This window comes from Nocardia sp. NPDC057272 (genome assembly GCF_042668615.1).
Taxonomy (GTDB): domain Bacteria; phylum Actinomycetota; class Actinomycetes; order Mycobacteriales; family Mycobacteriaceae; genus Nocardia.
In genome coordinates, this window is record NZ_JBHUYK010000013.1 from 1 (window position 1) to 56,951 (window position 56,951).

The 56,951-nt window shown below is 67.9% G+C and carries 54 protein-coding genes and 4 tRNA genes (1 of these 58 running past the window's edge); 28 read left to right on the forward strand and 30 right to left on the reverse strand.

The annotated features are described in order from the left end of the window. Positions 1-92: 92 nt before the first annotated feature. Together ACFULV_RS18720 and ppgK are read right to left on the reverse strand one after the other, a co-directional pair. Positions 93-1,466, reverse strand: coding sequence for an RNA polymerase sigma factor (locus ACFULV_RS18720; protein WP_378626684.1), 1,374 nt, complete (start codon positions 1,464-1,466; stop codon positions 93-95). A gap of 246 nt (positions 1,467-1,712) precedes the next feature. Further along, complete coding sequence (ppgK, locus tag ACFULV_RS18725; RefSeq protein WP_378658225.1) at positions 1,713-2,471, reverse strand: polyphosphate--glucose phosphotransferase; 759 nt, start codon at positions 2,469-2,471, stop codon at positions 1,713-1,715. A gap of 108 nt (positions 2,472-2,579) precedes the next feature. On the opposite strand from ppgK, the gene ACFULV_RS18730 reads away from it, so the two are divergent. Beyond that, on the forward strand, positions 2,580-3,479 hold the full coding sequence (locus tag ACFULV_RS18730) for an inositol monophosphatase family protein (RefSeq protein WP_378626687.1): 900 nt from the start codon (positions 2,580-2,582) through the stop codon (positions 3,477-3,479). Between the two features lie 5 nt (positions 3,480-3,484). On the opposite strand, the gene cei is transcribed toward ACFULV_RS18730, so the two are convergent. Then, positions 3,485-4,168 (reverse strand): envelope integrity protein Cei, encoded by a 684-nt coding sequence (gene cei, locus ACFULV_RS18735; protein WP_378626688.1) that lies wholly within the window; start codon positions 4,166-4,168, stop codon positions 3,485-3,487. A 375-nt stretch (positions 4,169-4,543) separates the two neighbouring features. Between cei and ACFULV_RS18740 the strand changes: the two genes are divergently transcribed. Then, positions 4,544-4,846 (forward strand): DUF4193 domain-containing protein, encoded by a 303-nt coding sequence (locus tag ACFULV_RS18740; RefSeq protein WP_056811237.1) that lies wholly within the window; start codon positions 4,544-4,546, stop codon positions 4,844-4,846. An 82-nt stretch (positions 4,847-4,928) separates the two neighbouring features. Here the strand turns inward: ACFULV_RS18740 and ACFULV_RS18745 are convergent, their stop codons facing one another. After that, entirely contained in the window at positions 4,929-5,465 is a 537-nt protein-coding gene (locus ACFULV_RS18745; protein WP_378658228.1) for a DUF3093 domain-containing protein, read from the reverse strand. A 72-nt stretch (positions 5,466-5,537) separates the two neighbouring features. On the opposite strand from ACFULV_RS18745, the gene dut reads away from it, so the two are divergent. Further along, positions 5,538-6,008: a dUTP diphosphatase gene (gene dut, locus ACFULV_RS18750; protein WP_378658230.1), complete on the forward strand. Its 471-nt coding sequence runs from the start codon at positions 5,538-5,540 to the stop codon at positions 6,006-6,008. Then, positions 6,008-6,916: a DUF3710 domain-containing protein gene (locus ACFULV_RS18755; RefSeq protein ID WP_378658233.1), complete on the forward strand. Its 909-nt coding sequence runs from the start codon at positions 6,008-6,010 to the stop codon at positions 6,914-6,916. The genes dut and ACFULV_RS18755 overlap by 1 nt, the downstream gene beginning before the upstream one ends. A gap of 129 nt (positions 6,917-7,045) precedes the next feature. Here ACFULV_RS18755 and ACFULV_RS18760 read toward each other — a convergent pair whose 3' ends face one another. Further along, entirely contained in the window at positions 7,046-7,789 is a 744-nt protein-coding gene (locus ACFULV_RS18760) for an alpha/beta fold hydrolase (RefSeq protein ID WP_378658235.1), read from the reverse strand. 74 nt (positions 7,790-7,863) lie between these two features. On the opposite strand from ACFULV_RS18760, the gene ACFULV_RS18765 reads away from it, so the two are divergent. The 3 genes from ACFULV_RS18765 (at position 7,864) to ACFULV_RS18775 (ending at position 9,792) form a co-directional block, all read left to right on the forward strand. Then, positions 7,864-8,271 carry an OB-fold nucleic acid binding domain-containing protein gene (locus tag ACFULV_RS18765; protein WP_101466671.1) on the forward strand — a complete coding sequence of 136 codons (408 nt, stop codon included), beginning with the start codon at positions 7,864-7,866 and terminating at the stop codon, positions 8,269-8,271. Positions 8,272-8,274: 3 nt separating this feature from the next. After that, positions 8,275-9,021, forward strand: coding sequence for a DUF3159 domain-containing protein (locus tag ACFULV_RS18770; RefSeq protein WP_378626695.1), 747 nt, complete (start codon positions 8,275-8,277; stop codon positions 9,019-9,021). A 99-nt stretch (positions 9,022-9,120) separates the two neighbouring features. Beyond that, entirely contained in the window at positions 9,121-9,792 is a 672-nt protein-coding gene (locus ACFULV_RS18775; RefSeq protein WP_378658238.1) for a sigma-70 family RNA polymerase sigma factor, read from the forward strand. 4 nt (positions 9,793-9,796) lie between these two features. Here the strand turns inward: ACFULV_RS18775 and ACFULV_RS18780 are convergent, their stop codons facing one another. Next, a complete protein-coding gene (locus ACFULV_RS18780) occupies positions 9,797-10,468 on the reverse strand; it encodes a TrkA family potassium uptake protein (RefSeq protein WP_067458738.1) in 672 nt (223 codons plus the stop codon). 4 nt (positions 10,469-10,472) lie between these two features. Next, on the reverse strand, positions 10,473-11,138 hold the full coding sequence (locus tag ACFULV_RS18785; protein WP_056811222.1) for a TrkA family potassium uptake protein: 666 nt from the start codon (positions 11,136-11,138) through the stop codon (positions 10,473-10,475). A 171-nt stretch (positions 11,139-11,309) separates the two neighbouring features. Between ACFULV_RS18785 and ACFULV_RS18790 the strand changes: the two genes are divergently transcribed. Genes ACFULV_RS18790 through ACFULV_RS18800 form a run of 3 tightly spaced genes read left to right on the forward strand, consistent with a single transcriptional unit; the run spans position 11,310 to position 16,158 of the window. Continuing rightward, the gene (locus ACFULV_RS18790; protein WP_378658539.1) at positions 11,310-13,307 is read left to right on the forward strand and encodes an APC family permease; all 1,998 of its coding nucleotides are present in this window, start codon (positions 11,310-11,312) and stop codon (positions 13,305-13,307) included. 36 nt (positions 13,308-13,343) lie between these two features. After that, positions 13,344-14,702 (forward strand): class I SAM-dependent RNA methyltransferase, encoded by a 1,359-nt coding sequence (locus ACFULV_RS18795; RefSeq protein ID WP_378658241.1) that lies wholly within the window; start codon positions 13,344-13,346, stop codon positions 14,700-14,702. A 7-nt stretch (positions 14,703-14,709) separates the two neighbouring features. After that, positions 14,710-16,158: an FAD-dependent oxidoreductase gene (locus ACFULV_RS18800; protein ID WP_378658244.1), complete on the forward strand. Its 1,449-nt coding sequence runs from the start codon at positions 14,710-14,712 to the stop codon at positions 16,156-16,158. Here the strand turns inward: ACFULV_RS18800 and ACFULV_RS18805 are convergent. Both ACFULV_RS18805 and glsA read right to left on the reverse strand, forming a co-directional pair. Beyond that, positions 16,139-16,810 carry an SIMPL domain-containing protein gene (locus ACFULV_RS18805; protein WP_378658247.1) on the reverse strand — a complete coding sequence of 224 codons (672 nt, stop codon included), beginning with the start codon at positions 16,808-16,810 and terminating at the stop codon, positions 16,139-16,141. The two genes, ACFULV_RS18800 and ACFULV_RS18805, sit on opposite strands and share 20 nt — an antisense overlap. A gap of 73 nt (positions 16,811-16,883) precedes the next feature. Next, positions 16,884-18,692 carry a glutaminase A gene (glsA, locus tag ACFULV_RS18810; RefSeq protein ID WP_378658542.1) on the reverse strand — a complete coding sequence of 603 codons (1,809 nt, stop codon included), beginning with the start codon at positions 18,690-18,692 and terminating at the stop codon, positions 16,884-16,886. Positions 18,693-19,009: 317 nt separating this feature from the next. Between glsA and dxs the strand changes: the two genes are divergently transcribed. Beyond that, the gene (gene dxs / locus ACFULV_RS18815) at positions 19,010-20,908 is read left to right on the forward strand and encodes a 1-deoxy-D-xylulose-5-phosphate synthase (RefSeq protein ID WP_378658250.1); all 1,899 of its coding nucleotides are present in this window, start codon (positions 19,010-19,012) and stop codon (positions 20,906-20,908) included. 355 nt (positions 20,909-21,263) lie between these two features. Here the strand turns inward: dxs and ACFULV_RS18820 are convergent, their stop codons facing one another. The 3 genes from ACFULV_RS18820 to ACFULV_RS18830 form a co-directional block, all read right to left on the reverse strand. Continuing rightward, complete coding sequence (locus tag ACFULV_RS18820; RefSeq protein ID WP_378658253.1) at positions 21,264-22,103, reverse strand: class I SAM-dependent methyltransferase; 840 nt, start codon at positions 22,101-22,103, stop codon at positions 21,264-21,266. 128 nt (positions 22,104-22,231) lie between these two features. Then, entirely contained in the window at positions 22,232-22,909 is a 678-nt protein-coding gene (locus ACFULV_RS18825; RefSeq protein WP_378658255.1) for a response regulator, read from the reverse strand. Beyond that, a complete protein-coding gene (locus tag ACFULV_RS18830) occupies positions 22,906-24,651 on the reverse strand; it encodes an ATP-binding protein (protein ID WP_378658258.1) in 1,746 nt (581 codons plus the stop codon). The genes ACFULV_RS18825 and ACFULV_RS18830 overlap by 4 nt, the downstream gene beginning before the upstream one ends. Positions 24,652-24,817: 166 nt before the next feature. Between ACFULV_RS18830 and ACFULV_RS18835 the strand changes: the two genes are divergently transcribed. Genes ACFULV_RS18835 through ACFULV_RS18845 form a run of 3 tightly spaced genes read left to right on the forward strand, consistent with a single transcriptional unit; the run spans position 24,818 to position 27,557 of the window. Then, positions 24,818-25,624, forward strand: a complete 807-nt coding sequence (locus ACFULV_RS18835; protein WP_378658260.1) for an ABC transporter ATP-binding protein — start codon at positions 24,818-24,820, stop codon at positions 25,622-25,624. Then, the gene (locus ACFULV_RS18840; RefSeq protein WP_378626710.1) at positions 25,614-26,501 is read left to right on the forward strand and encodes an ABC transporter permease; all 888 of its coding nucleotides are present in this window, start codon (positions 25,614-25,616) and stop codon (positions 26,499-26,501) included. The genes ACFULV_RS18835 and ACFULV_RS18840 overlap by 11 nt, the downstream gene beginning before the upstream one ends. Before the next feature lie 3 nt (positions 26,502-26,504). Beyond that, positions 26,505-27,557: an ABC transporter substrate-binding protein gene (locus tag ACFULV_RS18845; protein WP_378658263.1), complete on the forward strand. Its 1,053-nt coding sequence runs from the start codon at positions 26,505-26,507 to the stop codon at positions 27,555-27,557. A gap of 45 nt (positions 27,558-27,602) precedes the next feature. Here the strand turns inward: ACFULV_RS18845 and ACFULV_RS18850 are convergent, their stop codons facing one another. The 4 genes from ACFULV_RS18850 to ACFULV_RS18865 are packed head-to-tail and all read right to left on the reverse strand — an operon-like array spanning position 27,603 to position 30,643. Further along, positions 27,603-28,367 carry an ESX secretion-associated protein EspG gene (locus ACFULV_RS18850; protein WP_378658265.1) on the reverse strand — a complete coding sequence of 255 codons (765 nt, stop codon included), beginning with the start codon at positions 28,365-28,367 and terminating at the stop codon, positions 27,603-27,605. Next, entirely contained in the window at positions 28,364-29,665 is a 1,302-nt protein-coding gene (locus ACFULV_RS18855) for a hypothetical protein (RefSeq protein WP_378658267.1), read from the reverse strand. The genes ACFULV_RS18850 and ACFULV_RS18855 overlap by 4 nt, the downstream gene beginning before the upstream one ends. Next, on the reverse strand, positions 29,665-30,060 hold the full coding sequence (locus ACFULV_RS18860; RefSeq protein WP_378658269.1) for a hypothetical protein: 396 nt from the start codon (positions 30,058-30,060) through the stop codon (positions 29,665-29,667). The genes ACFULV_RS18855 and ACFULV_RS18860 overlap by 1 nt, the downstream gene beginning before the upstream one ends. 25 nt (positions 30,061-30,085) lie before the next feature. Beyond that, positions 30,086-30,643 carry a DUF3558 domain-containing protein gene (locus ACFULV_RS18865; protein WP_378658271.1) on the reverse strand — a complete coding sequence of 186 codons (558 nt, stop codon included), beginning with the start codon at positions 30,641-30,643 and terminating at the stop codon, positions 30,086-30,088. 490 nt (positions 30,644-31,133) lie between these two features. On the opposite strand from ACFULV_RS18865, the gene ACFULV_RS18870 reads away from it, so the two are divergent. Continuing rightward, positions 31,134-31,526 (forward strand): type VII secretion target, encoded by a 393-nt coding sequence (locus ACFULV_RS18870; RefSeq protein ID WP_378658273.1) that lies wholly within the window; start codon positions 31,134-31,136, stop codon positions 31,524-31,526. A gap of 435 nt (positions 31,527-31,961) precedes the next feature. On the opposite strand, the gene ACFULV_RS18875 is transcribed toward ACFULV_RS18870, so the two are convergent. Continuing rightward, the gene (locus ACFULV_RS18875) at positions 31,962-33,212 is read right to left on the reverse strand and encodes an HRDC domain-containing protein (protein WP_378658276.1); all 1,251 of its coding nucleotides are present in this window, start codon (positions 33,210-33,212) and stop codon (positions 31,962-31,964) included. 22 nt (positions 33,213-33,234) lie between these two features. Then, positions 33,235-33,786 carry a DUF3000 domain-containing protein gene (locus tag ACFULV_RS18880; RefSeq protein WP_378658544.1) on the reverse strand — a complete coding sequence of 184 codons (552 nt, stop codon included), beginning with the start codon at positions 33,784-33,786 and terminating at the stop codon, positions 33,235-33,237. Between the two features lie 317 nt (positions 33,787-34,103). Here ACFULV_RS18880 and hemE point away from each other — a divergent pair, with 317 nt between their 5' ends. The 3 genes from hemE (at position 34,104) to ACFULV_RS18895 (ending at position 37,269) form a co-directional block, all read left to right on the forward strand. Continuing rightward, the gene (gene hemE / locus ACFULV_RS18885) at positions 34,104-35,159 is read left to right on the forward strand and encodes a uroporphyrinogen decarboxylase (protein WP_378626723.1); all 1,056 of its coding nucleotides are present in this window, start codon (positions 34,104-34,106) and stop codon (positions 35,157-35,159) included. A 23-nt stretch (positions 35,160-35,182) separates the two neighbouring features. Beyond that, positions 35,183-36,544, forward strand: coding sequence for a protoporphyrinogen oxidase (locus ACFULV_RS18890; protein WP_378658279.1), 1,362 nt, complete (start codon positions 35,183-35,185; stop codon positions 36,542-36,544). A gap of 140 nt (positions 36,545-36,684) precedes the next feature. Next, complete coding sequence (locus ACFULV_RS18895; RefSeq protein ID WP_378658282.1) at positions 36,685-37,269, forward strand: HAD family hydrolase; 585 nt, start codon at positions 36,685-36,687, stop codon at positions 37,267-37,269. 9 nt (positions 37,270-37,278) lie between these two features. Here ACFULV_RS18895 and ACFULV_RS18900 read toward each other — a convergent pair whose 3' ends face one another. After that, positions 37,279-37,626 carry a MerR family transcriptional regulator gene (locus tag ACFULV_RS18900; protein WP_378658285.1) on the reverse strand — a complete coding sequence of 116 codons (348 nt, stop codon included), beginning with the start codon at positions 37,624-37,626 and terminating at the stop codon, positions 37,279-37,281. A 111-nt stretch (positions 37,627-37,737) separates the two neighbouring features. On the opposite strand from ACFULV_RS18900, the gene ACFULV_RS18905 reads away from it, so the two are divergent. From ACFULV_RS18905 to hemQ, 3 genes are read left to right on the forward strand one after another with little or no spacing between them, the layout of a single operon-like run. After that, positions 37,738-38,700 carry an oxidoreductase gene (locus tag ACFULV_RS18905; protein WP_378658288.1) on the forward strand — a complete coding sequence of 321 codons (963 nt, stop codon included), beginning with the start codon at positions 37,738-37,740 and terminating at the stop codon, positions 38,698-38,700. A gap of 53 nt (positions 38,701-38,753) precedes the next feature. Beyond that, complete coding sequence (locus ACFULV_RS18910) at positions 38,754-38,912, forward strand: hypothetical protein (protein ID WP_378626730.1); 159 nt, start codon at positions 38,754-38,756, stop codon at positions 38,910-38,912. 43 nt (positions 38,913-38,955) lie between these two features. Beyond that, positions 38,956-39,651: a hydrogen peroxide-dependent heme synthase gene (gene hemQ / locus ACFULV_RS18915; RefSeq protein ID WP_378626731.1), complete on the forward strand. Its 696-nt coding sequence runs from the start codon at positions 38,956-38,958 to the stop codon at positions 39,649-39,651. A 78-nt stretch (positions 39,652-39,729) separates the two neighbouring features. On the opposite strand, the gene msrB is transcribed toward hemQ, so the two are convergent. The 4 genes from msrB to ACFULV_RS18935 form a co-directional block, all read right to left on the reverse strand. After that, positions 39,730-40,158, reverse strand: a complete 429-nt coding sequence (gene msrB, locus ACFULV_RS18920) for a peptide-methionine (R)-S-oxide reductase MsrB (RefSeq protein WP_378626732.1) — start codon at positions 40,156-40,158, stop codon at positions 39,730-39,732. 60 nt (positions 40,159-40,218) lie between these two features. Beyond that, positions 40,219-41,550: a glycosyltransferase family 87 protein gene (locus ACFULV_RS18925; RefSeq protein ID WP_378658290.1), complete on the reverse strand. Its 1,332-nt coding sequence runs from the start codon at positions 41,548-41,550 to the stop codon at positions 40,219-40,221. A gap of 84 nt (positions 41,551-41,634) precedes the next feature. Then, positions 41,635-43,188, reverse strand: coding sequence for an alpha/beta hydrolase (locus ACFULV_RS18930; protein ID WP_378658293.1), 1,554 nt, complete (start codon positions 43,186-43,188; stop codon positions 41,635-41,637). 32 nt (positions 43,189-43,220) lie between these two features. Continuing rightward, on the reverse strand, positions 43,221-43,982 hold the full coding sequence (locus ACFULV_RS18935) for a pyrimidine reductase family protein (RefSeq protein ID WP_378658295.1): 762 nt from the start codon (positions 43,980-43,982) through the stop codon (positions 43,221-43,223). Between the two features lie 35 nt (positions 43,983-44,017). On the opposite strand from ACFULV_RS18935, the gene zapE reads away from it, so the two are divergent. Continuing rightward, positions 44,018-45,037, forward strand: coding sequence for a cell division protein ZapE (zapE, locus tag ACFULV_RS18940; RefSeq protein ID WP_378626738.1), 1,020 nt, complete (start codon positions 44,018-44,020; stop codon positions 45,035-45,037). Between the two features lie 13 nt (positions 45,038-45,050). On the opposite strand, the gene ACFULV_RS18945 is transcribed toward zapE, so the two are convergent. Further along, a complete protein-coding gene (locus ACFULV_RS18945) occupies positions 45,051-45,590 on the reverse strand; it encodes a GNAT family N-acetyltransferase (RefSeq protein WP_378626740.1) in 540 nt (179 codons plus the stop codon). A gap of 152 nt (positions 45,591-45,742) precedes the next feature. Here ACFULV_RS18945 and ACFULV_RS18950 point away from each other — a divergent pair, with 152 nt between their 5' ends. After that, positions 45,743-47,251, forward strand: a complete 1,509-nt coding sequence (locus ACFULV_RS18950; RefSeq protein WP_378658298.1) for a flavin-containing monooxygenase — start codon at positions 45,743-45,745, stop codon at positions 47,249-47,251. Positions 47,252-47,314: 63 nt separating this feature from the next. Then, positions 47,315-48,259 (forward strand): LysR family transcriptional regulator, encoded by a 945-nt coding sequence (locus tag ACFULV_RS18955; protein ID WP_378658301.1) that lies wholly within the window; start codon positions 47,315-47,317, stop codon positions 48,257-48,259. Between the two features lie 95 nt (positions 48,260-48,354). Here ACFULV_RS18955 and ACFULV_RS18960 read toward each other — a convergent pair whose 3' ends face one another. Continuing rightward, positions 48,355-50,388: a hypothetical protein gene (locus tag ACFULV_RS18960; protein ID WP_378658304.1), complete on the reverse strand. Its 2,034-nt coding sequence runs from the start codon at positions 50,386-50,388 to the stop codon at positions 48,355-48,357. A 374-nt stretch (positions 50,389-50,762) separates the two neighbouring features. On the opposite strand from ACFULV_RS18960, the gene ACFULV_RS18965 reads away from it, so the two are divergent. After that, complete coding sequence (locus ACFULV_RS18965; RefSeq protein ID WP_378658307.1) at positions 50,763-51,716, forward strand: hypothetical protein; 954 nt, start codon at positions 50,763-50,765, stop codon at positions 51,714-51,716. Here the strand turns inward: ACFULV_RS18965 and ACFULV_RS18970 are convergent. The 5 genes from ACFULV_RS18970 to ACFULV_RS18990 all read right to left on the reverse strand — a co-directional run bounded on the left by ACFULV_RS18970 (position 51,682) and on the right by ACFULV_RS18990 (position 54,438). Further along, a complete protein-coding gene (locus ACFULV_RS18970) occupies positions 51,682-52,875 on the reverse strand; it encodes a hypothetical protein (protein ID WP_378658310.1) in 1,194 nt (397 codons plus the stop codon). The genes ACFULV_RS18965 and ACFULV_RS18970 overlap by 35 nt on opposite strands. Before the next feature lie 52 nt (positions 52,876-52,927). Continuing rightward, positions 52,928-54,001 (reverse strand): phospho-N-acetylmuramoyl-pentapeptide-transferase, encoded by a 1,074-nt coding sequence (gene mraY / locus ACFULV_RS18975; RefSeq protein ID WP_378658313.1) that lies wholly within the window; start codon positions 53,999-54,001, stop codon positions 52,928-52,930. Positions 54,002-54,179: 178 nt separating this feature from the next. Beyond that, a tRNA-Val gene (locus ACFULV_RS18980) sits at positions 54,180-54,254 on the reverse strand. Position 54,255: 1 nt separating this feature from the next. Next, positions 54,256-54,326, reverse strand: a tRNA-Cys gene (locus ACFULV_RS18985). Between the two features lie 40 nt (positions 54,327-54,366). After that, a tRNA-Gly gene (locus tag ACFULV_RS18990) sits at positions 54,367-54,438 on the reverse strand. A 408-nt stretch (positions 54,439-54,846) separates the two neighbouring features. Between ACFULV_RS18990 and ACFULV_RS18995 the strand changes: the two genes are divergently transcribed. The 3 genes from ACFULV_RS18995 to ACFULV_RS19005 all read left to right on the forward strand — a co-directional run. Then, a tRNA-Val gene (locus ACFULV_RS18995) sits at positions 54,847-54,918 on the forward strand. 589 nt (positions 54,919-55,507) lie between these two features. After that, on the forward strand, positions 55,508-55,861 hold the full coding sequence (locus ACFULV_RS19000; RefSeq protein ID WP_378658316.1) for a MerR family transcriptional regulator: 354 nt from the start codon (positions 55,508-55,510) through the stop codon (positions 55,859-55,861). Between the two features lie 261 nt (positions 55,862-56,122). Beyond that, positions 56,123-56,951 carry the 5' portion of a ThiF family adenylyltransferase gene (locus ACFULV_RS19005; RefSeq protein WP_378658319.1) on the forward strand. 350 nt of this gene lie beyond the right edge of the window, so 829 of the gene's 1,179 nt are visible here — the first part of the coding sequence; it begins with the start codon at positions 56,123-56,125; its stop codon lies off the right edge, out of view.

Below are 56,951 nucleotides of genomic sequence, written 5' to 3' on the forward strand. Positions count from 1 at the left end.
ACAGGCCGTCCACCAGCGCACCCGCGGACACGCCGGAGGGCCCGGATCCCTCGGGATCCGGGCCCTCACCGGTGAATCTTCCGCCCCGTGTTCTAGTCGAGGTAGTCGCGCAGAACCTGCGAACGGCTCGGGTGGCGCAGCTTGCTCATCGTCTTCGATTCGATCTGGCGGATGCGCTCACGCGTGACGCCGTAGACCTGACCGATCTCGTCGAGGGTGCGCGGCTGACCGTCGGTGAGGCCGAAGCGCAACCGCACCACGCCCGCCTCACGCTCGGACAACGTCTCCAGCACCGACTGCAGCTGATCCTGCAGCAGGGTGAAGCTCACCGCGTCGACCGCGACGACCGCCTCGGAATCCTCGATGAAGTCACCGAGCTGGCTGTCGCCCTCGTCGCCGATGGTCTGGTCGAGCGAGATCGGTTCACGCGCGTACTGCTGGATCTCGAGGACCTTCTCCGGCGTGATGTCCATTTCCTTGGCGAGCTCCTCCGGCGTGGGCTCACGGCCCAGGTCCTGGAGCAGCTCGCGCTGGATGCGGCCGAGCTTGTTGATGACCTCGACCATGTGCACCGGGATACGGATGGTGCGGGCCTGGTCGGCCATGGCGCGGGTGATGGCCTGACGGATCCACCACGTCGCGTAGGTCGAGAACTTGTAACCCTTGGTGTAGTCGAACTTCTCGACCGCGCGGATCAGACCCAGGTTGCCTTCCTGGATGAGGTCGAGGAACGCCATGCCGCGACCGGTGTAGCGCTTGGCCAGCGAGACGACCAGCCGCAGGTTGGCCTCGAGCAGGTGGTTCTTGGCCCGGTTGCCGTCGCGCACGATCCAGTTGAAATCGCGGCGCGTGGTGACCGAGAGCTTCTCGCCCGCCTCGGCGAACTCGCGCATCTTCTCCGCGGCGAACAGGCCGGCCTCGATTCGCTTGGCGAGTTCGACCTCCTCCTCCGCGTTGAGCAGCGCGACCTTGCCGATCTGCTTGAGGTAGGCGCGCACCGAGTCGGCGGAGGCGGTGAGTTCGGCGTCCTTGCGTGCTTGACGCAGCGCTTCGGACTCCTCCTCGTCCCAGACGAAATCGCCGGAAGCCTTGTCCTTCTCGGACGGCTCCGCGGTATCGGCGACCTCGGCGGCCTCCTCGGTGACGTCCTCGACGACGACTTCCTCGCCGACGAGTTCGTCTTCGGCGACTTCGAGATCACCGAGATCGTCGACCTCGACCGACTCGTCGTCGAGCTGCTCCTCACCGCCCTCGCCCGAGGTCGCCTTCTTCGCGGCGGTTTTCTTGGCCGGAGCCTTCTTGGCGGCAGCCTTCTTCGCCGGCGCCTTCTTGGCTACGGCCTTCTTCGCCGGCGCCTTTTTGGCAGCGGCCTTTTTAGCCGGCGCCTTCTTGGCCGGGGTTACGGCGTCGTCGGCATCGGCGTCGGAGGCCGAGTCGGCGGTCTGACGGGTATTCGTGGCTACCACGTACGCCCTTTCGTGACGGTCTCGTGCGGCGTCACGCCAGAGTGGTTTTCCGGCGGAGCGGTCGGTCGGGTTGCACCGGCGATGCGTCGGCCGGGGGAAGTCGGCGCTCGTTCACCGACCTTCTCGCGACCGGCCGCGGCCGGAAGGTTTCACCGGCTCACCGCCGGACGTGTTCCATTGTAACGATCCAACCAGGGTACTCATGGCACGATGCCACCCAGGCGTTGCGTGGCAGGCCGCGCCGGGCTACGGCGCGAGGCCCGCATCGATGGCCATCGCCGCGCCGACGATACCCGCGGTGTTCTTCAATACGGCCGGAATCACGGGAGTTCTGTTGGTGAGCAACGGAATCCACTGTTCGTGATCGCGGCTGATGCCGCCGCCGGCCACGATCACCTTCGGCCAGAACAGATCCTCGATGTGACCCAACACGCGACTCACCCGTTGCGCCCACTCCGGGTAGGTGAGGTCCTCGTTGTCCTTGACCGAGGCCGCGGCCAGATCCTCGGCGTCGACGCCCTCGATCTTGAGATGGCCGAGCTCGGAGTTGGGCACCAGCACGCCGTTGTAGAGCAGCGCGGAGCCGATGCCGGTGCCGAAGGTGAGCAGCAGCGTCAGCCCGTGGAGGTCGCGTGCGGTGCCGTAGCGATCCTCGGCCAGTCCTGCCGCGTCGGCGTCGTTGAGCACGGTGACCTCGCGCCCGCCCAGCGCCTTCGCGAACAACGCGCGGGCGTCGGTGCCGATCCATGCCTGGTCGATGTTGGCCGCGGTTCTGGCGTGGCCGTCGAGGACCACGCACGGCATGGTGATACCGACCGGGCCCTCCCACCCCGCCTGCGCGACGAGTTCGGCGACCGCCCCGGCGACGGCGTCGGGCGTCGACGGCTGCGGTGTCGGGATCTTGATGCGCTCATGGGTGAGCAGGCCGGTGGCCAGATCGACCTCGGCGCCCTTCACCCCGCTGCCGCCGATATCGATACCGAATGCGTGCCCCCGAGTGGACATGGTTCAACCCCTTGCTGACGTGGTCGAGGTGCCTGGCAGACACCAGGGAGAAGAGTAGCGGTAGTCACCCCTCGCGCGACGAGCCACGACATGTGATGCGATGGGTGGGTGCCCGAATACACCGAGCCCGAGACCGTAACCGCCCCCACCACATCCGCCGATTACGAGCAGTTGCGGCGCCTGGCCGTCGAGCTCGCCGAGACGGCCGCCGCGCATGTGCGCGCCCGCAGGCCCGAGGTGTTCGCCGACGACGGACCCGTGGCGGGCGCCGTGGCCACCAAGGGGCACGTCACCGATCCGGTCACCATCGTCGACACCGAATCCGAACAGCTGATCCGTGCGCTGCTCGCCGAGCGCAGGCCCGGTGACGCGATTCTGGGGGAGGAGGGCGGCGGCGATGTCGGCGCCACCGCGGCGGGTGCCGTCACCTGGGTCGTCGACCCGATCGACGGCACCGTGAACTTCCTTTACGGGCTCCCCGGCTACGCCGTCTCGGTGGGCGCGGTGGTCGACGGCAAGCCCGTGGCGGGCGCCGTGGTCGACGTCGCCGCCGCCACCACCTACAGCGCCGCACTGGGCGCTGGATCGCACGCTGTGCGACCGGACGGCACCCGGGTGGCATTGCGCTGCAGTAGCGAGGATTCCCTCTCGGTGGCCCTGGTAGCCACCGGCTTCGCCTATGGCAGCGCGCGCCGGGCCCGCCAGGCGCAGCTGCTCACCGAGATCCTGCCGCGGATCCGCGACATCCGCCGCCTCGGCGCCGCCGCCATGGACCTGTGCCATGTCGCTTCGGGCAGGCTCGAGGCGTACTACGAGCACGGCCTCAACGCCTGGGACTGGGCCGCGGGTGCCCTCATCGCCGCCGAAGCGGGTGCGGTCGTGCACGTTCCCCCGGTCACCGTCGGCGGCGCCGCGGGCGAACTGACGGTCGTCGCGGCCCCCGGTATCGCCGGGGACCTCACCGACCTGCTCGACCGGGTCGGCGCGCCGACGGCGCTACCGGACTAGGTCGCTCAGCACTTGACTTCGCGTGCGGCGTCGAGGAGGTCCGGGTCGATCGAGGACGAGCTCGCTCCGGGCGCCAGGTTCTTGAGCGACCGGAGCACCGCCTCGGCGTCGGCGCCGGGCCGCAGCGATTCACCGAACGCCTGGCCGAGGACCAGATCGACGGTGTCGTCGGTGCGCGGATCCTCGATCAGCTCGGCGCAGGGCGCGATCAACTGCACCGAGGCGGCCGCGGGCCGACCGTTCACACCGAACCGGATCTGACCGGTGCAGGTGAGGTCGCCGCTGACATAGACCGGATCGTTACCGACCTGTGTCCCCGGCGCGCCGGCGAAGCCGAGGTCGGCCAGTGCCGCGCCGATGTTGCCCGCCTGGCCGCTCTTGCCGTTGGCGTTGAACACCCGCACCCGAGACTCCGACAGGGCCGCCGGGTCGACCTCCGCGAGTCGCGTCGGACCCACCCGGGTACCCAGTGCCGCGGGCTGCGGCGCGTTGGTGGCCGTCGGCGTGCTCGGCGCGTTGCACGCCATCGGTTCGTTGCTGTCGTCACGGGTTCGGAACGCCGTGATCCAGACGAACAGGCTCACCAGAGCCAGCACGAGGACGAGCGCGAGCCAGAGCTCGGGCCGCCGCCGCGGAAAGGGTTTGCCGTCGCGATCTGTCGCGCTGCCTTCGGTGATCAGTGAAACCACGCGCTCACTCTACGAGTCCCGCGGCGGTGCGCGAGTCGGGGAGGTCTCGGCGAGTTTCCCGGCAGGTGACGATTCGTCGTCGGTTTCGGCTCGGCGCGGGTTTGATTGCGACTTTCGTCCATTGGTCCGCTATTGTCTGGCCGCCCAGATCGAATATTTACCGGTGAAACGGTGGTCGGTCGCGGGAACAACAAGGGCATGTCCTGCGTTTACCGAACGCTGTCGGAGTAGATCGCTAGCCGATCGAACCTGATAGACGACCGGTGCACGTGTGAGGTGCACCACCGGCGGGGCGGTACGAACGCCGGAACCCTGCGGGGTTACGGCAATCGACTGATCCGGGATATACGGAGTAAGGACTGAGGGGAAGACGACATGGCAACCGACTATGACGCACCGCGGCGCACCGAATCCGACGAGGTGTCGGAGGATTCGCTCGAGGAGCTGAAGGCCCGCCGCAACGAGGCGCAGTCCGCCGTCGTGGACATCGACGAATCCGATACAGCGGAATCGTTCGAGCTTCCCGGCGCGGACTTGTCCGACGAGGTACTCAGCGTTCGGGTGGTCCCGAAGCAGGCGGACGAGTTCACCTGCTCGAGCTGTTTCCTCGTGCATCACCGCAGCCGACTGGCCACCGAGAAGGGTGGACAGCTCATCTGCATGGATTGCGCGCTCTAGCGGCAGGCAGTGCGTGGCCCCGTGCGGTCGATCGACCCGCATGGGCTACGCGGACTGATCCGTAGGGATCAGCGAGGAAGGGTCAGCCCGCGCTCGGGAGTCCGAGCGCGGCCAAGACCCGGTCCGGCCTTCGCGTACTGACCAACCAGTACGGCGTGGGGTCGTCCGGGTCGTCCAGCACCAGCAATACCATCGGGCCGATCCAGGCCCGGTGCTGCACATAGGCGGCGGGGTCGAGTTGTCGGCCCAGCGCCGCACTCTTGGCCGTCGGCGCGACGGCCGCGGCGCGCGCGACGAAGCTCACCGGTAGGTGGGCGCGGTCGACGCGCAGTTCCGCCGTACCATCGTCGGCCACGGTGACATCCAGGCGATGCCTGCTCATCCACAACAGAATCCAGACCGGGACCGGCGCCAGCAACACGTACGGCAGCCACGCCCGCAGACCCGGCGCGCCCATGTGGATCTCGGCCGCGAGCAGGCCAGCGATCGCGAAGCCGACCGGCCACCACCACAGCGGCACCCACAGGCGCTCGGAGTAGGGCGACGGACCCTGCGCGCTCGGCGCACGGTGGTCGGTGTCTGTGGTCGCGGTCGTCGGGGAATGGGGCTGGTCGGGCACCCCTCAACACTAGGTCACCGCACCAGGGCTGCGACGAGAAGGTCCGGCCTCGACCGCGTAGTCTCGACCGATGTGAACGCACTTGCACCGATTCCGCTGCGGCGGCTCGATCCCGGCATCCCTGTGCCGACGCGTGCCCATCCGGGTGACGCGGGCGTCGACCTCTGTACCACCGAGGATGTGATCATCGAACCGGGCGAGCGGGTGCTGGTCGGCACCGGGATCGCGATCGCGTTGCCGATGGGCACGGTCGGCTTGATCCACCCCCGGTCCGGCTTGGCGGCGAAGGCCGGTCTGTCGGTGGTCAACACGCCCGGCACGGTCGACGCGGGCTACCGCGGTGAGATCAAGGTGTGCCTGATCAACCACGACCCGCGCACCGCCATCGAGCTGCGTCGCGGCGACCGCATCGCGCAGTTGCTGGTGCAGCGGGTCGAGTTGGTCGACTTCGCCGAGGTCGACGATCTCGACGAGACCGCCCGTGGCAGCGGCGGGTACGGGTCGAGCGGCGGGCATGCCAGCCTGGCCGGCAAGGAGGCGTGATGGGTCTGTTCGGAAAGAAGAAGCGCGTGCGTGACGACGCTGCCGACGACTACGTCGAATACGACGACGTCGAGTACGACGAGGCGGACTACGACTTGGACGCGGACTCCGACGAGTACGACACCGACGAGTTCCAGCGCCCCGACTTCGCGCGCCTCGACTTCGACGACGCTCCCACCGATGAGCGCATCTACGGCAATTTCGACCATGCCCCCGATGCCGCCGCGGGCCCCTACGACATCAGCGAGGTCTCCGACGAGGCCATCTCGCGTCGCCTCGATCTCGGCTCGGTGCTCATCCCGGTGCCCCAGGGCGGGCAGTTGCAGGTGGAGATGAGTCCCGACGGCACCCCGCAGGCGGTGCACCTGGCCACCGAGCACGGCAGGCTCACGGTCGCCGCCTACGCCGCGCCGAAGTCGGCGGGTCAGTGGCGCACGGTCGCCGCGGATCTGGCGGAGTCGCTGCGCGGTGACGGTGCGAGCGTGGCTGTCGAGAAGGGCCCGTGGGGCCGCGAGGTCAAGGCGATCACCGAGGGCGCCGATCTGCGTTTCATCGGTGTCGACGGTCCTCGCTGGATGATCCGGCTGGTCGCCGCCGGCCCCAAGGGCGCCGTCGACGATCGCAGCCCGCTGATCACCGCTGCCCGCGCGGTCCTGGCCGACGCCGTGGTCCGCCGCGGCACCGAACCCCTGCCCGTGCGCGACCCGCTCCCGGTGGTCCTGCCCCAGGAACTGGCCGAACAGCTGGCCGCCGCCCATCAGCAGCAGGTCCAGGCCCAGCAGGACGCGCTCGAGGCCCAGGCGGCCGCCGCGGCCGCTCCGCCGCCCTCGGCCCTCCCGCCGAAACTGCCGGACGAGCCGCGTCGAGGCGCGGACGGTTCGGCCATGCAGCAACTCGGCCTGAACTGAGTTGGGCTCCTCCGCCTCTCCGCGGCTTTCGCCGGTCGTGGGGAGGTGGTTCGGCTGGTGAACGGGCCGGTGGTTCGGGGTGGGTCTGATGTCGGGGCTACCTGGCGAGTTAGCCCTGTACTAGCGAAATCAGTTGTCCTGCAGGATGTTTCGTTGCCTGGGGGTCGCTGGTAGTAACTTGCCCAACTCTGTGAACCCGGCATGCCCGAGTACCGCCGGGTCGGCGCCCAGCTCGGCGAGTGTCACCCGGTGTAGTCGGGCTGACGGCAATGTTGCCGCCCATTCCTCGGCGACAGCGATCGGGTGGACCGGGTCGTCCTCGGCGCCGACCACCGCGACCGGCACGTCGTTGCCCGCCAAGTCGTCCAGCGACGGCCACGCGTATGCGGCGGCCTCGTCCAGCGCTGCGGGCAGATGCGGCCACTGCCCGCGCCAGGACTGGGTCAGTGCGTCGGCCAACCAGACCGGACTCGAGGCGCGCATCCGCTCGATCACCGCCTCCAGGCCGTCGGCTCGCAGTTGCTCGGCGGTAACCGCGGCGCTCAATGCGGCTGGGCACGCGGCGGTTTCGGCACCCGTCCAGGCGGGTAATGCTGTGATGACACCGACTACCGCGGTCCGGTGCTCGGCTGCCCAGTCGAGTGCGATCGCGGCGCCGAGGGAGATGCCCGCGGCCAGGACCGGACCGCGCGCCGCGGCAGCGTCCAAAGCCGCGGTACAGCTCCCGATCACGGCCTGCGGGTCCGGTTCGACGGCGTGGAAGGCGAGTCCGTACGCGAGGGCGGCAGGCCCGAACGCACGGGCCGCGAAATCGGCGTCGGAGCCGGTCCCCGGCAGGGCGACCACGGTGACCTGGGGTGGGGTGCGCAACACCGACCGAGCGTAGCGGCCGGGCGTTTGCCCATCTACAGTGGCGGTGTACGGCCAACTAGCGGGAGAAGCGTGACATGTCGTCATCCACGGGCGGACACAAGTCGGGATCGGGTCCGGACTCGGGATATTTTCGCCGACTCGGTCGTCGTCTCACCGCCGATATCGACCAGCTCGACGCCGAGGAATTGGCCGAGACGGTCGATGCCTCCGGTGCCCGGCGGGCCAAGGATTGCTGTCGTGGCGAAGAGGCGACGATTCTGGGCAGACTCCGCAGTGTCGAGGCGTGTCCCAAGGCGGCCGGTGCCACCGTGCAGGCCGAGTTCTTCGACGGCACCGATGCCATCACCCTGGTGTGGATCGGGCGCAGGCGCATTCCCGGTATCGAACCGGGCAGGCGCATTCTGGTCCGTGGTCGCGTCGGCGACCGCGACGGCCGCAAGGTGATCTTCAACCCCTACTACGAATTGCGCGGGAACAGCTGACGTATGCCCTCCAGCGACGAGTACCGCACTGCCGCGGACCCCGAAGCCACCGTGGCGTTGCCCGTGGTCACCGATGAAACGGTGGACCCGGAGATCGACACCGAGGTCGACAAGGCCGAACAAACCTTGCTCGAGCAGCTCGGCGGTTTCAGCGGCCTGATCTATTCCACCCTCCCGGTTCTGGTTTTCGTCCCGGTGAACACCTTCGCAGGCCTCACCGTGGCCATCTGGGCCGCTCTCGGCGTCGCCGCCGCCATCCTGATCTGGCGGCTGGTGCAGCGCAGCCCCATCCAGCCTGCCGTCTCGGGCTTCCTCGGCGTCGGCCTGTGCGCGCTCATCGCCCAGCGAGTGGGGGAGGCCAAGGGCTTCTTCCTTTTCGGCATCTACACCAGCCTGGTGTACGCGGGCGTGTTCGCGGTGTCGATCCTGCTGCGCAGACCGCTGGTCGGGGTGATCTGGGGCGCGCTCAACGGGCACGGTCACCGCTGGCGGACCGACAAGCGCATTCGCAAGCTCTACGACCTGGCCACCGCGGTCTGGGTGGTCGTGTTCGGCGCCCGCTATCTGGTGCAGTCGCAGCTCTACGACACCGACCACACCACCTGGCTGGCCGTGGCGCGGATCGGTATGGGCTGGCCGCTCACCGCGGTCGCCCTGGTGGTCACCGTGTGGGCGGTGCGCCGCGCCGGGCACCTGCCCGCCGAGAAAGCCGACAAGCCCGGCGCGGGAACGGAATCCGTGCCCGCGTAAGGGTGGGCAGCGCGCCGCCGGAGGTGGGGAAGTACCCACCCTGGGGTATCTGGTCGCGACCGGCTGTTCGTCGCACGATCAATGCGTAGGAAAAACGCGATGATCGTGAGAGGACCGGCGACCATGATGGCAACCGAGCACCGAAATGAGCGACCGGCCACCACAGCACGCCGCGACGCCGCCAAGACCCCGGCGCCCGTGCTGTCGGAGAGCAAGCGCCTCGGCGCCGAACTCGACGCGCTGATCGGCCCGGCGGCCGCCGGTGATCGCGACGCCGTCGCCGAGATCCTGCGCCTGGTGCACCCGGTGGTCCGCCGGTACTGCTCGGCCCGCATGGGCACCACCGGACATCTCACCGTCACCGCCGACGATGTCACCCAGGAAGTCCTGATCGCCACCGTCACCGCCATCCCGCGCTACCGCGATCAGGGCAAGTCGTTCCTGGCCTTCGTCTACGGCATCGCCGCCAACAAGGTCTCCGACGCGTTCCGTCGCGGCAAGCACACCGCCTACCCCACGGCCGAGCTGCCCGACAGTGCCAGCACCTCGGCGGGTCCGGAGGAATGGGTGCTGGCCTACGAGCGCCGCGCCGCCACCCTCGAACTGATGAAGGTGCTCGCGCCGAATCACCGTGAGGTGCTGCACATGCGCATCGTGCTCGGCTGGAGCGCGGCCCAGACCGCCGAGGCCATCGGCACCAGCCCGGGCGTGGTCCGGGTGATGCAGCACCGCGCGCTCAACAAGCTGCGCGCGGAACTGAAAGTGGCGTAAGGGCTTACGGCCGCACGCCGTGCGTCGCCAGGGTGAGCCGCAGATCCTCTTCGGCCTCCACCGAGGTGACGAACAGCAGTTCGTCGTCACCCTCGAACGGATCGTCGGGTTGCGGCACGATGACCCGGCCACCGCGCAGGATCGTCACCAGCGCGGTATCGCGCGGCATCTTCAAGGTCCGCACCGGCTTTCCGGCCAGCTGGGTGTCGGCGGGCAGGGTGATCTCGACCAGATTGGCCTGCCCTTGCCGCAGCGTCATCAGCCGCACCAGATCACCCACCGACACGGCCTCCTCGACCAGCGAGGCGAGCAGCCGCGGCGTCGACACCGCCACGTCGACGCCCCACGACTCGTTGAACAGCCATTCGTTGCGCGGATCGTTGACCCGCGCCACCACCCGGCGCACCCCGAACTCGGTCTTGGCGAGCAGGGCGTGCACCAGATTCGCCTTGTCGTCGCCGGTGGCCGCGATCACCACCTCGTAGGTCTCGAGATCGGCGTTCTCCAGCAGCGACAGCTCGCAGGCGTCGGCGTGCACCCAGACGGCGTCGGGGATCGCGGCGGGATCGATGTGGTCGAGCTGGCGTTCGAGCAGCATCACCCGATGTCCGCCGCGTAGGAGTTCCCTGGCGATCGAGCGCCCGACCGCGCCCGCTCCGGCGATGGCGACCTTCATGTGTTCAGTCCTCGCTCAGTGGGGCCTTGGCGGCCAGGGCGATCGCCTCGCCGACCGTGCCGGACGTGGCCGCGACATAGACGACGTCGTCGGCCTGGACGATCGTCTTGGATTCGGGCAGCAGGCCCTGGCCGAAGCGCAGGATGAACGCCACCCGCACCTGCAGGTCGCGTTCCAGATCGCGCACCGTGCGACCGGACCAGTCCTCGTGCAGGGTCAGCTGGGTCACCGCGACCGCGCCGGTGGGATCGCGCCAGGTGGTGGTCGAGTTGTCACCGATGAGGGTGCGCAGGAACCGGTCGGTGGTCCACGGCACGGTGGCGATGGTCGGGATGCCGAGTCGTTCGTACACCTCGGCGCGCTTGGCGTCGTAGATGCGAGCGACGACACGTTCGACGCCGAACATCTCTCTGGCCACTCGCGCCGAGATGATGTTGGAGTTGTCACCGGAGCTCACCGCGGCGAAGGCGTCGGCGCGCTCGATCCCGGCGCGGGTCAGCACCTCACGGTCGAAGCCGACGCCGATCACTTCCTGCCCGGTGAAGCCCTCACCGAGGCGGCGGAAGGCGGTGGGATCCCGGTCGATGACCGTGACCTCGTGACCCACCCGGGTCAGCGCACGCGCCAGTGACGAGCCGACACGCCCGCACCCCATGATCACTACGTACACCGTGCACCCTCGTTCCTTGCCTACCCGTGGCGTCCGGCAAGGACCGTACCCGCCGGATGCTCCCATCGCCCATTTTCCCCGCGCCGCCACGGGGCAAACAATCCGGACATCGCCGTGACGCCGATCAACGTGCGCGCGAAGGTGCTGGTGAACTCCTCTATGCTCAGCCCGGTGTCCAAGTTGACGACGGCAGCCAAGCGTGTGCTGCTGGGCAGGCCGTTCCGTAGCGATTCGCTCGGCCACACGTTGTTGCCCAAGCGTATCGCTCTTCCGGTCTTCGCCTCCGACGCGATGTCGTCGGTCGCGTATGCCCCGGAGGAAATCTTCCTGGTGCTGTCGGCGGCGGGCATCTCGGCCTATGTGTACGCGCCGTGGGTCGGGCTTGCCGTAGCCCTGGTGATGGCGGTGGTCGTTGCCAGCTACCGGCAGAACGTGCACGCCTACCCGTCGGGCGGTGGTGACTACGAGGTCGCGACCAAGAACATCGGACCCAACGCCGGTCTGACGGTCGGCAGCGCGCTGCTGGTCGACTACGTGCTCACCGTCGCGGTGTCGATCTCCTCGGCGGCGTCGAACATCGGGTCCGCCATTCCGTTCGTGGCCACACACAAGGTGTTGTTCGCGGTGGTGGCGATCGCGATCCTGACCGCGATCAACCTGCGCGGCGTGCGCGAATCCGGTACGGCGTTCGCGATTCCGACGTACGCGTTCATCGTCGGCATGGTCGTGATGCTGGCCTGGGGCCTGTTCCGTACCTACGTGCTCGGTGACGATATCCAGGCCGAGTCCGCCGGTTTCGGGCTCAACGCCGAAGACGAGCACCTCTACGGCTTGGCCTTCGCCTTCCTGATCGCGCGCGCCTTCTCCTCCGGCTGTGCGGCGCTGACCGGTGTCGAAGCCATCAGCAACGGCGTGCCCGCGTTCCGTAAACCCAAGTCGCGCAATGCCGCGACCACCCTGCTGCTGCTGGGTTCCATCGCGATCGTGCTGCTGATGGGCATCATCATCCTGGCCCAGAAGATCCGCGTCGTGTACGCGCACGACCCCGCGCACCTGGTCGGCGCGCCCGCCGATTATCACCAGAAGACCCTGATCGCGCAGATCGCCGAAGCGGTGTTCCACGGTTTCCCGATCGGCTTCTTCTTCATCACCATCGTCACCGCCCTGATCCTGGTGCTGGCCGCCAACACCGCGTTCAACGGTTTCCCCGTGCTCGGTTCGATCCTGGCCCAGGACCGCTACCTGCCCCGTCAGCTGCACACCCGCGGCGACCGGCTCGCGTTCTCCAACGGCATCTTGTTCCTCTCGGGTGCCGCGATCGCGTTCGTGGTGTTCTTCGGCGCCGAAGTGACCAAGCTGATCCAGCTCTACATCGTGGGTGTGTTCGTCTCGTTCGTGCTGAGCCAGACCGGCATGCTGCGGCACTGGACGCGCCTGCTGCGCACCGAGACCGACCCCGCGCAGCGCAGGCAGATGAAGCGGTCCCGGGTGATCAACGCGATCGGTCTGACCGCGACGGGCGCCGTGCTGATGATCGTGCTGGTGACCAAGTTCTTCGCCGGCGCCTGGATCGCGATCCTCACGATGGTGGCGATCTTCGTCGTGATGAAGCTGATCCGTAAGCACTACGACTCGGTCTCGCGCGAACTCGACGAATCCGACTGGGACGGCGTGCTGCCCAGCCGCACCCACTCGCTGGTCCTGGTCTCCAAGCTGCATCTGCCCACCCGCCGCGCGCTGGCCTTCGCGCGCGCCACCCGCCCGGACACCCTGGAAGCGGTGACGGTCAACGTCGACGACGCCGACACCCGCAAGCTGGTGCGCGAATGGGAGAACAGCGAGATCAATGTGCCGTTGAAGGTGATCGAATCGCCCTATCGCGAGATCACCAAGCCGGTGCTCGATTACGTCAAGCGGGTGCGCAAGGACGCCCCGCGCGACGTGGTCACCGTCTTCATTCCCGAATACGTGGTCGGCCACTGGTGGGAGCAGGTCCTGCACAACCAGTCCGCGCTGCGGTTGAAGGGCAGGTTGCTGTTCGAGCCCGGTGTGATGGTGACGAGCGTGCCGTGGCAGCTCAGTTCCTCCACCAGGGCCAAGCAGGCAGCCGATGTGAACGCACCGGGTTCGGTGCGTCGAGGTTTCGAACGACCAGGACGTCGCGAATGAGCGGCGCGCCGGTCGAGGGTGAGAGTGGGTGTGGCCGTGAGTGATTGGAGCGGACAAGAATTCGAGGTGCGTCTCGGGGCGCCCGGGCACGGTGGGTTCATCGTCGGGCGCCACGAGGGCCGGGTCGTGTTCGTGCGACACGGACTGCCCGGTGAGCTGGTGCGGGCGCGGGTGACCGAGGATCGCGGCGGTTCGTTCTGCCGGGCCGACGCGGTCGAGATCATCGAGGCGTCCCCGGACCGGGTGCCCGCGACCTGTCCCGTGTCCGGGCCGGGCGGTGCGGGCTGCTGTGACTTCTCCTTCGCGACGCCCGCGGCGCAGCGCGCGCTCAAGGCCACAGTGGTGGAAGAGCAGTTGCGTCGGTTGGCCAAGATCGAGCGCGAGATGACGGTCGAGCCGATCGCCGGTGATTCCGGTGAGGTCACCGGTGGCTGGCGCACGCGGGTGCGGTTGGTCGTGGACGGCGCGGGGCGCGCCGGTGTGCACCGTTACCGCAGCACCGAGGTGATCGCGGATCTGCGCTGCCCGCAGCCTGTCGCCGGTGCGCTCGACGGCGTCGCGGATCGGTTGTGGACCCCGGGGGCCGATCTGGTCGTCGCGGTCGACGGTGACGGTGTGCGTCATATCGTCGAACTGGCCGAGACTCCTGCTGCCGGTCCCGCCGGCCGCCCGCAGACACCGCGTGGCGCGAGCCGTGGTCGCGGTCAGCGGCCGGGGCGTCGTCGTGAGTCGGCGCCGCCGGTGGGTGACGAGCGTGGCGCGATCCGGGACCGGGCGGCTTCGCGGAAGTCGGCGATGAACGCGCCTCGTGAGGAGTGCGTGGTCGAGGGTTCGGGTCGCGTCGTCGAGTATGTGGCGGGGCGTCGCTGGGAATTGTCGGCGACGGGATTCTGGCAGGCGCATCGCGGTGCGGCGCAATGCTATTCGGACCTGATCGCCGAGTGGTCGGGGCTCGCCCCCGGCGGTTCGGGGTGGGACCTCTACGCCGGTGTGGGCGTGTTCGCTGCCCGCCTGGCCGAGCAGGTGGGGCAGACCGGGGCGGTGACCGGAGTCGAATCCGCTCGTTCGGCGGTTGCCGACGGGGTGGCGGCGCTGGGGGATCTGCCCTGGCTGGAACTGCGTAGTGAGCGGGTCGAGGCGTGGGCTCGCAGTGCTTCCGGTAGGCCGGATGTCGTGGTGCTCGATCCGCCGCGGGCGGGGGCAGGCAAGGATGTCGTCGCCGCTGTGGCCGATGCCGATCCGCGCCGGATTGTTCACATCGGTTGCGACCCGGCGGCTTTCGCTCGTGATCTGGGGTTGTACCTGGACGCCGGGTACCACCTGGCGGAGCTGCGGGCCTTCGACGCCTTTCCGGCGACGCACCACGTCGAATGCGTGGCGCTGCTCGACCGCTGAGTGTTCGGTGATCCCGGACGATTCCACCGATAGAAAGAGAGAGTTCGCGCTACATTGTCTCAATGGTGGACGTGAACGACTCACGCCGGTTCGTTGTCATCGGGGTGGGCTGGCCGGGCTGGCCGCCGCCGTGTGGCTGGCGGAAGCCGGTGAACAGGTGACCCTGCTGGAGCGGCGAGGTCGGCTCGGCGGCCGCACGCAGGCGATGCGGGTTGCCGAGGTGGACGACCTCGCCGACAACGGCCAGCACGTGGTGGCCAGTGGGTACCGGAGCCTGTGGCGGTATCTGGAGAGCGTGGGCGCGCTGCAACACGTGGAGTTCCCCGGGGCCGGGAGCCTGCGCTGGCCGGGCGGTCGCGCAGTCATGTTGCACACCAAGGGTTTCGGAGCCGTGCGCACGCTGATGGGTGCGCATCCCGACGCGGGACCGCTGGAGCGGCTGCGCGCGCTGCGTTCCGCGCTGACGTTGGTGCGGCAGGCGCTGTGGCAGCCGGCCTACCTCGCCGACATCACCACCGACGAGTGGTTCCGGCGCCTGGCCATGCCGCCGAAAGCGCGGGAAGCCCTGTGGGATTGGCTCGCGCTCGGCATCGCCGCGGAACCGGTGGACAGGGAGTCGGCGAAGGTGTTCGCCGATGTGCTGGCCACCGGGGTCCGGATCGGGATGCGGACCCGGAAGGGTGTGACCATCGGCTACCCCACCGTGGATCTGGACACTCTCTACATCACCGGTGCCGAGAAGGTCTTCGAACGTCACGGGGTCGACGTGCGCTACCGGGCGGTGGCCCGCAAGATCGTCATCGTCGACGGTGAAGCGACCGGGGTGCAGCTGGCGGACGGCTCGGTGGTCGAGGCCGATGCGGTGATCTGCGCGGTTCCGAACTCGAGTATCAGCGGGCTCCTCGACGACCTGCCCGAACACGCCGAAATATACGCGGCCGCAGACAAACTGGGTTTCACGCCGATCGTGAGCACGAACCTGTATCTGGACCGGCCGCTGAAAACCAAGTCGGCCATGGAGGCGCTGATCGGCGGCACCGGAGTGATCGATCAGGTCTTCGACCGGCAGCGCATGCACCAGCGCGCACCCGACGGCACCTGGCTGTACTGCCTGACCACCAGCGGCGCCTACGAGCAGATCCACAAGAGCAACAGCGAGATCGTCGCCGAGCAAATGGATCTCATCCGCCGCTACTACCCGGAAGCCGCCGACGCTCAGGTCGTCACCGGCCATGTGGTGAAGATGCCGAAGGCAACCTTTTCCCAGGTTCTCGGTACCGACAACCTGCGCCCCGACCAGCGCACCTCGGTCCCGAACCTGATGCTGGCCGGCGACTGGACCCGCACGGACTGGTGCGCCACGATGGAAAGCGCCGTCCAGAGTGCCGAACGCGCCGTCGAAGCGCTGCTCGCGCAGCCTGAGCAGACCGGCCGCGTCAGTCGAGGGCCCAGGTGACGCGGACGCTTGCTCCGACTTCGGTTTCGCCGGGGACCACGGGAACCGGGGAGCTGGCTCGGGCCATCAGCATGGGGGTGGAGTCCATTTCCGCGCTGATGTCGTAGGCGCGGGAGCTCGGAGGTGAGGTGTCCTCGGTGATCTGGAGGACAGCGCCCAGGCTCACTCCGGCGCGGGTCGCGTACTGCTCGGCTTTCGCCTTCGCGTCGTCGTAGGCCGCGTCGCGGGCTTGCTCGAGCAGGGGGTCCGGGTCGGCGATGCCTCGGGTGAGGCCGCCGAGGCGGACATCGTCGCCGCCCGCGTTCACCGCGGCGGCGACCGTTTCGGCGGGGTCGATGCCGGTGCCTTCGCGCAGCGACACACTGAGGCCGGTGGAGGCCAGGTATCCGGCGATCTCGTTGCGCCCGTTGTCGGTGTAGACGGTTTCGGTGCGCACGCTCAGGCCACTGGTGGCCATGTCCGCGTCACTCACTCCGGCGGTTCGCAGCGCCGCGACTACCGCGCTCACCCGGTCGCCGGCCCGCCCGTAGGCCCCGGCGACGGTGTCGGCGCGCGATTCCACCGACAACGTCAACCGGATCAGGTCGGGGACCGCGCGCACCACGCCGCGCCCGAAGGTGGTCGTGCTCGCCTGCCAGGACTTCTTGCTCACCGCGGTACTCCTGTCGGTCGAAGGCTGCTGTGCTGCTCAACGTCTCGCGTAAGGACCGAGTTCCGCCCGGCGGTCAGTAGTTCTCGGCGTTGCCCGAGATGGTTCGGACGGTGGCTTCCATCTGCGCGTATGCCCCGGCCGCGAGCCGTTGCAGCAGGGCGAGTTTCAGTTGCGGGTGCTGCTCGGCGAGCTCGTCGAACACGGCCGCGCTCATCACCGCCACCCGCAGCCCGGTCTCGGCGACGATGTCGTTGACGAACTTCTCGCCGGTCAACATCGGGATCTCGCCGAACGACATCCCCGACGACAACGTCACCAACCGGTGCACCCGCCCGTCGGTGCCCGCGAAGGTGGCCCGCACCCGCCCGGCGAGAATCAGATACAGCCCGGACCGTGGCTCGCCGCGCTCGGCGATCACCTCGCCGCGGGCGAAGGTGCGGGCGACGAAATCCGCGCACAGCCGGTCCCGGTCGGCGGCGGCGAGCCCCACCAGCAGCGGATGCTCGTGGAGGTCGATCGACGTGGCGGCGCGCGTTCCCGGCGGCCGATGCCGGTCGAGCACGATGTCCTCACACCATTCGGTCGCGGTGTCGCGGTCGACGAACACCCGCCCGCGCGGATCGTCGGGATCCAGACTCGACACCTCGTGACCGAGCTTGGCATCGGGATCGACCAGCGCCACCCGGCTGCCCCGGCGCACCAGCTCGGTCTGCAACTGCTCGACCATCCCGCGGGCCACCTGGCTCACCTCACCGACCCGGCGCAGGTCGATCACCAGCGCGTCGAGCTCGTCGGCGTTGCCCTCGATCGCCCGCACCGCCCGCTCGGCACCGGCGAACAACAGGTCGCCGTGCAGCTCGTAGACCCGCGCACGGTCACCATGGGCGGCCAGCACCTCGGCGTCCTCGGGGGTACGGCGCAGTCGCGACGGCAGCTGCGCGACCGAGTAGTCGGCGCGGATCGCGGTGCGCGCCGATCGGGTCACGTGACAGAAGTGCAGTTCGAGCCGTCGCGACAGCTCCCGGCACGCCGCCACCCCGCGCACGCTGTTGCCCTGCCCGTCCAGCCTCGGTGAATACACCGAGATCCCGAGCTGACCGGGCAGCACCGCGATGATCCCGCCGCCGACCCCGCTCTTGGCGGGCAGCCCGACCGTGGTCACCCAGTCACCGGCGGCGTTGTACATGCCGCAGGTGGTCATCACGCTGAGCACCCGTTCGGTGAGCGAGGTCGACAGCGCCCGTTCGTGTGTCTTCGGATTGACCCCGTTGTCGGCCAGGGTCGCCGCCATCACAGCCAGATCGGCGCAGGTGATCTCGATCGAGCACTGCCGGAAGTACCGGTCGACCACGTCGTCCGGATCGACATCGATGATGCCGACCGAGCGCAACATGTACCCGATCGCCCGATTGCGGTACCCCGTGCGGGCTTCGGATTCGTAGACCGCCTCGTTCATCGTCAACTCGCGCCCGGCGAAGCGGGAGTAGCAGCGACGGACCCGCTCGAACTTGTCGGCGGCGTCGCGGCCGTCGATCAGCGAGGCCGCGGTGATGGCCCCGGAGTTGATCATCGGATTGCTCGGGCGCTGGGTGTCGGGTTCGAGGCTGATCTCGTTGAACGGTTCACCCGACGGCTCCACATCGATGTGCTCGGCCACCCCGTCGAGTCCGCGATCGGCCAGCGCCAGCGCGTAGGTGAACGGCTTGGAGATGGACTGGATGGTGAACCCGATGTCGGTGTCGCCGACCTGATAGACGAGTCCGTCGGCGGTCGCCAGGCACAGTCCGAACGAATCCGGTGCTACGGCGGCGAGCTCGGGGATGTAGTCGGCGGGTGCGCCGGAGGTGTCGTCGCGACAGGCCGCGTACACCTCGTCGAGCATGCCCGCCACGACACCCGGGTCGATCGTGCGCGTCGCGCCGTGCGGTCGAGTCACAGCGTCACTGTAGGTCGCGGCGTCGATGGCCCGGTCCTGGACGCGCGGGGGAGATTGTCCTCACAGCCCAGAACTCGGTGAGGTAAGCCTTGGTCGAACCCGATTTCCGCCCGCGCGTCCTGTTCACCGGGCCTGCGGCGGTATCGTCGTCGCGACCGTAGAGCTCGCCGTGCCCGTGCTGGGAAGGGCCCGCGAGCCTGTGCCCGTCACGCGGGCAAATACACTGGGCTGATCACAATGTAGTCCGGAGGGAGCGAGTTCAGGTGGGAGTGCTGTCGCGGGTGGATTCACCCGAAGATCTGCGCCGGCTGAGCGTGCCGCAGCTGCGGGAACTGGCGGACGAGATCCGCGAGTTCCTGGTGCAGAAGGTCGCCGCCACCGGAGGCCATCTCGGCCCCAATCTCGGGGTGGTCGAGCTGACCATCGCCTTACACCGGATTTTCGATTCGCCCGCCGATCCGTTGATCTTCGACACCGGCCACCAGGCGTATGTGCACAAGATCCTCACCGGTCGCAAGGATCGCTTCGACTCGCTACGCAGCCGCGACGGTCTGTCGGGCTACCCGAGCCGCGCCGAGAGCGAACACGACTGGGTCGAGTCCTCACACGCGTCGGCCGCGCTGTCCTACGTCGACGGCCTCGCGAAGGCGTTCGCGCTCACCGACCAGGACCGCACCCCGGTCGCGATCGTCGGCGACGGCGCGCTCACCGGCGGCATGTGCTGGGAGGCGCTCAACAACATCGCGGGTGCGCCCGATCGCCCGGTGGTGGTGGTGGTCAACGACAACGGCCGTTCCTATGCCCCCACGATCGGCGGACTCGCCGACCGCCTGACCGCCCTGCGCACCCAGCCTGCCTATGAGCACGCGCTCGACGCCGGGAAACGCATCCTGAAAAGCATTCCCGCCGTGGGTGATTCGGCGTATTCGATGGTTCACGCCCTCAAGGCCGGGATCAAGGACGCGGTGAGCCCGCAGGAACTGTTCTCCGATCTGGGCATGAAGTACGTCGGCCCGGTCGACGGCCACGATCTCGTCGCGCTCGAGGCGGCGATGCGGCGTGCCAAGGACTTCGGTGGCCCGGTCGTCGTGCACGTGGTCACCCGCAAGGGCAACGGTTACGAGCACGCCGAGAACCACGTCGCCGACCAGATGCACGCCTGCGACCCGATCGACCCGCTCACCGGCCGCCCGCTGGCGGGCAAGAAGGCCAAGGGCTGGACCGCGGTGTTCTCCGAGGAGCTCATCGAACACGGTGCGCGCCGCGACGACATCGTCGCCATCACCGCCGCCATGCCGGGCCCCACCGGCCTGGCCGCGTTCGGTGAACGCTTCCCCGAGCGCATGTTCGACGTCGGTATCGCCGAACAGCACGGCATGGCCTCGGCCGCCGGTCTGGCGCTGGGTGGCATGCACCCCGTGGTCGCCATCTACGCCACCTTCCTCAACCGTGCGTTCGACCAGCTCCTGATGGACGTGGCATTGCTGAAGCAGCCCGTCACGGTCGTGCTGGATCGCGCGGGTGTCACCGGCCCCGACGGCGCCAGCCACAACGGCATGTGGGACTTCTCGCTGCTGGGCATCATCCCCGGTATCCGGGTCGCGGCCCCGCGCGACGGTGCCACGCTACGGGAGGAACTGGCCGAAGCGCTCGCCGTCTCCGACGGTCCGACCGTGCTGCGGTTCCCGAAGGGCAGTGTCGCCGAGGACATCACGGCCGTGGAACGTCTCGACGGGCTGGATGTGCTGCGATTGGCCGTGCCCGGTGCGGGCTCCGCCCAGTCCCAGCACGGTGACGTCCTGATCGTCGCCGTCGGCCCCTTCGCCGACACCGCGATGAAGGTCGCCGAACTCCTCGAACCTCGAGGCATTTCGGTCACCGTCGTCGACCCGCGCTGGGTCATCCCGGTGTCGGACACCTTGGTCAAGCTCGCGGAGAACTACCGCCTCGTGGTCACCGTCGAAGACGGCGGTCTGCACGGCGGCATCGGCTCCACCGTCTCCGCCCGCCTGCGCGACGCGGGCCTGGACGTCCCCACCCGCGATCTCGGTGTGCCCCAGCAGTTCCTGGACCACGCCTCCCGCAACGAGATCCTCGAAGAACTCGGCCTCACCCCCGACGCCATCGCCCAGCGGATCGGCGGCTGGCTGCAATCACGCTGACCAGAGCCGGATAACGCCCGCCGCGTGTCGGGCGTTGTCCACCTCGGGTGTTGCGTACCTTCGCTGCCGAACGGACTGCTCGGGATTCCGATCGGCAGGAGAGTAGCTGGCAGCCGCTGACGATGTCGCCCCCTCCTCGCTGCTGCCCACCGACATCGCCCAGGGCAGCGCCGCGGCGGACTGCAATCGGCTACCGGACAAGTCGGCCATGGGCATGGTGGTCCAGCAGGTCGACGCCGCCTACGGCAACGGCGCGCAGAAGTACGAGCAAGGCGTGACAGCCCGCGACGAGAAGACCCGCGCGATCCTGCATGCCCTCGGCGAGGATGCCCGAAACTGCGCGGCTCGACGGTGCCTAGTGGCCAGGCCGCCGGGCGACGACGGCGAAATTCAACGGGATGCGCGGTGCGCCGTCGGGCAATGTCCACCCCTGCTCGCAGGGCACGAGATCGGCGAACGCGGGCCAGTCCATCGTGGGCAGCTCGGTCAACGCCTCGATGACGAGCCCGGCTCCGAGCAGCGCGCCGACGATCTCGCCCAGGTCGTGGCGCCACTCGTGATTGGTGGAGTGCGCGATCTGCCCCTCGGATTCCTCGGTGTAGGTCCCCGAGTCCGAGTAGCTGCGAGCACCGCCACCGCCGAGATAGTCGTCGTCGATCTCCCACGGTTCGAACTGCATCGCACCCAGAATCGGATGGTCGTCGCGGATCACGAACACCCCGCCCGGTTCGAGCAGGTCATGGATCGACCGCGCCCACGCGGTGAGCTCCGGCAGCCAGACGATGGTTCCCGCGCTGGTCACGATGGTGTCGAAGCGCCGATCGAGCAGCGAGGAGGCGAACCGCGCGTCGCCTTCGACCCAGGTGATCTCGCGACCGTCGGCCGCGGCGATCCGCGCGGCGTGCCGCAGCGAGTTCGGCGACAGATCCAGTCCGTGTACCTCGATCGCGCCCAACCGCGCCCAGGACACGGTGTCGGTCCCGATGTGACACTGCAGATGCAGCAGGGATCGCCCCCGGATCCCGGATTCCGGTAGGTGCGGGGCCAGGACCGCGAGATCGTTGCGCACCACCGAGGAAATGTCGTCCGGGTCGGCCAGAAAGGCGTCGACGTCGTACATCCGCGAGCGCGCGTGCACGTCGGCCCGGTCGTCCCAATTCGCGCGGTTGGCGGCGATCGCTTCGGCTTCGAGCACGGCGTGACCTTTCGACGACGGTGTGACGGTGAGGATCAACGCTAGTTGCCGGATAACCGCCGGGTCGACTGATTTTGTGCCGCCGGGTCTCTCGGCACGCAGCGGGTCGCCGGCGCGGGTCGCGTCGCTCAGGGCGTGCGGCGGACCGGGGAGTATTCCTGTTCGGGGCGGCCGGTGGTGCCGTAGCGGAGTTGCATGCGTAGATCGCCGGTGGTGACGAGGGCGGCGAGGTAGCGCTGGGCGGTGGCCCGCGAGATTCCGATCGCGGTGGCGACCTCACCCGCCGACATCGGGGCAGTGGCGCCGTGCACCGCTCGGAGTACGAGTTCCCTGGTGGGGGAGGCGGTGGCAGAGCCCCGGTCCGGGGTGGCCGGGGTGGGCCGCAGCGCGTCGAGCGCCGCGTCGACCTCGCGTGCGCTCACCTCGGGGACGGCGAGGATTCTGCGGTAACGGGCGTAGCCGGCCAGGCGGGCGGCGAGGACGGTGTGATCGAACGGTTTCACCAGATACGCCAGTGCTCCCGCCGCCGAGGCGGCGCGGACCGTGGCCGATTCGGTGGCAGCGGTGAGCATCATGGCGTCGCAGTGCAATTCGCGCACCAGGTCGATGCCCGACCCATCCGGCAGATAGACGTCGACCAAGGCGAGATCGATGGCGCTCGTGGCGAGTGCCTGACGGGCGGCGGCAACGGTGTTGACGACCGCGCCGACGGCGAATCCGGGTAGCGCGCCGACGATTCCGGCATGCATGTTCGCCACCCGGAAGTCGTCATCGACCACGAGCACGGTGTAGTCGGGCCGGTTCACGACACTTCTCCCTCGTTGAGCACGCCGGGTAGGCGCGCGATGAACTCCGCCCCGCTCAGTTGTCCACCGGTGCAGGCGGCCGAGGCCAACCACACATCGCCACCGAGCGCCCGAGCGACCTGCCGCGACAACGCCAGCCCCACCCCGCGACCTCCGGGCACCCCGCCACCGTGTTTCGTCGAAACCCCGTCGGCGAACAGCGAATCCACCAGTTCCGGTCCGATTCCTGGACCGCTGTCGGCGACGGTGATGTGCAGCGTTGATCCCTCCTGCACCAACTCGGCCTCGACCAGCGCGCGGGCCTGCGCGCCGGTCTCGTTCGCCACAGAATCATCGCGGATGCGTGCGTCGAACTCGGCGGGCCCGCCCGACCCCGTGGCGGCAGGGTCGACGACGCGCACGGCATCGATGGCATTGTCGAGCAGATTGCCCAGCACTGTCGTCACATCCACCGGCGCAACAAGATTCGCGTCCACCCAGGTGCTCGGCCCCAGCCGCAACGACACCCCGTTCTCCCTGGCATGAGCGGCCTTGGCGGCGAGAAACGCTTGCAGATACGGATCGCGCACCGCATCGATCCCCGGCATGGCGGCACCGAGCGGCCCCGACCCGAGCAGCTCGTCGATGTACTTCGCGGCCTCGCTGGGCCGATCGCCGTGCAGCAACCCACTGAGCAGATGCAACCTGTTGGCGAACTCGTGCCGCTGCGCCCGCAACACCGTGCTCATCGATCGCACCGCGTCCAGCTGCCGGGTCAGCGACTCCACATCGGTCCGATCGCGCACATCGAGCACCGCCCCCAGCGCACGCCCCTCACGGGTGACCGTCCTGGCGGTGACCACGACGATCCGATCACCGACCGCCGCCTGCACCGGCTGTCCGTCAGCATTGCGAAACGCCTCGAGCACGCGCGGCGTGAGACCGATCGAATCCACCGAACGTCCACTCTCCCCGTCGATTCCGAGTAGGGCGCGCGCCTCGTCATTGATCACCGTCGTGCGCCACCTGGCATCGACCGCGACCACCCCCACGCCGATCCCGTGCAGCACCACATCCTGTTCGCGCACCAATTCGGCCAGCTCGGCGGGCTGCAAGCCCAGGGTCAACCCGTGCCACCGCCGCGCCAGCAACACCGACCCCGCGATCCCCGCGAACAGCGCGCCCATCACCAGGACGGCGGCCCGGCGCAGGTCGCTCACCAGCTGATCGCTCACCGCCTCGGTAGAGATCCCGACACTCACCTCGCCCACCACTCGATCCGAACCGGGTTCGCGAACCGGCACTTTCGCCCGCACCGAGTCGCCGAGTGTGCCGTGCTCGCGAATCACCACCTCGCGCCCTGCCAATGCCTCCGAGGGATCCGTGCTCACCCGCGCACCCAGCCGCGCCGGCTCCGGATGCGCCAACCGCAATCCCGCGTCATCGGTGATCACCACGAACAGTGCCCCGGTCCGCAGCCGCGCCGCCTCGGCTGTCTGCTCCAGTTCCCCACTCGCGAGCTCCGCGCGGAGCAGCGGCCCCGGCTCCAGCGCCGCGTACCGGGCGACCTCCTCGCGCACCACCGGATCACTGGCGACGGTGCGCGCGATGGCCAGAGCCCGCTGCCCGTACTCGGCCGACAACCGCTGATCGCTCAGGTAGGCGAACACCCCGAACGCCAGCCCCAGAATCAACGCCACCAGCGCGACCTGCAGCAACACGATCTGCGTCCGCAGCCGGACACCACGGGGGAACAGCCTCACCGGCTCAGTGTAGGCACCCCCGGTGGTCATGAGCACAATGCGCACAACGTCCGTATCGCCGCTTGCGCAGGTTGTGCGCACAAGCGCGCGACCTGTGACCCACAACACTTACCGTGCGATAGCGGCCGCACATCACACCAAGGCGGCGCCGGACACAGGAGCAGCAATGAGCAATCCACTCATCGAACTCCGGGGCGCGACGAAGCGCTTTCCCGGAACCGACGGTGGCATCCACACCGCGGTGAAGAACATCGACTTCACCGTTGCCCCCGGCGAATTCGTCGCGGTGGTCGGTCCGACCGGCTGTGGCAAGTCCACCACCCTCTCGCTGGTGTCGGGCCTCGAGCCCACCTCGGCGGGGCGCACGCTGGTGCGCGGCAAGGATGTCGACGGCATCCCCGAGGGCATCGGCTACATGTTCCAGCAGGATGCCGTGCTGCCGTGGCGCAGCGTGCTCGACAATGTCGCGCTCGGCCCGCGCTTCCGTGGCGTGTCGAAGGCGCAGGCGAAGGCCAAGGCCGCCGAATGGGTGCGCATCGTCGGGCTGGCCGGGTTCGAGGACTACTACCCGCACCAGCTCTCCGGCGGTATGCGCAAGCGCGTCGCGCTGGCCCAGACCCTGGTGAACGAACCCGAGATCATGCTCATGGACGAGCCGTTCAGCGCGCTCGACGTGCAGACCCGCCAGCTCATGCAGGACGAACTGCTGCGCGTGTGGGCAGGCACCGACGCCGCGGTGATCTTCGTGACCCACGACCTCGAGGAGGCCATCGCCCTGGCCGACCGGGTCGTGGTGATGACCGCGAGCCCCGCGACCGTCTGCGGTGACTTCCGCGTCACCCTCGAACGTCCGCGCAATGTCGAAGAGGTGCGCCTCACCGAGGAGTTCCGCGACCTCTACAGGGAAATATGGGAAACGCTGCGCGATCAGGTCGAGGCGGCTCGCACGAAGGGAGCGACCCGTGTCGCTTGAGACGATGACCAAGACAGCGGCCACCGCGCCGGAGGTCGAAGCCGAATCCGAGGAGCAGATCCTCGCCAGGGTCAAGACGAAGAATCGCAAGTCCAAGCTGCGGGTATGGGGCCTGCGGGCCGCGCTGATCGTGCTGTGGCTGGGTTCGTGGGAGCTGGTCGCCAGCGTCTGGATCGACCCGTTCTTCTACTCCAAGCCCTCCTTGATCTGGGATCGGCTGGTCGAATGGTTCACCGAGGGAACGCAGTTCGGGTCGATCTGGCTGCAGATCTTCACGACTGTGCAGGAAGCCGTGCTCGGTTTCGTGATCGGCACCGTCGCCGGCGTCGTGCTGGGCACCTTGCTCGGTCGCAGCCGCTACTGGGCCGACGTGCTCGCCCCGTTCATCAAGGCGCTCAACGCCGTGCCCCGCATCGTGCTGGCCTCGCTGTTCATCATCTGGTTCGGCTTGGGTCTGAGTTCCAAGGTCGCGACCGTGGTGGTGCTGGTGTTCTTCGCCGTGTTCTTCAACGCCTTCACCGGCGCGAGGGAAGTCGACGGCAATGTCATCAACAACGCCCGCATCCTGGGTGCGAGTAAGCGGCAGATCCTCGGCTCCATCGTGCTGCCCAGCGCCACGACCTGGATCCTGTCCAGCCTGCACACCGCCTTCGGGTTCGCGCTGATCGGCGCGGTCGTCGGTGAATACGCCGGTGCCAGTAAAGGTTTGGGCCTGCTGATCTCCAACGCCCAGGGCACCTTCGACGCGGCAGGTATCTACGCGGGCATGATCATCATCACCGTGGTCGCCCTGATCGCGGAATCGCTCATCGGCTTCGCGGAAGGGCGCCTGCTGAAATGGCGTCCCTCGCAGGCACAGTCGGGTCACGGGGTGTAGACGATGAGATACCGCAAACCCTTCGCCCTGGCTCTGCTCGCGATCAGTTCGCTGCTGCTGGCCACCGGATGCCGCGATTCGCGGTCCATCCCGATGGCCGACGGCAGACCCCAGATCACCATCATGGTCGGCGGTCTGGAGAAGGTGATCTACCTGCCCGCGATGCTCGCCCAGCAGCTCGGCGCGTTCGAGGCCAACGACATCGACGTGAAGCTGCTCGGCGAACAGTCCGGCGCCAGCGCAGAAACCGCGTTGCTCACCGGTGACGTCCAGGCCGTGGTCGGCTTCTACGACCACACCATCGACCTCCAGGCCAAGGACCAGTGCCTACAGACAGTGATCCAATTCGCCGACGTGCCAGGCGAAGTCGAACTGGTCTCCACCGCCGACGCCGACACCATCCGCTCGCCCGCCGACTTCCGCGGCCGCAACCTCGGCGTCACCTCGCTCGGCTCGTCGACCGACTTCCTCACCCAGGCGCTGGCCGGCCAGGAGGGCCTGAGCACCTCCGACTACACCAGGGTGAAAGTCGGTGCGGGACAGACCTTCATCGCGGGCATGAACCACGACGGCATCGACGCGGGCATGACCACCGACCCCACCGTGGCGAAAATGGTCCAGTCCGGCGACGCGAAGATTCTCACCGACATGCGCAACGAGGAAGGCACCCGCGCCGCACTCGGCGGCCTGTATCCCGCCTCCTCGCTGTACATGAAGTGCGACACCGTCTCCGCCCACCCGGAGATCGTCCAGAAACTGGCCAACGCCTTCGTTCAGACCCTGCGATGGATCGACACCCACAACCCCGATGAGATCGCCGCGAAGATGCCGTCCCAATACGCGGGCAGCGACCCGGCCCTCTACGCGAAATCCATTCGCGACTCGATCGGCATGTTCAACGGCGACGGCCTGATGAAACCCGAAGGCGCCCAGAACGTCCTCCGCATCCTGGGCCGATACTCCCGCAACGTGGCCCCCGTCCGGGACCGCATCGATCTCGAAGCCACCTACACCAACCAATTCGTCGAACAAGCGCACCGAACTCCGGCCCAGTAGCACCATCGACCCCTGCCGCGACTCATGGCAGGGGTCGATGCGTGTCTATCGGTAGGCGGGCTCGTTGTCTTCGCGATAGATCGCGACGGCCGATTTCATCAACCGCACCAACGACCCTCGTGCATCGCCGGTATCACCCGGTCGCGCCTCGATCACAGAGCCTCGTTCGGTGACCAGGTAGCGCCCATCCGGGAAATCCATCACATGGAAGCCCTGTCCGGGTTGTGGCCGGTTGTCCGTCGCGGCGCCCGGATAGCCCGCCACGTATACCAGCGTCGACCGGGGCCGCCCGAAGAAATCATCCGCCTTCTGCTGCGGCGTGCGCCGGTCGGCCGCCCACGGATCGTAGGGCGCTTCCTCGTCGAAGTCGTTGCTGTTCATCGAGAACACGTCCCCGCCTGCCGCCCCCGTCTTCGGCAGCCGGGCAAGGAGCTTGTCGGGCAGCTGTTCGAGCTCGAGCATGCTCATCCGGATGTCACCGCCCTCGTGGTCGAGCGGCACCCGCTGCTGTTCCACCAGCACCGCCTGCTGCCCTCGCACCGCCGCGAACGACCGCAACTTCTCCCCGTCGCCGTACCCTGCGAGCTCGAATCGCGCTTCCGGCTCGAGCAGAATTTGCAGCGCCGCGTCCAGCGAGTGGTCGAACATCGGCAGAATCCGCTGGGCCTCGTCCTGCCACAGCCGGTCGTAGTCGTCCACGGTCACCGCGTCCGCCTGCGTCTGCAGCGGATAGGGGAGCACATCGCGATCCGCCGCACGCCACAGCACCGTGAACCCGAGCGCACTGAACTGCCACTGTCCCCGGCTCATGCGCCGATCACCGGCGGCACCGTCTTGGCCCGCTGATCCTCACTGAGCCCCGTGAGTTCTTCACCGTTCTCCTGATTGATCAGATAGTCCTTCGTCCCGGATTCCTTCTCGTCATCGCCCTTCCCGCCCTTCCCGCCACCGGCACCCATACCGCCCATGCCCGACATCCCGCGGCCCGAACCGGCGGAACCCGCGCCTCCCGCACCGGCACCGCCCTTTCCCGCAGCGGCGCCACCCGGTGTGCCCGGAACGGCCGCTCCTGGAACGCCGGAACCCGGTGTCCCAGCACCGGGCGAACCGCCGCCCGGAGAGCCACCGGCTCCCATCGGTGTCGTCGACGCGGGGGTGGTGCCTGTCGGCGTGGTCGGCACGGTGGACTGCGGTGTCGTCGCCGTAGGCTCCGTGCTCGACGGTGTGGTGTCGTCCCCGGTGTCGTCGTCGGACGGGTCCTCCGTCGTCGGCGTCTCGGTGGTCGGCTGTTCGGTCGTGGGCTGTTCGGTGGTGGGTTGTTGTGTGGTGGGCTGTTGCGTGGTCGGCTTCGTGCCCTCGGTGTCGCCCTTGCTGCCGTCGTCGTCGCCAGGCTTCGAGCCGGTGTCCAAGGGGTTGTACGGCTGTGGGACGAGTGGAACGTCGGTGTCCGCGATCTTGATCGCCTCGTAATAGATTCCCTTGACCACCTCCGCCCCTTCGGATTTCGCAGTATCGGCGTTATGGCTGTCCATCTTCCAGGTGGGTCCGGGGATGTAGCTCGCGATCCCGCTGAGCGTGGAGCCTTCGTGCGGCTGGACCCGATCCTTGGCGATCTGCATCGCCGACTCGACCACCTTCACCTTCTCGGCCATCATCTGCGCCGACGACAGCAGGTTTCGCGACTTCTCGACGTAGTCCTTGATGCCCGCACCGGCGCTGGCTCCCGCGTTACCGGTCCACTTCTCCCCGATCGCTTTCCCGATTTCGGCGTCGTAGGTCTTGAAACCCTGTTCGAGCTTGTTGCGCAAAGTCTCCCAGCGGGTGTGCAGCGTGTTGACATCGGTCATCGACATCGCGGAGACCCGCTCGTACAGATCCGACATCTGACTCGGTTCGTCATACGAGACGACCTGCGGTTTCTGGTAGGCGCCGTCGAATTCGTTTTTCAACTCCGCCAACCGATTCCGTGCGATATGCGCATCGGGGCTCTCGTCCGTCGAGCGGGTCGGCTTGCTGCCGTCGGCGTAGTCCTTCAACGAGAGGTATGTGCTACCTCCCGGAATGGAGTTGACGACCGCCCTGCCGACCACATTGTCCAAGAATGACATTATTGACCACCATTGGGAAGGTTGGCGCCCTGTGAAGTCAGCGCTTGCGCTTGGGCTACTTGCTGGTCTTGGTACTTGTTCACCGAGATCTCGATGGTGTCGCGGATCAGTGTGAGTACATCGATGTGCTCTTGAAAGGCCGTGTTGAAATCACGTTCGCCGCCAACAGCTTTCATGCCGAGCATCTTCGCCAATTCGTCAGCGGCTGGGAATCTGCCGAGGCCGGAAACCGTTGCAACGGACTGTAAGTCGTTCTTCAACTGGTTGAAAAGGTCGATCTGCTTGTTGCTCGCATCGCGGCAACTCGTTGCGACCGAAGGATCGAGGTAAAGGCGCCCGGCCTTCGCTTCCTCGTTCAGATACTGCCAGCGGGACTTCTCATCTTCCGAAGCCACGACACCCCCTTGTATTCGAACGTTTTCATTTAGGAAAGAGTGGAACAATCGCTTCCGCGATCGGCTGGAGCCGTTCGCACGGCGGCACTGCCTTCTCTTTGACGCCGGTGGTAAGTAGATCCAGCTGCGCTAGGCCGGTGGACGTCGAAAAGGCGATCGAGCAGTCTTCATTCGCTTTGTAGTGGCTCTGCCGAAACTGCACACCACTGCGGCCGGCGATCACGACGTCCTTGAACTCGATGTTCGTCGGCTTGGCGCGCATTTCGTCGAGTGTGTGGATTGTGGAGTACGCGCCGATCCCGAATCCGGACGGGTAGTTCGCGTCATCCCAGCGGCAGATCTTCCAGCCGGGCTCCTCAGCGCCGAGGATGCCGGATCGCTTCGACGACACATCCAGCCCCAAGCTGGTCAGAGTCGAGTCAGGAATCTGGCTGCACGGATCCCACAAGGCTGCAGTAGCCGCAGCTTGGTCGGTAGTCGCACTCGGCTGCGCATTCCCACTCTCGGTGGTGGAACACCCCGCCATAGCAAGCGCCCCAACCAACACAGTGGTCACCACCACAAACCGTTGTCGCACGAGCATCCTCCGTCTTCCCAGCTCACCGAGCCACACCGTCGTGACGAGCCCGCACCAACCCCACGGCCGCCCCGAATGCTCCCCGCACCCGGCCACCCGTCGTTCCGCACAGCCTACGACACCATCTCGCCCGATTCATCGCGCTGCCCCCACGCCATGAAACCTTCACAACCCCAATGAGTTCCGCCGTGTCAGAGTTCTGCCAACCCTCTAGAACAACCCACGGCGAGGCTCGACGGTCGCGAGTGACGCGGTCGAGCATCGACGACTACCTCCCTGCGCATTACCCGCAAATCGACCAACGAGATGGCACTCCTTCGCACCCTTAGACGCACGGAAGGGCCTTCTGGTTCCATCGATTTCACGGCAAGGACCAACCCTGTCGTATCCGCTACGCTCGGCGATTGGCACTGCGTGCCGCAGGTCTGACGTACCGGTATTTCCGGTGGATGGGACCTGTTCGATCAGGTTCGACATCGCAGGTCGCGGGCAGTGTGTGCCCGCCGTCCTGGGGGTGGCATCACACGAGGGTCGGGGCACCACCATGACAGGCGCAGGCGGGGAACTCAGCATTTCCCCGGACAAGATCAAAACCCACGCCAGCAACGTCACCGCGGCCAGTTCAGGGTTGACCGAAGCCCTCGAAGCAGTCCAGGCGGTCTCGGCGCCCTCGGATGCGTTCGGGAAACTGTGTGCCTTCCTCGGCCCCTTGTTCGTCGATTCGGTCGAAACCGATGGCATCGACGCGATCCGGGCCGCCATCGACGCCTTCGGGAACACCAGCTCGAACCTGACCGCGGTCGCTGATGCGTTCACTACCCGTGACACCACCAACGCCGCAGCACTCAAGACTCAAGAGTCCGGTCTGTACTGGCCGCCAACCCCCTGATCGCTGCGAAGGAAGACACCACCGACTGGTCCACCGGTATCAGTTCGGTCAGCTCGGTCACCGATCTGTCCGATGCGATCTCGGATGACAACAACATTGTGACTATGTTTCCAATACTCGGGAAGTGAAACAATGGTCGAGTTCATTTTCACGATCCGCGATGACCCTCCAGAGGACGGATATTCGCTAGGCGACCTGGGCCACCAGAATCGGAAATCGGCGAGCAAATGACACTCATGAGGAAGCTCGCTGGTTGCGAAATAGGCGGCGCGGATTTTGCGCGTAGCTGGTAAGCCGCACGGCTCAGATTCTTAGAGGAAAAGGAGGATTCGATTCAGGTTCAGCTCGTCCGAAAAGTGGGTGACACCACCGACGAATAAGTCGTCGAGTTCGACCGCGCCACCTCGGCGGCCGTGAACTCGTTGTAGGCCGGTGTCAGGTTGCTGCCGGGGTCAGCGCTGTGGTGAGCGCAGGGACCGCGAGGGTGCGCTGCCAAGGGCGCGCACCGCCGGCGAGGAGGAAGGCCTCGATCTTCGCGGACAACTCTTCGGGAGTGCCGACATTCTTGTAATCGGGGAGTCCGTCCCAGCAGAGACGGCGGACCAACTCGGGGGACAGGAGGTTCTCTACCGGGATGGAGTGTTCGGTGGAGAGTTCGCCCATGGCGCCGCGGGCGGTGGTGAGGCGGGCGGCGGCGACGGGGTCGCGGCGTTCCCAGCGGTTGACCGGGGGTGGGCCGTCGAAGGGGAGGGTGAGTGGGGGGAGTTGCTTGTCGGGGAGGGTGCGGCCTCGTTCGACGGCGGCCAGCCAGTCGCGGGAGTAGCGGCGTTGGCGGGGGCCGCCGAAGACGGGGAGGGTGCGCAGTTGGGCGATCGAGCGGGGTTCGCTGGTGGCGGCGGTGACGATGGCCGAGTCGGGCAGGATGCGGGCGGGGGCGACGTCGCGGGCGCGGGCGAGTTCGTCGCGCGTGGTCCACAGTTCGCGCACGATCGCCAGTTGGCGGGTGCGGCGCAGGGTGTGGATGCCGGAGGTGCGGCGCCAGCGGTCGGCTTTCGGGGTGGGCGGGTCCATGGTGCGGACGTGCTCGAATTCCTCTGCGGCCCAGTCGAGTTTGCCCTGGGCGTTGAGGTCGGCGGCGACGGTGTCGCGGAGTTCGAGGAGTAGTTCGACGTCGAGGGCGGCGTAGTTGAGCCATTCGTCGGGCAGTGGGCGGCTCGACCAGTCGGCGGCGCCGTGGCCCTTGCGCAGGGAGCGGCCGAGGAGGTTTTCGACCATCGCGGCCAGGCCGACGCGTTCGTAGCCGGCGATGCGGCCGCCGAGTTCGGTGTCGAACAGCCGGGCGGGGCGCAAACCCAGTTCAGCGAGGCCGGGCAGGTCCTGGTCGGCGGAGTGCAGGACCCATTCGAGGTCGTTGATCGCTTCGGCCAGCGGGGTCAGCGCGTCGGTGACGGGGATCGGGTCGATGAGGAACGAGCCCGCACCCTCACGGCGGAGCTGGATCAGGTACGCCCGTGCCGAATAGCGGAAACCGGACGCGCGTTCGGCGTCGACAGCCAGGGGGCCGGTGCCCGCGGCGAGGGTTTTGGCGGCCGCGGCGACCTCGTCGGCGGTCGCCAGCACAGGTGGAACCCCCTCGGCGGGGGCGAGCAGGGGCTCTGCTGCGGTGGGTTCCTCGGCGACCGACATAAACGTGAACTCTACGTGGCGATCAAGGGCGATCGGTGCGGGTATAGGACTCCGGTCGTAAATGAGTGACCCCGGCGGGGGGTAACCCGGCGGCGAAGGCGAGCACTTCGCAGAACGCTTCGACGTGTCGGCGCATCTCGGTGGTCGTGGCCGTCCACGATGCGCGCAGTTCGAGCTGGTGCGCGCGGGGTGGGCCCGCGATATCGCCGTAGCGGACCGAACTGGTCGCGGTGACCGTGCCGCCGAGGGCGGTGAACGGTTCGCCGCGCGATTCGAGCGAGTCGACCAGCCAGCTCCACGCCACCTCGGGTAAGAGGGGATCGGCGGCCAATGCGGCATCGATGTCGGCCTGGATGTAGGCGACGAGCCGGAACACACCGTTCCAGGCGTCGTCACCGTCGGGGTCGTGGAGCAGGATCAGCCTGCCGAACGCGTCGCCCTCGGAGTCGGTGGGCACCATCGGACTGTCGGGGTGGATGACCTCCGCCCCGAGCGCATAGGAGAACGGCGCCAACCGTTGCGGGGGACGGATCGGCGCCAGCTCGATTCGGGGGTGCACTGTTGCGGTGCCCATCGCATCGACCGCCGCCCGAAAAGAAGCAGGCTCGCGGGGCGTTCCCCCGGTCGGTGCGGCGCCGTCGCGGATGTCGAGCGGTGTCACGAGGAGGAACGGTAGACCGTGGGTGCCCGGCGCCGTCGGAGGCGCGCCGCCGTGCGCGTTGCGTACGGGTCGCGTTGCGGAGGGTGCATTCTCGGCGTCGGCGCGATGCACGATGTGCGACGTGAACGGGGTCGGCGGGTATCGGTGACTCGACCGGTTGAACGTGTGGTCGGTCCCACACCCGCCTGGGCGTGAGGTTCCCGCGGACCCGACGCTTAGGATGAACGGCGATGAGCACTTACACCCGCCGCCGGTTGACCGATGCCCCTTTCCTGGCCGCCGCCACCGGCGCGACGCCCAGCAGGCGCCCGGTGTGGTTCATGCGTCAGGCCGGCCGGTCGCTGCCGGAGTACCGCGAACTACGCAAGGGCATCGGCATGCTCGAGTCGTGCTTCGACCCGGAGCTGGTGTGTGAGATCACCATGCAGCCGATCCGCCGCCACGGCGTCGACGCGGCAATCCTGTTCTCCGACATCGTCGTTCCGCTCAAGGCCGCGGGCATCGACCTCGACATCGTGCCCGGGGTCGGCCCGGTCATCGCCTCCCCGGTACGCACCGAAGCCGACGTGCGCGCGCTGCCGCGGCTGCGGCCCGAAGAGGTCGGCGCGGTCACCGAAGGCGTCCGACTGCTCACCGGCGCGCTCGGCGACACCCCGCTCATCGGTTTCGCGGGCGCCCCGTTCACCCTCGCCTCCTACCTGGTGGAAGGCGGGCCGAGCAAGCAGCACGAGCGCACCAAGGCGATGATGCACGCCGACCCGAAGACCTGGCACGCTCTGCTCGGCGCCCTCACCGACATCACCATCGCGTTCCTGCAGGCCCAGTTGTCGGCCGGGGTCGACGCGGTGCAGCTGTTCGATTCCTGGGCGGGCGCCCTCTCGCTGGCCGACTACCGCGAGTACGTGCTGCCGCATTCGGAGCGGGTGTTCGCCGAGGTGGCCTCGGCCGGGGTGCCGCGCATTCACTTCGGCGTCGGCACGGGCGAACTGCTGGGTGCCATGGGTGAGGCCGGTGCCGATGTGGTCGGTGTCGACTGGCGCGTGCCGCTCACCGATGCGGTGCGCCGGGTCGGTGCCGGAAAAGGCTTGCAGGGCAATCTGGATCCCGCGATCCTGTTCGCCGGGTTCGACGCCGTCGAGGCCGAGACGCGGCGGATCGTGCGCGAAGCCGACGAGGCGATCACGCTCGGCGCGACCGGGCACATCTTCAACCTGGGCCACGGCGTGCTGCCCGACACCGATCCCGGCGTGCTGACGGAGCTGGTCGAGTTGGTGCACTCGCTGTAAAACCGCCCCGCTACGGTCGTGGCATGAGGATCGCGGTCGTCGGTGGCGGAATCAGCGGGCTCGTCGCGGCCTATCGGTTGCGGCAGCGGCTGGGGGACAGCGTCGATATCGTCGTGCTCGAGCAGAGCGGACGGGTCGGCGGGGTGCTGCACACCCGCGAATTGGCCGGGGAGCCGGTCGATCTCGGCGCCGAAGCGTTCGTGGGGCGCAGGCCCGAGGTGATCGAGTTGATGGGCGAACTCGGCTTGGCGGACCAGCTGGTGCGACCGGCCGGGAAGCGGCCGCTGATCTGGGCGCAGGGGTCGGCGCATCCGCTGCCGGGGCGCACCCTGATGGGGATTCCGTCTGATGCCGAGTCGCTGCGCGGACTGGTCGACGATGCGACGCTGGATCGGGTCGCCACCGAGGCGCAGCGTCCGCTGCACTGGGAGCCGGGCTCTGACGTCGACGTGCAGACCCTGGTGGGTGACCGTTTCGGCAGGCAGGTCGTCGAGCGCAGTGTCGATCCGCTGCTGGGCGGGGTGTATGCGGGGATCAGTGCCTCCATCGGTGTCCGCGCCGCGTTACCCACTCTTGCCGCAGCACTCGACGACGGCGCGGCGAGTCTCACGGAGGCTGTGGGTGCGGCGATGCCCGCGCCCAGCTCGGCCCCGGTGTTCGGTGGGCTGCGCGACGGCTACGGCGCCCTGCTGGCCGCACTGGCCCAGGCTTCGGGCGCACGTTTCGTCACGACCACGGCCGCGACCCGAATCGCGCGCGGACCCCATGGCTGGGTGGTCGACCCGATCGGCGCCGTCGAGGGTGTCGTCATCGCGACGCCCGCCCCGGCGACCGCCCGCCTGCTGCACTACGTGGCGCCCGAGGCCGCCCGCCTCGCCGCGGGCATCGAGCTGTCCTCGTCGGCACTGGTCGCGATGGCCCTGCCACGCGACACCGCACTACCGGACAACTCCGGCATCCTCGTCGCCACCGGAGAACCCTTGCGCGCCAAGGCGTTCACCCTGTCCAGCCGCAAATGGCCGCATCTGGCCGAGCGTGACGTCGCGCTGGTCCGCGCCTCCTTCGGCCGCCTCGGCGACGACAAGCCGCTCTCCTGGACCGACGACGACCTCATCGCGGCGGCTGTCGCCGACCTGTCCACCGTCACCGGCATCCCGATCACCCCGATCGAAGCGGTCGTCCAACGCTGGCCCGGTGGCCTTCCGCAGTACGCCCCCGGCCATACAGCGCGGATCGCGGCTCTCGAGACGGCTGTCGCCCCCCTCGACGGCATCGCGGTAGCGGGCGCCTACCTGCACGGCGTCGGTGTTCCCGCCTGCGTCGCCTCGGGAACTGCCGCCGCAGCACGAGTGGCTACCGCGTACATCGCGAGCACGCAGCGCTGATCCTGATTCCGGCGACAACCGGGCGTGTGCGCCGATCCGTTCCGGTACCTCGATCCGGCCTGGCTTCGCGCCGGGTCCTCGGCGCTACCTGTGCCGCGTGATCGCTGTGAGTCACCGAGCGGCACAGGCAGACTGGGACGATGCAGAGATTCGAAGCGGTGCTGTGTGATCTGGACGGCGTGCTCCGTCAATTCGACCACGACCGTCAGCGCGAGATCGAGGAGCGCTACGGGCTGCCCGTGCTGGCCACCGCCTTCGCCCCGGAACAGATCCGCCCGGCCATCCTCGGACAGGCCACCGCCGAACAGTGGCTGGCCTCGATCACCGCAGCGCTCGGCGGTCACCCCGACGCAGCCCAGGCGGTCGACGCCTTCGCCGCCGTCGACTTCTGGGTCGACGAAAAGGTCAGGGAGCTGCTGACAGAGGTCCGCACGCGGGTGCCGCTGGTGTTGGTCACCAACGCGATGGACAACCTCGACGTCCACCTGAGCCGGATGCGCCTCACCGACTTCGCCGACACCGTGATCAGCAGCGCCGCCGTCGGTGTCGCGAAACCGGACCTGCGCATCTACGAGATCGCCGCCGAAGCGGCCGGTGTCGCGCCGGACCGCTGTGTGTTCATCGACGACCGGCCGGAGAACGTGGCTGCGGCGCAATCGCTCGGCATGGTCGGCATCCACTACCGCGGGATCGACGATCTGGCGGTACTCGGCGCGAAGGCCTGAAACTCGCCCTCAGGTCGGCTCCGGGGACCAGACTCCGACCGCGGTTCCCTCGTCGACATGTGTGCGATACGTGACGACCTTGTTGTGGATGACGTCGAGATCGGCCGTCAGTTCGGCCAGCCGGTCGCGAACGGACTGTTCGTGAGCCTCGAGCAGGGCCAGCCTTTCTCGCTCGTTTCCTGGACCTGAGCGAACGAGCCCCGCGAAGGTCCGCAAGGTGGCGATGGGCATGCCGGACTCGCGTAGGCGGTTGCAGAGCAGGAGCCATTCGACATCGGCCTGCGCGTAGACGCGCTGTCCACCGGGAGACCGGGGGATCGGGCGCAACAGAAGTTCTTCCCGTTCGAAGTATCGCAAGGCGTGCACCCGAGGCCGGTGGCTCGCCCGACGTCACCGATAGACAGCCCGTTCATCTCGTGCGTCCTCACAGCTTGACCTAGATCGCACTCTAGATTCTACCGTCAGCTCATGGCGATCACAGAGCAGCACAGAATCGGTAGCGGGTTCGGACCGCGCAGCACGGTCGACGAGGTCGTCGCCGGCGTCGACCTGTCGGGAAAGACGGTCCTGGTCACCGGTGGTTATTCAGGTCTCGGCAAGGAGGCCACCGTGGCGTTGGCGCGTGCCGGGGCGCAGGTGCTCGTGCCTGCCCGCCGGGTCGAAGCGGCGCGGAAAGCGCTGTGCGACATCGATAACGCGGAGGTCGCGGAACTCGACCTGGCCGATCTCGACAGTGTGCGGGTGTTCAGCGAACGCTTTCTCGATACCGGCCGGACCATCGACGTCGTCATCGCGAACGCCGGGGTCATGGCCTACCCACGCCGGCAGGTCGGGCCGGGCTGGGAAGCGCACTTCGCGATCAATCATCTCGGGCACTTCGCACTGGTCAACCGTTTGCGGCCGGCGTTGGCCCGGAGCGGGGCTCGTGTGGTGGCGGTGGCGTCGTCGGGCCACTTCCTGTCCGATATCCGCTGGAACGACCTACATTTCAGCCGCGACTACGACATCTGGAGAGCCTACGGTCAGTCCAAAACCGCCAACGCGCTGTTCGCCACCCACCTCGACGCGATCGGCGCGGCAGCGGGGATCAACGCGTACTCCGTGCACCCGGGCAGCATCCTCACGCCACTGCAACGCCATATCGCCCGTGCGGAACAGATCTCGCAGGGCTGGATCGGCAGTGACGGCAATCAGGCCGAGGGCTTCAAAACCCTGGCGCAGGGGGCAGCGACCGCAGTCTGGGCGGCGACCGCCGCACCGCTCGCGGGGCACGGCGGTGCGTATTGCCAGGATTGCGATGTCGCCGAAGTCGCCACCGACGACGACATGCTCGCCGGCGGCGTGAAGCCGTGGGCCGTCGACCCCGCTGCCGCAGCCCGTCTCTGGACTCTGTCCAGTGAGCTCACCGGACTTGACAGCTTCTCCGGCTGACCAGCGGCGTGTCAGCGGGCATCGGCGATAGCGGTACTGCATGATCGCCCGCTGTGACCATTGCCGGTGAGCAGCGCAACGAGCGAAGCCTGATTCTCGATCCCGATCTCGGGCCGGTCGAACTTCACGACGGTGAGGCGACGACAGTGACCTCGGTGTTCGGCAGTGACGAGTCGTCGCCGTGGCGGGCGAGCAGACCGGTAGGAGACTGAGCCCCGACAGCGGGCGAAAACGCCGCAGTGGCACCATAGATCCATGGCGCGACTCGACTACCAGGCTCTCAACTCCACCATTCGCTACCTGATGTTCTCGGTGTTCCAGGTTCAGCCGGGCGTGCTCGGTGAGGACCGGGCAGGGGCGATCAAGGAGGCGCAGGAGTTCTTCGACGGACTCGCCGACAAGGGCGTGGTGCTGCGCGGGATCTACGACGTGGCGGGGCTGCGGGCCGACGCCGATTTCATGCTGTGGACCCATGCCGAGCGGGTCGAGGACCTGCAAGCGGCCTACGCGGATTTCCGCCGCACGACCGAACTCGGCCGCGCGAGCGCTCCGGTCTGGAGCAATGTGGCGGTGCACCGGCCCGCGGAGTTCAACAAGAGCCACATTCCGGCGTTCCTGGCAGGCGAGGACGCGGGGAACTACATCTGCGTCTACCCGTTCGTGCGGTCCTACGAGTGGTACCTGCTTCCCGACGAGGAGCGGCGCAAGATGCTCGCCGATCACGGCAAGGCCGCGCGCGGGTACCCGGACGTGCGGGCCAACACCGTGAGCTCGATGGCGCTGGGCGATTACGAGTGGATCCTCGCCTTCGAGGCCCCCGAACTGCACCGGATCGTGGACCTGATGCGTGATCTGCGGGCCACCGAGGCGCGGTTGCACGTGCGCGAAGAGGTGCCGTTCTTCACCGGTCCGCGCGTCGAAATCGAACAGTTGCTCACCGCACTGCCGTAAGCGGCGCAAAAACCGAAGGCCCTCTCGTGGAGAGGGCCTTTCTTCTCGGCCTGGGACGTGCGCGGTCTCGTGTGACCGTTATTCGGCGGCGGGCTTCAGGCGCAACGAGATCGAGTTGATGCAGTACCGCTGGTCGGTGGGCGTCGGGTAGCCCTCGCCTTCGAAGACGTGCCCGAGGTGGCTGTGGCAGTTCGCGCAGACCACCTCGACCCGGCGCATCCCCAGGGTGTCGTCGGGCTTGAGGATCACCGCGTCGGAATCGGCGGGATCGAAGAACGATGGCCACCCGCAGTGCGAGTCGAATTTCTCTGTGCTGCGGAATAATTCGGCGTCGCAGGCGCGACAGGTGTAGACGCCCTCGGTCTTGGTGTCGGTGTATTCGCCGATGAACGGGCGCTCGGTGGCGGCCTCGCGCAGGACCGCGTATTCCTCGGGATCCAGTTTCGCCCGCCATTGCTGCGGCGTCAGCTGGATGCGCGGCGTGGGCAACGAAGTATCGGAACTCATGGCTCCACGCTAATGGTTTCGGCCGGTGCGCGCCGTGAGCGGTGCGTCACCGGCCGATAACTACTTGAGCGCGGGCTCGCGATCCTCGACCGGAGCCACCGGATCCTCGCGAGGAGGCGCAGTGTCCTCGACCGGCGCGACGGGCGCGGGCTCATCGGTGCCGTCCCGCGAATCGGGCGCGTTCGCGATCCACGTCGGGTCGATCCCGAACTGCAGCCTGCCCTCACGACGTGCCGCCAGATACCGGTCGCCGAGCACACAGAACACGACGATGAGCAGCAGGCCCCAGCCGAAGGTCACCCGCAGGTATTCGAGATTGCGGCCGACGCCCTGCCAGCGATCGGAGAGCCACTTGTCGTAGGTCATGAACCCGAAGATCGCCAGCCACGCGGGCCAGTTACGCAACACGGAATTGCGCAGCACCACGGTCATCAGGAACGGGAACACCATCATGGAGTAGTACATCTGGCCCAGCGAGGGCAGCAGGAACCACGCGGTGAGCAACACCCCGGAGAACGTGGTGACGAAGAACAGCTCGTCGTGACGGTAGTAGCGCCACAGCAGCCACAGCGATACCGCGACCACACCGGCCATCAAGACCTTGACCAGCAGGATCAGCCATTCGGGCAATCCGTAGTAGAGCCCGTTGCCGCCCACCGAACTGTTGAAGTAGTCGCGGGTCTCAGCCAGATAGGGCATCACGTGCGTGAAGAACTTCTCGGGGTCCGCCGACAGCGGCCAGGCGATCGCGGTGAGCACCACCGGCACGCCGAGCGCGGTGATGAACACCTTCCACTGGCCGCGAACGGCTGCGACCAGCAGTAACGGCGCCAGCGTCGGTTTCACCGCGATGCTCAATCCCAGCGCCACGCCCGCCCAGAGGTCCCGTCGCGCCAGCAGGAGCGTCATGAACACCAACTCGGCCAGCAGCAGGCAGCCGTTGACGTTGGTGAAGACCAACGTATTGGTCACCGTCTCGGAAGCGAACATCGCCAGCAGCAGCGCGGGCGCGGCGATGGAGCCCAGACCGAACTTGAACAGGCGCAGCAGCAGGTACCAGGCGAGCAGAATCGCCACGGCGTTGAGCCCGATGAACAGCCAGCGTGACAGCTCGTAGTCGATGATCGCGACCGGTGCGATCAGCAGCGTTCCACTCGGATAGTAGAGATAGTGCGGGTCGACCGACGAGAAGTCGGCGGTGTACAGCGGCCTGCCGTTCAGGAACTCGAACGAGGCGTTGTACACAGGCCGGTAGTCGTCGGTGACGAAACCGTTGATCGCCTTGATGAAGACGCGGTTCAGCACCATCATGACCGCGAAGGGCCAGAGTGCGAACTTGATCACCTCGGCGGAGGTGCGAGCGGTACGGGGCTCGAGCTGTCGGAACAACACTGGGGCACGGTACACCGAATCGGGTTGCGATGGTGTCGCCGGACCCGTATGACGCGCCGGAACCGGGTGGTTGCCCCGACCGGATCAGGCCGGGCAGGCACCGCCGTCGGCGGGCAGTTTCCCCTCGGCGAGGTAGTCGTTGACGGCCTTCTGCGCGCACCCGGAGTGGGTGACGACCGGATGGCCCCAGCCCTGCCAGGTCATCGTGGCATGCCGAGCGCCCGCCGAGCCGAGCGCACCGGTCACCGAGGCGGCGGCCCCGCCGACGATCGGATCGGCGGCACCGGCGAACACCAGTACCGGCAAGTCGAGTTTCGTGGGCAGCGGCGCCGCGGTGGAGACCGGCCAGGCCGAGCAGACCATCAGCCCGATGGCGGCATTGCGCCCGAATACCGGATATTTGCTCGCCCACGTCTCGCTGAGTTCACGGGCCTTGTCCGCGGTCGGGGGCTGCTGGCTGTCGGTGCACCGGTTGACGAATTCGCCGTCGGAGGTGATCGCGGCGGCTTCACGCACGACCATCGCCGACAGCGGTCCGCGATCGCCACGGTCGGCGGCGGCGAGGATGTCGGCCATGGCGGTGACCCGATTCGCCTGGTCGCCGCGGGGGCTGGACAGGAAACCGGTGAGCGCGGTCGACAGGTCAGCGGCCGAGATATCGCCGAGCCCGCCGCTGTTCGCCTTGTTCATCAGCGCCACGACCGCCGCCCGCGGATCGGCGCCGAGTGCGCAATTGGCGGCCTTGCAGCGCTGCGCGAACGCGGTGAGGGCAGCTTCGGCGCCGGTGACGCGTGCCTCGGCCATGGTGGTGGCATCCGCGCCGACGGGTTCGGGGGCGTCGAGCACGAGGCGGGCCAGGTGGTCGCCGTAGCGGCGGGCGTAGCTCAGGGCCACCTTGGCGCCGTTGCCCGCGCCGAGCACGTTGATCTTCTCGACCTGCCATTGCTTGCGCAGCTGTTCGATGTCGTCGGCGGCGTGCGGCGCGTCGAAGGTGCCCTCGTAGGGCTGCAGGAAATCGCGGCAGGCGATGGTGGCGTCCTGGCTGAAGCCCGCGACGGCGCCGACCTGATCGGCGTTGCCCACCCCGGTCTGGCCGAGGTCGGTCATCACCGCGCGCAGCTGCGCCGGAATGCAGTCGATGGGCTGGGAGGCGCCGATGCCACGTCGATCCACCGCGACGATCGGCTGCGCCGCCAGCAACGCGCTGTTGGGTCCGATCGCCAGACCGGCCAGCGTCGAGGCCGACGAACGGTCCGAACCGGAGGTGAGCACCAGCGGGGCCGCGTCGGTGGGCGTCTGCGGCAGGCGGGCACGCAGGGCGCCGGCACGGAACGTGCCGAGCACGGTGCCCGCGGTATCGATCGGGGTCGAGAACTCGGCGCAGTCGAGGACCAGGCCCGCCGGCGCGGGGCCGAAGTCGAGCGAGCTCAGCGTGGCCGCGGTGCAATCACGCCAGGCCAGATCGGTTTTGGGCACCTCGGCCTTGGCCAGGTCCTGCGGTGCGGGCGCTTCGGTCTGGACGCCGCCTGCCCCAGGGCGCTCGACGGCGACGACGGGCCGATCCGACGGTCCGGCCCCACAGCCCGCGAGCATGATCGACAGTGTCGCGGCCGTTGCCGCGGCCCGAGTCCAACGCATGCGCTACACACTGCCAGGTTCGGCGCCAGGTTTCATCGACGGGCCCACCGGGCCAGGACGGTGCCGTCCTCGGCGAGCACCAGCTGCTTACGCGCCATCGGCAGGTCGAAAGTGCTCGCCGACAGCGAGATTCGCCCGCCCGCGCCCCCGACCAGCATCGGGGCGGTGGTCAGGCAGAGCTCGTCGACCAGGCCCGCCTCGGCCAGCTGCCCGAAAAGATGCGGTCCGCCTTCACACAGCACCCGGTGCAGACCGCGCTCGGCCAGCACCCGGACCAGCGCGGCGGGCATGATCGCGGCCTCGCCGGCGACGACCACCTGCGCGCCCGCGTCCTCGAGCGCGCTGACCTGCTTCTGGTCCGCGTGGCTGGTGGTGATGATCAGGGGCGCCACCTCGGCGTCGGTGAAGAACTTCGACCCCGGATCGAGCTTGGCGGTCGCGGTGACCACCGCGATCGGTGGCGGGGTGCCGTCGGGGTGACCACCGATCCCGTGCCGATGGTGCGCGATGCGCCGTTGCGGGTCGGGGTGCGCGCCGCCGTAGTTCTCCGCGCGCAGGGTGCCCGCGCCGATCACGATCACGTCGGCCAGTTCACGCAGGACCGTGAACACTGTCTTGTCCGCCTCGGTGCCCAAGCCTCCGGAAACACCGTCGATGGTGAACGCGCCGTCGATGCTGCTGACGAAGTTCGCCCGCACCCACGGACCGTCCAGATGCCGTGGGTAGGCATAGCGCCTGGCCAGTGCGTCGGCGTCGAGGTCTGCGAGCTGGGTCACATTGTGGATACGCTGCATAGGGATCGATGCAACCACGTCCGTACGATTTGTCCATGCAAGAACGCCTTGTCGATCGCCATCCGGAGGTCCCGGCCGACCAACTCGTCGCGCAGATGGTGCCTCCGCCCATGTTCGACGAGGTCAGCTTCGCCTCCTACATCCCCGACCCCAACGAACCGAGCCAAGCGGCCGCGGTCGCCAAGGCCGAGCAATTCGCAGGTCAGGTGGCGAAGATCCACAAGGCCGCCTCGAAGAAGAGCCTCTTCGGCAAGAAGAAGGCCGTCTCGGGCGCGGGCCTGTATCTCGACGGCGGCTTCGGTGTCGGCAAGACCCACCTGCTCGCCTCGATCTTCCACAGCTCCCCGGCGCCCAAGTCGTTCGGCACCTTCGGTGAGGTCACCAACCTGGTCGGCGCACTGGGCTTCAACAACGCCGTCGAGCGGCTCTCGGCCAACAGCGTGCTGTGCATCGACGAGTTCGAACTCGACGATCCGGGCGACACGATGCTGGTCTCGCGGCTGCTCACCGAGCTGTCGGCCCGCGGTGTCTCCATCGTGGCGACGTCGAACACGCTGCCCGGCCAGCTGGGCGAAGGGCGTTTCGCGGCTTCGGACTTCCTGCGCGAGATCAAGAAGCTCGGCTCGATCTTCGACCCGGTCCGCGTCGACGGGCCCGACTACCGGCACCGCGACCTGCCGCCCGCCCCGGAACCCACCTCGAACGACCTGCTCGTCGAGCGTGCGGCGACCACTCCGGGCTCCACCCTCGACGAATTCGACGTGCTGCTGAAGCATCTGAGCACGCTGCACCCGTCCAAGTTCGGCGCGCTGATCCAGGGCGTGGCCTCGGTGTTCATCTCCGACGTGCACACCGTGACAGATCAGGCCGTCGCGCTGCGCGTGGTCGTGCTGGCCGACCGCCTCTACGACGCGAGCATCCCGGTGACGGTTTCGGGCGTCAAGCTCGACGAGATCTTCTCGAAGGAGATGCTCGACGGCGGCTACCGCAAGAAGTACCTGCGCGCGATCTCGCGTCTGCTCGCGCTCTCGCGCTTCGAGGCCGCGGCCGCCTGACCCCCGCGGCGGGTCAGAGCGCGCGTTCGAAGACGAAATCGGAGTGCAGCTGGTTGCCGACCGTGAACGTCTTGGTGCCCACCTGCCGAAAGCCGTGCTTGGCGTAGAACTTCTGCGCGCGCTCGTTGGCCTGGTTGACTCCTAGCCACACCGTCTCGCCGCCCGAGTCGCGCGCGGTGTCGACCACGGCGTCCATCAATGCCGCGGCGACGCCGCTGCCGTGGTGTCCGGGCAGGACATACATCTTGCTCAGTTCCACCACCTCGCCCGCGCTCACCTGCGCGGCGACGTCGGGGTCGCTCGGCCTGCCCGCGATGAGCATGGCGTAGCCGACGATCTCGTCGCCTTCGACGGCCTTGAGCACGGTCCTGGCCGGGTCGGACAGGTATTCGCCGAAGCGTTCGCCCGACAGCATCTGGTCGAGGAAGATCTCGATATCGCTCGCGGTGGCCTCGGGCGGGCAGGCGAGCGGAAATGTCGCGGCGGCCACATCGCTGAGCGCCTCGGCGTCCCAGAGTCCGGCTCGGTCGACGATGACGGAACTGTTGGTCATCCTTCCAGTACAGCACGGGTCACCCCGGCCGCGGCGCGACTGTGGATCGCGACAGCGCGGCGGCACAACGGCTGGGTCGGGCACTGTCGCACAGACTGTGGGCTGTCCAGCGCGGTGGCACCTCACCTACTGGTCCGAGTAGTCTCCTGCGCATGACGAGCGGTAGCCGCATCGGGATCGTCGGTGCGGGAGTGGCGGGTTTGGCCTGCGCGAAGGTATTGAGTCAGGCGGGGTTCCCGGTCGAAGTCTTCGACCGGGCCCCCGACGTCGGCGGTGTGTGGAGTGCCACCCGCCGGTATCCAGGACTTCGCGCGCAGAACAGCAAATCCACGTACGCGTTCAGCGATCACCCGATGCCCGAGGATTTCCCCCGCTGGCCGGACGGCCAGCAGATGCAGGCCTACCTGGCCGGATACGTGCAGGAGTTCGGCCTCGGCCCGCACCTGCGTCTCGGCACCGAGGTGGTGGCGGCCGACCCGGTCGACAGCGGCTGGCTGCTCGAGATCCGCGACCACATGGGTGTGCACCGCACCACCTGCGATCACCTGATCGTCGCCAACGGCGTCTACAGCGACCCGGTGATGCCGGCCCTGGCCGGTGTCGCGGCGTTCCGTGCCGCGGGTGGGCGACTGTGCCATGTCTCGGAATTCCACGATGTCGAACAGGCGCGTGATCGTTCGGTGGTCGTGCTGGGCTACGGCAAATCCGCGTGCGATGTGGCCGAGGCGGTCAGCCACATCGCCGACGAGACCACCGTGGTGGCGCGCAGACTCACCTGGAAGATGCCGCGCAAGCTCGGTTTCGGCGCCGACTACGAGCGTCTGCTGCTGACCCGCGCGGGGGAGGCGCACTTCCCGTCCCGTTTCCCGCACCGCGTCGAACGGCTGCTCGACCGTCTCGCGCTGCGCCAGTCGAACATGGACCTGCTGCAGGAGCGGGTGACGCGCAAGCTGCGGCTGCGTGAGCTCGATCTGGTACCGACGAGCCCGATCTCCGAGATCGGCACCAGCAGCGCGAGCCTGGCCACCGAGGGCTTCGCCGAGCAGGTCGAGGCGGGCCGGATCAGCGTGCACCGCGACACCGAGATCACCGAACTGATCGGCGGACCGCACGGACCCGCGGTGCGTCTGGCCGACGGCAGCCTGAAACTGGCCGAGATCGTCCTCTGCGCCACCGGATACCGGCAGGAGGTGCCGTTCCTCACCCCGTTCGTGCGGCGCGCCCTCACCGACGACGTGAGCGATTTCCGGCTCTACCGCCACATCCTGCCGGTGGAGATCCCCAATCTGAGCTTCGCCGGTTACAACAGCTCGAATGTGAGCGCCCTCAGCGCCGAGGTGGGCGCGCACTGGATCGCCGGGCTGCTCACGGGCCGGTTCGTGCCGCCGATGGCCGAGCTGATGAACAACGAGATCGATGCGCGCCTGGAGTGGTCGCGTGAACGCAGCGAGGGCAACCACGCGCACGGTGCCTCGGTGGTCCCGTTCTCGCTGGCCAATATCGACGAGATGCTCGACGATCTCGGCACGCCGCTGCCGTTGATGTCGAGGCTGGCGCAGTGGGTGCGACCCGTGCGGCCGTCGTCCTACCGCGGGGTGCTGCGCAATCGCGCGGTGGCGGCCCCGGTGGCGCCCGTACCGGCGCCCGTAGCGGAGCGGTAGCCGACACGCCGGATCGCCGTCGGCAACGCCGATGGCGATCGGTGCGTTGGTGATAATCCTCGCGTGGACGCGCTGGATCTGAACCTGCTGCTCGCTCTCGACGCGCTGCTCGACACCAACAGCGTGACCGAGGCGGCCAGGCGACTACACACCTCGACCTCGGCGATGAGTCGCACCCTCACCCGGCTGCGCGCGGTGCTCGGCGATCCGCTGCTCGTTCGCTCGGGCAGACAGATGGTGCCCACGCCGCGGGCCCTCGAATTGCGCCACGATGTGGCGAGCCTGGTCGATCAGGGCCGGTTGTTGCTCACCGCCCGCGACGGGAACGGGCCGGGCAGGCATCGTGATTTCGTTGTCCGCGTGGGTGATTCGGTCGGCGCGAGCCTGTCCGGTCCGCTACTGGCGGCGGTCCACGCAGAGTTGCCAGGGGTGACCGTGCGGCTGCTCGCCGCCGACGCCGCCGACGGTGCGGTGGCGCTACGCGACGGCCGGGTCGACGTCGAAGTCGGCATGATCGGGCAGACCGACCCGGAAACGGTGGTCAAGCGCCTGTTCACCGACCGCTGGATCGGCGTCGCCGCGCCCGACCACCCGTTCGCTGTCGACCGCCCCACCGTCGCCGCCTACGCCTCGGCCCGCCATCTGGAGGTTTCGCCCACCGGTCGCACGCGCGGCCCGATCGACGACCGCCTCGCCCTGCACGGCCGCACCCGCCGCGTGGTCGCCACCGTCGCCGACCTGCCCACCGCGCTGCTCACCCTCGCGTCGACCGAATTGATCTGCCCGGCACCGGAACTCCTGTCCCGCGCCGCACGCACCGCGCTCGGTTTGGCGATGTTCGAGATCCCGCTGCCGCTGCCCGCCCCCGTGGTCGCGATGGCGTGGCATCCACGCAACACCGCCGACGCCGGTCACCGCGCTCTACGTGACCTCATCGGCACCGTCCTGCACGAACCTCCGAAGCCGGAGGCCGATCCGGGTCTGGTCCCGCTGGCGAAGCCTGCCTGACGGGCGACCTGTCAGCCTCTCACGCATGACCGGTGTGAGGTGGACGCACGGACTGATGTGCACAGCGTTCGCGGTCGCGACGTTTCTCGCTGCGCCTAACCCACGTCCGGGGTCGGTGGGCCGAACACGTCGCGGCGGCCCGGCGGGAGACCGGCCGATCGTTTCAGCTCGTCGAGCATGGCCTGCAGCTTGTCGACATGGGCGCGTTCGATGTCGAAGGCACGGTAGGTGCCGGTGACGGTGATGCCGGCCGAGTCGGTGGCGGTGGGCGGAACCGGGTCGGAGGCAGCGCGTGCGAGGGGATCGGGATTGCTCGCCGATCCATCGTGTCCGGTCGGCAGGCCGAGAGTCGGTGGATCGAAGTCCGCGGACGGGTGGTCGTGGTCGGTGAGCGTGGCGTGGTTGTTGCGTGGTGCCTGGTCGGGCAGGGCGCCGGTGTTCGCCGGTCGATCGGTGCTCGGGAACGCGGTGCTGTCGCCGACACCGTTGACGTGCGATGAACCGGGGGTGCGCGCCGGTTCCGCCGGCGTCTGGGTCGGCTGCGTGGTGAGTTCTGCCGGGGGAGTGAGGCGTGGGGGCGGCCCGGAGGCGGCCGGCGGCTCGGGTGATTCACCGGTGGTCATGCGGTCACGCGGGGTGAAATCGTCGAAGAGGGATTCGGCGCGGCGCGCGGAGTCGGTGGTGAAGCCGTTGCGTGCGTGCCCGTTTCGGTTCGGGGCCGGCGACGTGGGCGCCGGATCATCGGTGAAAGACCAGTGGATGCCGTTGGTGGTATTGCCTACGGGCTGCGCATCCATCGATGTGTCCGGGCGGATTTCACCTGCCAGTGGGGAGTGGGACTCGAACCCGTTGACCGGCTTGCCATTCGGGGGCGTCGCGGATCGCTCACCGGTGAATCCCGACGGCGAGTGGTCGTCGGCGGCATGGACGGGTTCCGTCGGCGCGGGCCGTGCGACACCATTCCCGTTGGGGGACAGCTCCTCCGGCGACGGAACGCGCAGTCGGCCGTCTCCTGTCGCCGAGCTCTCCGTCGGCTTCTTCACCGGGCGAGCCCGCTCGATCACAGCATCGGGGCTGATTTCCGCCGTCAGCGGATCTCCGGGCGCCGGGCGCGCCGACTGGGCTTCGGCCGGTGAGCTCGGAACATGCTTCCTCGCACCGGAACCGAGCCCGAAGCCGTTGGGGCCGCTCTCGCGCACGACAGCGCTCACCTCCGCGCTCCCCGGCAGTGGTCCATCGGTAGCGGATGAGTCCGTGCTGTTGTCGTTGACACCTGACGTGGCCGGGCGATCCTCGGAGAGCACCGTCGCGGTGGGCTTCGTGGCTGTCGACGCACTCGTTCCCGGCGCGGGGTCGACAACAGGTGCCGTCAGCACGGTGCCGATCACCGCGGGCACCGGTGTGCCGTTTCGTGTGGACGCGATGTCACCGGCCACACCCTTCGCGGTGCCGTTGGTCCCGTTCGTCGACGTCGGATTGCCGGCCGAGACCCGCTCGCCGGTACTACTGAGCCGCACGGGCGCGGGTCGACGGCTCGGCGGTTCGCTACCGGCGGCATTGCCGCCGACCGCGACTGCCGAATCGGTGTCGAACGACGCCGGTTGCCCCAGGGGCGCGGCCGCTGCCTCCGCCGTGCGCGGGATCGGTGTCGCGGCCAGCGCGGTGGGATCGCCGAGGTGATCGGTGGTCGGCCGGACAGGGGAGTTGCGGCGTTCGAGCGGGGGCCGGGACCTGTCGATATCGCGGTCCCGGTGCAGCGGTAAGGACTCGGGGGCCGCTTGGTGGTCGTCGAGCCCGTCGGCCGCGCGTTCGGCGGCCTCCGCGGCTTCGCGAATTTCGCGGCGGCTGGGCGTGCTCCGCGCCGGACGGCCGGAATCGGGCTCACCGTCGTTGTCGAGGGCGTCGAGCCGGGAACTCAGGCGTGAAATGTCCTGTGACGCACGAAATGCCCAGGATTCCAGCCGCCTGATCCGGGTGTGGTCGGGCAGATCCTCGTCGACCGGGAAGGTGGGCACATCGAGCTGGACCCGCGCGGCGACGATATCGAGCTTGTCGCTGACTTCGCGCAGCGCCGTGGCGATACTCGCCAGCATCGACCCGATGGACTCGTCGTGCTCAGCGTGGTTCATGCACACCCTACTTCCCGTGGTCGCCCGAGCGTGCCCGCCTCGGCCGCAGCGATCATATCCACCGGAGCAACAGCACGCGTTGTCGTGACCGCTTACGCGACGCGCCGAACTGATTCGCAATCAGGATGAAACGGACATGCAACAGGCCGGGTCTGTGTATCGAAATGATCAAGAATTAGGCGTCTTCGTGCGACGTTGGCACAATGAAATGGCTTGATATACAAGCAGAGTCGCGTTTGTGATCTCAATCACCGGGCGATGACGCACCCGAACGCGGGTCAAGGGGGCTGGCGCCTTTTCCATGGCTGCGGGAACCTGATGTCCAGGACGTGCGCGTGAGCCTACGACGGGTCCCTTGGTGAGGGAGTGATGGTGTGAGGACGAAGCGGCTGAGCGAGACCCAGGTGGCGTGTGGACGTCGAGCGCTGCTCGACGAACTGGGGATTTCCGAGGGCAGCCGCCGCGCCGTGACCGAACGCACCGGATATGGCTGTGGTTGCCCCGAATGTGCGGCGACCCAATGGAATACGCAGCGTCTCGAGCACTGGATCTGCGGCAGGCTCACGGCGGCGGGCGCCGACGAGGCCGAGGTCGACGCACAGATCGGCGACATCCCCGTCGATATCTACTGGCGCCGCGGCGACCGGCGCTGTGTGGTCGAGGTGCGCAGTGGCCCCCTCGACATCACTGCGGCCCGCGCGCACCGGAAACGCCTGCAGGCGGCCGGAATCGACGATGTGCTGTGGGTGTGCCCGCAGGGTTTCTGGGTGCCGCTGGTCCCCGCGGTCGGCATCGCCGATTTCGCGCCCGCGGCCGCCGATTACCGCATCGACCAGGGCATGCTCGCCGCGGGCAAGACCGGTTTCGCCGCCCCGGCCGGCGGCAGTACCGAGTTGCGTGATTTTCTCCAGGACTGGGTGTCCGGCGAAATGCACTGGGGGCACGCGGATCTCACGACAGGAGGGTGGTCCGACGTGGGCACCTGGGAACGGCACACCGCGGCGCAGGCCGCGATGATCGAGCACCAGCGCACCGAGTTGCGCGATCAGCGGGTGGAGCTGGCGGTTTCGCGCCAGGCCGTGCGCGACAAGCAGCGACTGGTGGGCCGTCTGCACAACCGGATCGAGCGGGCCGGGGTGAACGCCGACGCCGAAGCCATCACCATAGCCGGACTGCGCAGCGAGCTCCTCGCCCAGCAGCGCGTCGCGGCGGGCCTGCGCGCGAGCATCGGGCGGATGGATCGCACCCTGAATCAGTGGCAGTGGCTCACCTGCTGCGCGATGCTGCTCGTCCTCACCGTGATGGTCGGCGCGATGGTGATGCGCTGAGCCGCATCGGCAACCGGTCCCACTGCCAGTCGTAGCGGAGTACGAGACCAGCGAGGTCGAGCAGGTCGAGGCCGGTTTCCGTGCTGACCGTGGCCAGCGCCTGTCGATCGTAGGGACCCTGTTCCAGGTCGGTGGCCAGGCGTTGCTCGATCGAGGCGTCGACCGGGCGGGCTTCGAGCTGGGATGTACCGATCGTGCTCCCGGTCCAGATGAGCCAGCCCCAGCCGTGCTCGCGTGCGTAGGCGCGGCCGAGTTCGCTCTGGATCCGGTTGCGGTGGAAAGCTGTGCGGCCCAGCGGCACCACGTCGATGAGCACCGCGCGGCCGTCGGTGAGCTGTGCGGCCACGGCCGGATAGTGCACCTGGTCTTCGTCGGCGAAGCGGTAGGTCAGTGCGGTCGGTTCTTCCTGGAACGCCGCCACCGCCGGGTCGGCGTCGAGGGTTCGCAGTAGCCGGGCCGCCATGGCCGAGTCGTAGGCGACGTCGCGGCCCGCCTTCGCCAGGTAGAACCGGCCGCGGCCGTCGTCGTCACCATCGGCCACGCGCGCCGACTCCGTGGGCAGTGGGGCGGGCGACCCGGTCGCCCACTCGACCTCGGCCAGCAGCGCCCGCAGATCGTCGGCGCCGTCCGCCGGCACCTGGAGCTTGGCCAAGATGCTGGCAGTCTTCTTCTGCCAGCCCAGGATTCGCTGCATCACATAGCCGGCCACCCGCTTGGCGTCGCCCGGTTCGTGTCCGGCCAGCCGGAGCTTGAGGTAGGACCATTCCATGGCGACCAGGTCGGTATCGGTCGCGTAGGTCTCGGCCAGCAGCATGCGCACCAGACGCAGATCGCCCGCCTCGACCGGATAGCGGTGCGCGAATACCTGCGCAGACCGGTGTCCGGCGCGGGCGGCATCGCGCACGATCCGCCCGACCGCTTTGGCGTACAGCTGGCGGACCCTGTCGCGGGCCAGGTCGTAGCGGGCGCCGATCCGGGTGAGGGTCTCCGGGCGCTGCCCCCCGATCCCGAGGCGCAACGCGACGATCCGCGCGTCGCGGGCGGCGCGTTCGGCATGGTCGGTGAGCAGTTCGCCGACCAGATCGTCGAGCTCCTCGAGCTCGAACGAGACGTCGGCGGCGATATCGTGACCCGGTGGCCTGACGATCTCGGCACTCACAGCGGCGACCTCCCTCGCTCGATCGAGTCAGCGTAGCCGCAGGCCCCGACAACTAGAGCGAGGTCAGGTACTCGCTGTAGAACAGGCACAGCCCCGTTGCCGACGCGATCCCTGCCAGCACCCAGAACCGGATGATCACCGCGGTCTCGGGCCAATTGTTGAGCTCGAAGTGATGATGGAACGGCGCCATCCGGAACAGCCGGGTATGCGTCGTGCGGAACACCACGATCTGCAACACCACCGACATGATCTCGGCGACGAACAGCGCCCCGATCACCACGGCCAGCAGTTCGGTGCGGCTGGTGATCGACAACCCGGCCAGCAGCCCGCCGAGGCCGAGCGACCCGGTATCGCCCATGAAGATCTTGGCCGGCGCCGCGTTCCACCACAGGAAACCGATGCACGCCGCCGCGCCCGCCGCGCTGACCATCGCCAGGTCGAGCGGATCGCGCACCGTGTAGCAGGCGCGTCCGGGACTGATCTCGCACGAGTTGTCGTACTGCCACAGCGTGATCACCACGTACGCGCCGAGCGTGAGGCTCATCGACCCGGCCGCGAGTCCGTCGAGACCGTCGGTGATGTTCACCGCGTTCGACCACGCGACCACCAGCAACACGATGAATGCCACGAAGAACAGCGACGCGAAGGTGATGGTGTTGATGTCGCGGACATAGGACAGGTTGCGACCGGCGGGCGTGAGCCCCGTGGCGCCGGGGAACCGCAGCACGAGCACAGCGAACACCACCGCGGCACCGATCTGCCCGATATATTTGCCCGCCGCGGTCAATCCGAGGTTGCGGTGCTTGCGCAGCTTGATGGAGTCGTCGAGGAAACCCACCACACCCAGCGCCGACGCCAGCAGTAGTACCAGCACCCCCGACGCGCTCGGCCCCGGTGCGTCCCACAGCAACCCGATCAGATGCGACCCGAGATACCCGGCCCACACCCCTGCCCCGATCGCCAGCCCGCCCATCGTGGGCGTTCCGCGTTTGGCCTGATGGCTGGCAGGCCCGTCGATCCGGATCTCCTGCCCGAACCCTCGTCGTGCGAAGACCCGGATCAGCCCCGGCGTGAGCGTGATGGTGACGACAAGAGCGATCCCCGCCGATAACAGGATCTGCCTCACTCGATGCCCCTCCATGCCGCCGGTCCCGCACCGGACCCGCCCGGCGATGCCGTGTGCCGATACTAGGGGAGCTCACCGGGAAACCGTGCCGAGAGTGATCTGGGTTACAGGCTCGGCTCGCTCGACCGGCAACGCAAACAAGTCAGGCCCCCTCGAAAGGGGGCCTGACTCGGTACGGTGGTGCGCGATACTGGGATTGAACCAGTGACCTCTTCCGTGTCAGGGAAGCGCTCTCCCGCTGAGCTAATCGCGCGAGGTGGAGACGGGAATCGAACCCGTGTGCACGGCTTTGCAGGCCGTTGCCTCACCACTCGGCCACTCCACCGTACAAAGGAGGATGGGGCTAGTGCCTTACCTACCTCTCGAGCGGATGACGAGATTCGAACTCGCGACCCTCACCTTGGCAAGGTGATGCGCTACCACTGCGCCACATCCGCATTTACTTCACACTTAGGGGAGCGGCTCGGCCTGGCGGCTTTGCTGCTCTCTGCGGTGCGAGGAGAACATTAGCCGACGTTCGACGCAGACTACAAATCGCCTGGTAAACCGCCCTAAATATGAATTACACGCATGTCGCCCACGTCGAGCCGGTCCTCCCCGCCGCCCAGTGACCCCAAATCTCCACATTGTGAAACATAGATATGCGCATCTAGCCACAATATCGCCCGAGGGGCGAATGTGGGGACCATCGATCGCCCGCCCGCGCGCACACGCGCGCGAGCGCCGGCCCGGCGAAGCTCCTTCGCCGAAACCCCGCTTCACAAGGCGATTTGGTGTCATCCCGGCCCCCCGTGCTAATGTTCCATCTCGTTCGAGCGGCTCAAAACCCGCCCGACACAGTGTTCGGTCCCATAGCTCAGCGGGAGAGCGTCCGCCTCACACGCGGAAGGTCGCTGGTTCGAAACCAGCTGGGACCACACATAATGGCTGGTCAGACATGTTTTCATGTCGGCCGGCCATTTTTTTTGTGCCACGTGCAGAAGGGCTGCCTAGCTCACTGGCTTCTGTGGCTTCCTCTTCTTGGATCGTGAGTCCTCGGCCGTTGGCGGCGGCTCACCTCGGCTCGCGACGCTACCTTCACCGTTCGGCAACGGATCTCATCGGTGGAAAAAATCTGTCGTGTCGGGTGTAGACATTCTCGGATTCGAGGGTATATAGTCGCTCTCGTTCCTGTTAAGAAATCAGATGGCCGGGCAGGTGACCTGCCCGGGATGGCAAGTTCGGCCGTCCCCTCAGGCGGAGAAGAGAATCCGGTGCAGTCGGCTGGACCGCCGAGGGGACGAAGAAGCAAGGTAAGTGAAGTACCGCAGGTAGAACCGACGATTCAGGAGGTGGTGGCCACTGATCAGCCATTTAGATGTCCCGCATCCCGGGAGTTGTCGGATGCGGTGTCCGAGATCGGCCCCTGCGGCCGGTGAAGGCAAGTGAAATCAATCCCTCAGTCGTAAATCACGGCCCCGGCGCCCAGCGCGCCGGGGCCTTCCGGCGTTGAATCCGAGAGGCCTCGTGCAGCACCCGAACACCCATCCCGCCGACGGCGTCAGCGCCGCGGACAAGCTCGATGACGACACCTATCCCGCCTACAGCATGGGGCGCGCCGCGGAGATCCTCGGCGTCACCCAGGCGTTCTTGCGTGGCCTCGACGCCGCGCGACTACTGACCCCGCAGCGCTCGGCGGGCGGGCATCGCCGCTACTCGCGCTACCAGCTGCGCATCGCCGCGCGCGTGCGTGAACTCGTCGATGCGGGCAACGCACTCGAGTCGTCGTGCCGGATCGTGATCCTCGAAGATCAGCTCGCCGAGGCTCAGCGCATCAACGCCGACCTTCAGCGCGAACTCGACACCCGAGCCGACGGCTGACTCCGGGTTTCCGGGCACCGGTGGCCCTGGAATCGATGCTTGCGGGATTATTGCGAGACTGAGTATGAGTGACGGTACGGGTCGCCTGTCACACCGAATCCCGTGGTTGTAGGCCCAGTTTGGCCGAGGTTTGCCAGCGCCATGCCGGTGGACCGAAGTTCGGTTAGCTGGAAGTGTGCTGTGTGTATCCTTTGCGCGTCCTGGTCGACAGAGACGAGCGGGTGGCCGTTCGCCTCATGAGGGTCGGAGGTTTGTGCACACATGGTTTGGCATCGCTCGGTTCCGCGTCCGGCGGTACTCACGCCCGGCGCTGCAACATCGCATTTCTGTCCCGAGCTGCTCGATCCATCGAGCCCGGAAGGGCTGCGTGACCTCGAAGCGCTGGCAGCATCGGGTTCTGTCAGTGCCGTGTACGACACGATCGAAGATCAGCTCGACGAACTGATCCGCTGCGAGGACCCTGCGGTCGCACAGTCGACCGGCTCGCTGGTGGCGTCCCGTCGCCGGATCTGTGACGGGACTCCGTTGTGGCAGTGGGGGACGTGGGTGTTCTATCCGTGGAACGGCCGGTTGGTACATGTGCTGCCGCGCGAGGTTTTCCAGCGGGTGCGGACAGATCGGAATCGCAACAAGATCGACCGAGTGCAGCAGCGAGTCCTGCGCGACCGGCGGATCGGTGTGATCGGGCTGTCGGTGGGCAACAGTGCGGCTGTGACGCTGGCGATGGAAGGGGTCGGCGGATCGTTCCGATTGGCCGACTTCGACACCGTCGGGCTGTCGAATCTGAACCGGCTGCGGGCCGGGGTATTCGATCTCGGGGTCTCCAAGGCTGTGCTGGCGGCGCGTCAGATGTTCGAGATCGACCCCTATCTCGATATCGAGGTGTTCACGGACGGGTTGACCGAGGAATCGATCGGGCCGTTCTTCGACGGAGCGGAGGGCACCCGTCCGCTGGATCTGCTGGTGGAGGAATGCGACACGGTATGGGCGAAAGTCGCTGCCCGTGAGTACGCGCGGCGCCGGGAGATCCCGGTACTGATGGACGCCAACGATCGCGGCTTGCTGGATGTGGAGCGTTTCGATCGCGAAC

Bases quoted from the DNA above. Each gene is read 5' to 3' on its own strand.
- ACFULV_RS18755 (WP_378658233.1), top strand. From the start codon at position 6,008: ATGGGTCTGTTCGGAAAGAAGAAGCGCGTGCGTGACGACGCTGCCGAC.
- hemQ (WP_378626731.1), top strand. From the start codon at position 38,956: ATGGCGCGACTCGACTACCAGGCTCTCAACTCCACCATTCGCTACCTG.
- msrB (WP_378626732.1), bottom strand. From the start codon at position 40,158: ATGAGTTCCGATACTTCGTTGCCCACGCCGCGCATCCAGCTGACGCCG.
- ACFULV_RS18905 (WP_378658288.1), top strand. From the start codon at position 37,738: ATGGCGATCACAGAGCAGCACAGAATCGGTAGCGGGTTCGGACCGCGC.
- ACFULV_RS18850 (WP_378658265.1), bottom strand. From the start codon at position 28,367: ATGAGCCGGGGACAGTGGCAGTTCAGTGCGCTCGGGTTCACGGTGCTG.
- zapE (WP_378626738.1), top strand. From the start codon at position 44,018: ATGCAAGAACGCCTTGTCGATCGCCATCCGGAGGTCCCGGCCGACCAA.
- ACFULV_RS18960 (WP_378658304.1), bottom strand. From the start codon at position 50,388: ATGAACCACGCTGAGCACGACGAGTCCATCGGGTCGATGCTGGCGAGT.
- ACFULV_RS18880 (WP_378658544.1), bottom strand. From the start codon at position 33,786: ATGGGCACCGCAACAGTGCACCCCCGAATCGAGCTGGCGCCGATCCGT.
- ACFULV_RS18835 (WP_378658260.1), top strand. From the start codon at position 24,818: ATGAGCAATCCACTCATCGAACTCCGGGGCGCGACGAAGCGCTTTCCC.
- ACFULV_RS18865 (WP_378658271.1), bottom strand. From the start codon at position 30,643: ATGCTCGTGCGACAACGGTTTGTGGTGGTGACCACTGTGTTGGTTGGG.
- ACFULV_RS18775 (WP_378658238.1), top strand. From the start codon at position 9,121: ATGATCGTGAGAGGACCGGCGACCATGATGGCAACCGAGCACCGAAAT.
- ACFULV_RS18895 (WP_378658282.1), top strand. From the start codon at position 36,685: ATGCAGAGATTCGAAGCGGTGCTGTGTGATCTGGACGGCGTGCTCCGT.
- glsA (WP_378658542.1), bottom strand. From the start codon at position 18,692: ATGCTCGACGAGGTGTACGCGGCCTGTCGCGACGACACCTCCGGCGCA.
- ACFULV_RS18740 (WP_056811237.1), top strand. From the start codon at position 4,544: ATGGCAACCGACTATGACGCACCGCGGCGCACCGAATCCGACGAGGTG.
- ACFULV_RS18780 (WP_067458738.1), bottom strand. From the start codon at position 10,468: ATGAAGGTCGCCATCGCCGGAGCGGGCGCGGTCGGGCGCTCGATCGCC.
- ppgK (WP_378658225.1), bottom strand. From the start codon at position 2,471: ATGTCCACTCGGGGGCACGCATTCGGTATCGATATCGGCGGCAGCGGG.
- hemE (WP_378626723.1), top strand. From the start codon at position 34,104: ATGAGCACTTACACCCGCCGCCGGTTGACCGATGCCCCTTTCCTGGCC.
- ACFULV_RS18930 (WP_378658293.1), bottom strand. From the start codon at position 43,188: ATGCGTTGGACTCGGGCCGCGGCAACGGCCGCGACACTGTCGATCATG.
- ACFULV_RS18950 (WP_378658298.1), top strand. From the start codon at position 45,743: ATGACGAGCGGTAGCCGCATCGGGATCGTCGGTGCGGGAGTGGCGGGT.
- ACFULV_RS18890 (WP_378658279.1), top strand. From the start codon at position 35,183: ATGAGGATCGCGGTCGTCGGTGGCGGAATCAGCGGGCTCGTCGCGGCC.
- ACFULV_RS18935 (WP_378658295.1), bottom strand. From the start codon at position 43,982: ATGCAGCGTATCCACAATGTGACCCAGCTCGCAGACCTCGACGCCGAC.
- ACFULV_RS18765 (WP_101466671.1), top strand. From the start codon at position 7,864: ATGTCGTCATCCACGGGCGGACACAAGTCGGGATCGGGTCCGGACTCG.
- ACFULV_RS18875 (WP_378658276.1), bottom strand. From the start codon at position 33,212: ATGTCGGTCGCCGAGGAACCCACCGCAGCAGAGCCCCTGCTCGCCCCC.
- ACFULV_RS18770 (WP_378626695.1), top strand. From the start codon at position 8,275: ATGCCCTCCAGCGACGAGTACCGCACTGCCGCGGACCCCGAAGCCACC.
- ACFULV_RS18845 (WP_378658263.1), top strand. From the start codon at position 26,505: ATGAGATACCGCAAACCCTTCGCCCTGGCTCTGCTCGCGATCAGTTCG.
- ACFULV_RS18855 (WP_378658267.1), bottom strand. From the start codon at position 29,665: ATGTCATTCTTGGACAATGTGGTCGGCAGGGCGGTCGTCAACTCCATT.
- ACFULV_RS18945 (WP_378626740.1), bottom strand. From the start codon at position 45,590: ATGACCAACAGTTCCGTCATCGTCGACCGAGCCGGACTCTGGGACGCC.